Origin of the sequence: Brachybacterium phenoliresistens, from assembly GCF_039530785.1 — a bacterium.
Lineage (GTDB): Bacteria > Actinomycetota > Actinomycetes > Actinomycetales > Dermabacteraceae > Brachybacterium > Brachybacterium phenoliresistens.
Genome location: NZ_BAAAOW010000008.1, coordinates 55734 through 113404, shown reverse-complemented (window position 1 = coordinate 113404; position 57671 = coordinate 55734). Strand labels below are relative to the sequence as shown.

General features: G+C 71.7%; 45 protein-coding genes (2 of these 45 cut by a window edge). 13 read left to right on the top strand and 32 right to left on the bottom strand.

Annotated features, from left to right (window positions below; translation table 11 throughout):
* Nucleotides 1-1117, bottom strand: the 5' portion of a protein-coding gene (locus ABD234_RS15480; protein ID WP_344358106.1) for a phenylacetate--CoA ligase family protein. 200 nt of this gene lie to the left of the window's left edge; only the first 1117 of its 1317 coding nucleotides appear in the window; it begins with the start codon at nt 1115-1117; its stop codon lies beyond the left edge, outside the window.
* A gap of 201 nt (nt 1118-1318) precedes the next feature.
* Between ABD234_RS15480 and ABD234_RS15475 the strand changes: the two genes are divergently transcribed.
* Together ABD234_RS15475 and ABD234_RS15470 are read left to right on the top strand one after the other, a co-directional pair.
* On the top strand, nt 1319-2311 hold the full coding sequence (locus ABD234_RS15475) for a sugar transferase (protein ID WP_344358103.1): 993 nt from the start codon (nt 1319-1321) through the stop codon (nt 2309-2311).
* Complete coding sequence (locus tag ABD234_RS15470) at nt 2308-3351, top strand: ATP-grasp domain-containing protein (RefSeq protein WP_344358100.1); 1044 nt, start codon at nt 2308-2310, stop codon at nt 3349-3351. Before ABD234_RS15475 ends, ABD234_RS15470 begins: the two co-directional genes overlap by 4 nt.
* An 8-nt stretch (nt 3352-3359) precedes the next feature.
* Here the strand turns inward: ABD234_RS15470 and ABD234_RS15465 are convergent, their stop codons facing one another.
* From ABD234_RS15465 to ABD234_RS15440, 6 genes are all read right to left on the bottom strand, one after another.
* The gene (locus tag ABD234_RS15465) at nt 3360-4655 is read right to left on the bottom strand and encodes a glycosyltransferase family 4 protein (RefSeq protein WP_344358097.1); all 1296 of its coding nucleotides are present in this window, start codon (nt 4653-4655) and stop codon (nt 3360-3362) included.
* Nucleotides 4652-5995 carry a lipopolysaccharide biosynthesis protein gene (locus tag ABD234_RS15460; protein WP_344358095.1) on the bottom strand — a complete coding sequence of 448 codons (1344 nt, stop codon included), beginning with the start codon at nt 5993-5995 and terminating at the stop codon, nt 4652-4654. Before ABD234_RS15460 ends, ABD234_RS15465 begins: the two co-directional genes overlap by 4 nt.
* Nucleotides 5992-7479 carry an O-antigen polymerase gene (locus tag ABD234_RS15455; RefSeq protein ID WP_344358093.1) on the bottom strand — a complete coding sequence of 496 codons (1488 nt, stop codon included), beginning with the start codon at nt 7477-7479 and terminating at the stop codon, nt 5992-5994. Before ABD234_RS15455 ends, ABD234_RS15460 begins: the two co-directional genes overlap by 4 nt.
* Nucleotides 7476-8084 (bottom strand): arsenate reductase/protein-tyrosine-phosphatase family protein, encoded by a 609-nt coding sequence (locus tag ABD234_RS15450; protein ID WP_344358090.1) that lies wholly within the window; start codon nt 8082-8084, stop codon nt 7476-7478. Before ABD234_RS15450 ends, ABD234_RS15455 begins: the two co-directional genes overlap by 4 nt.
* Entirely contained in the window at nt 8081-9511 is a 1431-nt protein-coding gene (locus tag ABD234_RS15445; protein WP_344358088.1) for a tyrosine-protein kinase domain-containing protein, read from the bottom strand. Before ABD234_RS15445 ends, ABD234_RS15450 begins: the two co-directional genes overlap by 4 nt.
* Nucleotides 9512-9690: 179 nt before the next feature.
* Complete coding sequence (locus ABD234_RS15440; protein WP_344358086.1) at nt 9691-12204, bottom strand: LuxR C-terminal-related transcriptional regulator; 2514 nt, start codon at nt 12202-12204, stop codon at nt 9691-9693.
* A gap of 746 nt (nt 12205-12950) precedes the next feature.
* On the opposite strand from ABD234_RS15440, the gene ABD234_RS15435 reads away from it, so the two are divergent.
* Together ABD234_RS15435 and ABD234_RS15430 are read left to right on the top strand one after the other, a co-directional pair.
* A complete protein-coding gene (locus ABD234_RS15435; RefSeq protein ID WP_344358084.1) occupies nt 12951-14096 on the top strand; it encodes a polysaccharide biosynthesis protein in 1146 nt (381 codons plus the stop codon).
* Nucleotides 14093-15304, top strand: coding sequence for a DegT/DnrJ/EryC1/StrS family aminotransferase (locus tag ABD234_RS15430; RefSeq protein ID WP_344358081.1), 1212 nt, complete (start codon nt 14093-14095; stop codon nt 15302-15304). Before ABD234_RS15435 ends, ABD234_RS15430 begins: the two co-directional genes overlap by 4 nt.
* Before the next feature lie 152 nt (nt 15305-15456).
* On the opposite strand, the gene metE is transcribed toward ABD234_RS15430, so the two are convergent.
* The 3 genes from metE to ABD234_RS15415 form a co-directional block, all read right to left on the bottom strand.
* Entirely contained in the window at nt 15457-17784 is a 2328-nt protein-coding gene (gene metE, locus ABD234_RS15425) for a 5-methyltetrahydropteroyltriglutamate--homocysteine S-methyltransferase (RefSeq protein ID WP_344358079.1), read from the bottom strand.
* Between the two features lie 125 nt (nt 17785-17909).
* Nucleotides 17910-18887 (bottom strand): methylenetetrahydrofolate reductase, encoded by a 978-nt coding sequence (locus ABD234_RS15420; protein WP_084148346.1) that lies wholly within the window; start codon nt 18885-18887, stop codon nt 17910-17912.
* 121 nt (nt 18888-19008) lie between these two features.
* Nucleotides 19009-20037, bottom strand: coding sequence for a hypothetical protein (locus ABD234_RS15415; RefSeq protein WP_344358075.1), 1029 nt, complete (start codon nt 20035-20037; stop codon nt 19009-19011).
* Between the two features lie 278 nt (nt 20038-20315).
* Between ABD234_RS15415 and ABD234_RS15410 the strand changes: the two genes are divergently transcribed.
* Complete coding sequence (locus tag ABD234_RS15410; RefSeq protein ID WP_344358072.1) at nt 20316-21842, top strand: DHA2 family efflux MFS transporter permease subunit; 1527 nt, start codon at nt 20316-20318, stop codon at nt 21840-21842.
* A 235-nt stretch (nt 21843-22077) separates the two neighbouring features.
* Nucleotides 22078-23325 carry an ATP-binding protein gene (locus tag ABD234_RS15405; protein WP_344358069.1) on the top strand — a complete coding sequence of 416 codons (1248 nt, stop codon included), beginning with the start codon at nt 22078-22080 and terminating at the stop codon, nt 23323-23325.
* A gap of 80 nt (nt 23326-23405) precedes the next feature.
* Here ABD234_RS15405 and ABD234_RS15400 read toward each other — a convergent pair whose 3' ends face one another.
* The 5 genes from ABD234_RS15400 to ABD234_RS15380 all read right to left on the bottom strand — a co-directional run bounded on the left by ABD234_RS15400 (nt 23406) and on the right by ABD234_RS15380 (nt 30900).
* Entirely contained in the window at nt 23406-25376 is a 1971-nt protein-coding gene (locus tag ABD234_RS15400; RefSeq protein ID WP_344358066.1) for a BCCT family transporter, read from the bottom strand.
* Nucleotides 25377-25603: 227 nt separating this feature from the next.
* Nucleotides 25604-26260 carry a molybdenum cofactor guanylyltransferase gene (mobA, locus tag ABD234_RS15395; protein WP_344358063.1) on the bottom strand — a complete coding sequence of 219 codons (657 nt, stop codon included), beginning with the start codon at nt 26258-26260 and terminating at the stop codon, nt 25604-25606.
* A 9-nt stretch (nt 26261-26269) separates the two neighbouring features.
* On the bottom strand, nt 26270-27709 hold the full coding sequence (locus ABD234_RS15390; protein WP_344358061.1) for an MFS transporter: 1440 nt from the start codon (nt 27707-27709) through the stop codon (nt 26270-26272).
* A gap of 25 nt (nt 27710-27734) precedes the next feature.
* The gene (locus ABD234_RS15385) at nt 27735-29156 is read right to left on the bottom strand and encodes an aldehyde dehydrogenase family protein (protein ID WP_344358058.1); all 1422 of its coding nucleotides are present in this window, start codon (nt 29154-29156) and stop codon (nt 27735-27737) included.
* 130 nt (nt 29157-29286) lie between these two features.
* Nucleotides 29287-30900, bottom strand: a complete 1614-nt coding sequence (locus ABD234_RS15380) for a choice-of-anchor G family protein (RefSeq protein ID WP_344358055.1) — start codon at nt 30898-30900, stop codon at nt 29287-29289.
* Between the two features lie 458 nt (nt 30901-31358).
* Here ABD234_RS15380 and ABD234_RS15375 point away from each other — a divergent pair, with 458 nt between their 5' ends.
* Both ABD234_RS15375 and ABD234_RS15370 read left to right on the top strand, forming a co-directional pair.
* On the top strand, nt 31359-31925 hold the full coding sequence (locus ABD234_RS15375) for an arsenate reductase/protein-tyrosine-phosphatase family protein (protein WP_344358052.1): 567 nt from the start codon (nt 31359-31361) through the stop codon (nt 31923-31925).
* The gene (locus ABD234_RS15370) at nt 31922-32989 is read left to right on the top strand and encodes a MauE/DoxX family redox-associated membrane protein (RefSeq protein ID WP_344358048.1); all 1068 of its coding nucleotides are present in this window, start codon (nt 31922-31924) and stop codon (nt 32987-32989) included. The genes ABD234_RS15375 and ABD234_RS15370 overlap by 4 nt, the downstream gene beginning before the upstream one ends.
* Nucleotides 32990-33046: 57 nt before the next feature.
* Here ABD234_RS15370 and ABD234_RS15365 read toward each other — a convergent pair whose 3' ends face one another.
* Genes ABD234_RS15365 through manA form a run of 3 tightly spaced genes read right to left on the bottom strand, consistent with a single transcriptional unit; the run spans nt 33047 to nt 35735 of the window.
* Entirely contained in the window at nt 33047-34237 is a 1191-nt protein-coding gene (locus tag ABD234_RS15365) for a hypothetical protein (protein ID WP_344358045.1), read from the bottom strand.
* Nucleotides 34234-34536 (bottom strand): PqqD family peptide modification chaperone, encoded by a 303-nt coding sequence (locus ABD234_RS15360; protein WP_156954075.1) that lies wholly within the window; start codon nt 34534-34536, stop codon nt 34234-34236. The genes ABD234_RS15365 and ABD234_RS15360 overlap by 4 nt, the downstream gene beginning before the upstream one ends.
* The gene (gene manA, locus ABD234_RS15355) at nt 34533-35735 is read right to left on the bottom strand and encodes a mannose-6-phosphate isomerase, class I (protein ID WP_344358041.1); all 1203 of its coding nucleotides are present in this window, start codon (nt 35733-35735) and stop codon (nt 34533-34535) included. The genes ABD234_RS15360 and manA overlap by 4 nt, the downstream gene beginning before the upstream one ends.
* A gap of 88 nt (nt 35736-35823) precedes the next feature.
* On the opposite strand from manA, the gene ABD234_RS15350 reads away from it, so the two are divergent.
* Nucleotides 35824-36663, top strand: coding sequence for a nucleotidyltransferase family protein (locus ABD234_RS15350; protein ID WP_344358038.1), 840 nt, complete (start codon nt 35824-35826; stop codon nt 36661-36663).
* On the opposite strand, the gene ABD234_RS15345 is transcribed toward ABD234_RS15350, so the two are convergent.
* The 3 genes from ABD234_RS15345 to ABD234_RS15335 all read right to left on the bottom strand — a co-directional run bounded on the left by ABD234_RS15345 (nt 36560) and on the right by ABD234_RS15335 (nt 40471).
* Nucleotides 36560-37060: a VanZ family protein gene (locus ABD234_RS15345; RefSeq protein WP_344358036.1), complete on the bottom strand. Its 501-nt coding sequence runs from the start codon at nt 37058-37060 to the stop codon at nt 36560-36562. The two genes, ABD234_RS15350 and ABD234_RS15345, sit on opposite strands and share 104 nt — an antisense overlap.
* 53 nt (nt 37061-37113) lie before the next feature.
* On the bottom strand, nt 37114-38667 hold the full coding sequence (locus ABD234_RS15340; protein ID WP_344358033.1) for a sugar transferase: 1554 nt from the start codon (nt 38665-38667) through the stop codon (nt 37114-37116).
* Between the two features lie 220 nt (nt 38668-38887).
* Nucleotides 38888-40471: a helix-turn-helix transcriptional regulator gene (locus ABD234_RS15335; RefSeq protein WP_344358031.1), complete on the bottom strand. Its 1584-nt coding sequence runs from the start codon at nt 40469-40471 to the stop codon at nt 38888-38890.
* 493 nt (nt 40472-40964) lie between these two features.
* Between ABD234_RS15335 and ABD234_RS15330 the strand changes: the two genes are divergently transcribed.
* The 4 genes from ABD234_RS15330 (at nt 40965) to ABD234_RS15315 (ending at nt 44301) form a co-directional block, all read left to right on the top strand.
* Nucleotides 40965-41258, top strand: coding sequence for a hypothetical protein (locus tag ABD234_RS15330; RefSeq protein WP_344358028.1), 294 nt, complete (start codon nt 40965-40967; stop codon nt 41256-41258).
* Between the two features lie 207 nt (nt 41259-41465).
* On the top strand, nt 41466-42473 hold the full coding sequence (locus tag ABD234_RS15325) for a glycosyltransferase family 1 protein (RefSeq protein WP_344358026.1): 1008 nt from the start codon (nt 41466-41468) through the stop codon (nt 42471-42473).
* Complete coding sequence (locus ABD234_RS15320; RefSeq protein WP_344358023.1) at nt 42470-43315, top strand: alpha-1,2-fucosyltransferase; 846 nt, start codon at nt 42470-42472, stop codon at nt 43313-43315. The genes ABD234_RS15325 and ABD234_RS15320 overlap by 4 nt, the downstream gene beginning before the upstream one ends.
* A complete protein-coding gene (locus tag ABD234_RS15315) occupies nt 43279-44301 on the top strand; it encodes a glycosyltransferase family 2 protein (RefSeq protein WP_344358019.1) in 1023 nt (340 codons plus the stop codon). The genes ABD234_RS15320 and ABD234_RS15315 overlap by 37 nt, the downstream gene beginning before the upstream one ends.
* On the opposite strand, the gene ABD234_RS15310 is transcribed toward ABD234_RS15315, so the two are convergent.
* The 11 genes from ABD234_RS15310 to ABD234_RS15260 all read right to left on the bottom strand — a co-directional run.
* The gene (locus ABD234_RS15310) at nt 44198-45430 is read right to left on the bottom strand and encodes a glycosyltransferase (protein WP_344358016.1); all 1233 of its coding nucleotides are present in this window, start codon (nt 45428-45430) and stop codon (nt 44198-44200) included. The two genes, ABD234_RS15315 and ABD234_RS15310, sit on opposite strands and share 104 nt — an antisense overlap.
* Nucleotides 45427-47142 (bottom strand): ABC transporter ATP-binding protein, encoded by a 1716-nt coding sequence (locus tag ABD234_RS15305; RefSeq protein WP_344358014.1) that lies wholly within the window; start codon nt 47140-47142, stop codon nt 45427-45429. The genes ABD234_RS15310 and ABD234_RS15305 overlap by 4 nt, the downstream gene beginning before the upstream one ends.
* Before the next feature lie 190 nt (nt 47143-47332).
* Complete coding sequence (locus tag ABD234_RS15300; protein ID WP_344358012.1) at nt 47333-48454, bottom strand: glycosyltransferase; 1122 nt, start codon at nt 48452-48454, stop codon at nt 47333-47335.
* Nucleotides 48454-49404 (bottom strand): glycosyltransferase family 2 protein, encoded by a 951-nt coding sequence (locus tag ABD234_RS15295; protein ID WP_051486649.1) that lies wholly within the window; start codon nt 49402-49404, stop codon nt 48454-48456. Before ABD234_RS15295 ends, ABD234_RS15300 begins: the two co-directional genes overlap by 1 nt.
* Nucleotides 49401-50243, bottom strand: a complete 843-nt coding sequence (locus ABD234_RS15290; protein ID WP_038371609.1) for a hypothetical protein — start codon at nt 50241-50243, stop codon at nt 49401-49403. The genes ABD234_RS15295 and ABD234_RS15290 overlap by 4 nt, the downstream gene beginning before the upstream one ends.
* Nucleotides 50240-51289, bottom strand: coding sequence for a glycosyltransferase family 4 protein (locus ABD234_RS15285; RefSeq protein ID WP_051486648.1), 1050 nt, complete (start codon nt 51287-51289; stop codon nt 50240-50242). The genes ABD234_RS15290 and ABD234_RS15285 overlap by 4 nt, the downstream gene beginning before the upstream one ends.
* Complete coding sequence (locus tag ABD234_RS15280) at nt 51286-52533, bottom strand: ABC transporter permease (protein WP_344358006.1); 1248 nt, start codon at nt 52531-52533, stop codon at nt 51286-51288. Before ABD234_RS15280 ends, ABD234_RS15285 begins: the two co-directional genes overlap by 4 nt.
* Nucleotides 52534-52738: 205 nt before the next feature.
* A complete protein-coding gene (locus ABD234_RS15275; protein WP_344358005.1) occupies nt 52739-53875 on the bottom strand; it encodes a glycosyltransferase family 4 protein in 1137 nt (378 codons plus the stop codon).
* Nucleotides 53866-56118 (bottom strand): N-acetylneuraminate synthase family protein, encoded by a 2253-nt coding sequence (locus ABD234_RS15270; protein ID WP_344358003.1) that lies wholly within the window; start codon nt 56116-56118, stop codon nt 53866-53868. The genes ABD234_RS15275 and ABD234_RS15270 overlap by 10 nt, the downstream gene beginning before the upstream one ends.
* Nucleotides 56115-56828, bottom strand: a complete 714-nt coding sequence (locus tag ABD234_RS15265; protein ID WP_344357999.1) for an acylneuraminate cytidylyltransferase family protein — start codon at nt 56826-56828, stop codon at nt 56115-56117. Before ABD234_RS15265 ends, ABD234_RS15270 begins: the two co-directional genes overlap by 4 nt.
* Nucleotides 56825-57671, bottom strand: partial view of a hypothetical protein gene (locus ABD234_RS15260; protein ID WP_344357996.1) — the 3' portion only. It continues 275 nt past the right edge of the window; 847 of the gene's 1122 nt are visible here — the last part of the coding sequence; the start codon falls outside the window, past its right edge — the gene reads right to left on this strand; its stop codon occupies nt 56825-56827. The genes ABD234_RS15265 and ABD234_RS15260 overlap by 4 nt, the downstream gene beginning before the upstream one ends.

Genomic DNA, 57671 nt, shown 5'->3' with positions numbered 1-57671 from the left:
ATCGACCGATGTCGTGCTGGCGCAGCTGGAACTGACGGATCTCGGCGATCTGCTCCACCGGCTCGAGGATCTTGAAGTGCGTCGCCCGGCGCGGTGCGGCGCGGGTCCCGGCGATCGGGAAGTCGCGCACCCGGCCTGCGAGATCCTCCAGGACGTTGGGGACGATCTCCCCCGCGGCGTCGACCGCGAACCGCCCGAGGTCCCCGGTGTCGTAGCGGATGAAGGGCATCGCCCTGTTGTACAGATCGGTGACGACGATCCGCCCGAGAGCGCCGGGCTCGGCGGGCACGTCCTGCTCCATGTCGAGGATCTCGACGTGAAAGGTGCTGGTGTCGAGCTTGTACGCCCTCGATCCGGGCTCGGTGAATCCCAGCAGCCCGTTCTCCGTGTTGGAGTACCGCATCCGGACCTCGGTGCCGAGCTGCCGGAGGGACATCTCGGCCAGTCGTGCGGTCATCGGTTCGCCGATGCCGAGGACGACGGACACCGCGCCCTCGGGAATCGTGATCCCGAGCTGCTCGAACCGCCCGAGAAGCACCTCCAGGTAGGAGCACAGGCCCAGGACGACGACCCCGCGGCGGCGCGAGAGCCACCGGGCGACCTCCCGCACCGTGCGCTCGTCCTCCTCCGCGGAGTACAGGCAGTGCCCCTGGAGCGCATGGACGAATCGTTCGCGATCCGTGACCTGGAACCACTCCCGGCAGTACAGGAAGGACCCGAAGGGGTCGGCCTCGAGGAACCGATACGCGCCCACGAGCTGACCTCGGTGCCTGCGGATGCGATGCGCATCGAAGGAGGAGCGGAACATGATCCCCGAGGTGCCCGAGGACAGTCGCGAGGCGAGGCGCTCGGGTCGCGCGCCGTCGGCGAGCACCGCGTCCGGCGCATCGACCATCGTCGCCTTGGTCATGACGGGCAGCTCCGCGAAGGGGGCGTTCCCGGTCCGGCGGTAGAACGGGACGTGGGACTGGGCGAAGCGGACGATCCTGGCGATGTCGTCCTCGGACGAGGCCTGCCTCTCGCTCCGGAGGACGTTCTCGACGATCCGGGCCGTGCGCTCCGTCTCGCCGCGGCTGATCAGCGCCGCGGCGCCTCGCCGTGCTGCGGGAATGACCATGACTCGTGCTCCTTCAGTCTGCAGCTGGCCGTGACACCTCGGCATCCGACCCGGACCCTGCGCGAAGGCCCCCCGGTTCGTCGGAACGGAGCGTGGAGACCGCTCGTGGCGATATCATAATGGACACATGTAGAAAATGTGCGATCGGAGAGCACAGCACATCAGGGCTCGACGGGCGCGACGCGACGAGGGGGAGGGGCGATGGGATGGGTCTGGGAGGACGCTCCGGCACGGGGCGCGTACACGCGCACGAAGAGGCTCGCCGATCTCGTGGTCTCGGGGGGTGCGCTGCTGGTGCTGTCCCCTGTCTTCGCCGGGGTCGCGATCCTGGTGCGTGCAAAGCTCGGCCGGCCCGTCATCTTCCGACAGGAACGCCCGGGCATGCACGGAGAGGTCTTCGAGATCCTCAAGTTCCGCACGATGCTCGACGTCGACCCCGGGAGGGGCCGGGTCTCCGACGAGGACCGCATGACCCCCTTCGGGAGGCGGCTCCGGGCGACGAGCCTGGACGAGATCCCCGAGCTGATCAACGTCCTGCGCGGGGAGATGAGCCTGGTCGGACCGCGGCCCCTGCGGACCAAGTACCTCGAGCGGTACTCCGCGGAGCAGGCACGTCGCCACGACGTCCCGCCGGGCCTGACCGGGCTCGCCCAGATCTCCGGCCGCAATGCGCTGACCTGGGATGACAGGTTCGATCTGGATCTCGAGTACGTCCGCACGCGGAGCCTGGCCACCGATGTGCGGATCCTCCTGGCGACGGTCCCGAAGGTGCTCGGACATCATGGCATCGCCCAGGAGGGCCGGGCGACGATGGATGACTTCTTCGGGCCGCGACGGATCGGGCGGCACGAGCTGCGCCCGGCCCCGGATCGTGCGGGCGAGGATGCGCTGTCGGTCGTGGACCGCACGACGGGAGCCGAGGTCGCGCGCTGCATCGTGAGCGGACTGAGCTCGGGGGTGCTGGAGGTGGGAATCGACGTCGTCCCGGACACGGAGGATGCCGAGACCGTGCGATCACGCGCCGCGGAGATGCTTCTCGGCATCGCCCGGGAGCGGGACGCCCACGGGATCAGGATCGACACCTCGCACGATTCCCCGGAGACCGTCGAGTTCTGGATCACCCAGGGCTGCCGGATCGACGGCGACCACGTGCGGCGCTCGGTGGCTCGGACCGAGGCGGTAGCGGGACGATGACGAGCGCACCGACCGTGGTGATCGGCTCGGCCGGTCGCCGCCTCTATCTCATCGACTGGTTCCGGGAGGCGCTGGCGGCGCTCGTGCCCGGAGGGCAGGTCGTCGTCACCGAGAATGATCCGACCAGCTCCTCGGCCACCTACGGGGACATCGCCCGGACGATGCCGCGGTACACGGACCCGGAGTACGCGCCGGCCCTGCTCGAGCTCGTCGACGAGTTCGCGCCGCGGATCTTCCTCTCCGTGAACGACTACGAGCTCATGCACCTGCATGTGCACACCGACCTGGCCGGCCGGCTCCACGAGCGCGGAGTGCTCGTCCCGGGGGTCTCCGCCGCCTGGCAGCTGCTGTGCGCGGACAAGCTCCTCATGGCCCGGGCCCTGGCCGAGGAGGGCATCCGAACACCGGTCACCGTGACCGGAGGGGACGTCGACGGGATCGCCGGGCTGGGCTCGGCAGCATCGGAGGTGGTGGTGAAGCATCGACTGGGCAGCGGATCCTCGGGGCTCGCCGTGGTCCCGATCGCCCAGGCATCGGCGGCCGTGGCCGATGCCGTCCGCACCGCGCCGTCGCAGGGCGGAGGCCTCCCCGGGGTCGACGACGTCGTGGTGCAGCCCCGGCTCGCCGGGATCGAGCACGGGGTGGACGTCGTCGCCGATCTGCGACGACCGGGGATACTGCGCGGTGTCCTGGCGCGCCGGAAGCTGCGCATGCGGTCGGGCGAGACGGACAAGGCCGTCACCGTGGATCCCGCTCCCTTCCGCGACGCAGCGGAGCGCCTCGCCCGCGCGAGCGGCCTCACCGGCCTCGTGGACGTAGACATGTTCCTCGAGGACGACGGGTCGGTCTCGGTGATCGACGTCAATCCCCGCTTCGGCGGTGGCTACCCCTTCGTCCATCTCGCCGGCGCTGACGTCCCGAGGAGCTACGTCGCCCAGGCGTTCGACCTGGTCGAGGACCCTGCCTGGCTGGAGTGCACGCACGGAACGGTGGGGGCGAAGTACGAGAGCGTGCGGGTCACCGGTCGCGTCACGTCGTGACCTGGCGATCAGCCGGCAGCCCGGCCCGCCGCGTGGCGGCCCGGGGCCCTCCCGATCAGCCCCACGAGCTCGTCGATCATCGATTCGTAGGTCACGGACCGGTCGAACAGCTCCTCGCCCATCCGGCGGCTCCCGCGGGCCATGGACCGCCGCAGCTCCGGATCCATGACCAGGCGACGGATCGCCGCCGCCATCTGCCGAGGATCGCCCGCGTCCCCGGAGATGCCCGCACGATAGCGCTCGAGGAGCCCTCGGTACTCCGCGGACTCCTGGGAGTTGACCACCGGGAGCCCGGCAGCGGCATAGTCCCCGGCCTTGTTCAGGACGCTCCCCGCCGAGCCGGCGACGATCGGGTTCACGGCGATCTCGCAGGCGGCCAGCGTCCGGACCATCTCCGGGTAGGCCAGGTTCCCGGTGAAGCGGACATCCACCCCGCGATCCCGGGCGTGCTCCTCGAAACCGGACCGACGAGCCCCGTCCCCCATCACGACCAGCGTCGGAATCTCAGGCAGCGTGTCGGCTCGCGCGAGGATCGCCAACGCATCGATCACCACGGGGATGTCATAGCTGTCGCTGAGCCCGCCGGCGTATCCGATCACCGGGCCGACGACGGGCCGTCCCGACGCGGCGAACGCGGGCGGCTCGCTCGAGCCCGCATGGACGTCGAAGGCGGTCAGGTCCGTCCCGAGATAGACCACGCGGGTGGCCGCCGGATCCGCCCCGTGACGCACCGCGGAATCGGTGTAGGTGCAGGAGACGCCGAAGACGAGGTCCGCCGTGCGATACGCGACGCGCGAGTCGCGGCGCATGCCGTGGAACACGATGTCGATCAGGTGAGGATGATCCATCACCATGCCGAACGCCTCGGGCCACAGGTCCTGGATGTCGAGGGCGCACGGGACCCCGGCTCGTCCGGCATAGCGCACGCACGCGGCCGCGACGCCGGGCGGCGGAGCTGCGGCGACGATGAGGTCCGGCGGGGCGTCCAGAGAATCGAGGTAGCGCGCGACCTCCCGACCGAAGCGTGCCTGGCTGCGAAGGCGGGCCGGCGAGATGTTGCGGGAGTACCCCGGTTCGTCCAGGCGCGTGATCGCATAGCCCGTCTCTCCGAGGTCGTCGGTGCGCGCGGCCTTCTGGAAATGGGAGAACCGGGAGGTCACCAGCTCGACCCGAGCCCCTCGTGCCGCCAGGCGCGAGGCGAGATCGTTGAAGCGGTTGTTGCTGGTGCGCGAGTCCGCCGTGTAGTTCGCGACGATCATGACGCGAGGGCAGGCGGCATCGCCCGTCTCTCGGTGCAGGTTCATGGGAGGGCACCTCTCTGGAGCGTTCTGGATTCGGTCCCCTGCGGCGAGGCGCCGCGAGGGTCGGGCGGGACATCGGATGGCTCGCCGGGCTCCCGGGGAGGAGAGGCGGCGGAGGGTCTGCGCCGGGACCCGATGGCGATGCGAGTGATCGTGATCACGAGCAGCACGGCCTGGGCTGTGGTGCCGGCCCATGCGAATCCCAGCAGCCCGTGGGACCGGCTGAGCAGGAGCACCGCGATGAGGTAGGCGGCCGCGTACACGAGGTAGGTCCCCAGGAGCTGGCGGATCGGCCCGAAGCGCTGCAGCAGCGGGGCCAGGAGGGTGACCGCGTTCGAGAACGCCGCCGTGAGGGACACCGGGAGCAGCAGCGGCAGGGCTGCCGGAAGATGCGAGGGGTACAGGAGGGCGAGGCCGGCGTAGGCGATCACCGCGGACGCGCCCCAGAAGACGAGGATCAGCGGCGGCACCAGGACGAGGCCGCGCGCGAGGAGCTGGGCGCGTCGCTCGTCCGGCACGCGCCCCAGCCGTGCGAGCACGGCGTTGCCCGCGGGGTTGGTGATCAGGGACAGGCTGCTCGAGAGGGCCGTGGCGCTGTAGTAGACGGCCAGGGCGCCGGCTCCGAGCAGCGGGGTGATCGCCAGCCGGTCGATGTAGGTGACGCCGTTGATGAGCACGGCGATGGCCGCGAGTCCGAGGAAGGCACGCAGGGTCCCCGGGTACAGCGGGGTGCGTCGCATCGTCCACCGCACCGTCCGGTGGCGCAGGCGCACGATCCCTGCGACCACGGCGGACACGGACTCTGCGACGAGGAACGGCAGCAGGAGCATGTCCCCGGGGCCGATCAGGAGGAACCCGGCCACCGCTCCCGCGGCGTAGGCCCCGTGCACGAGGATCACCCGGCCGTACGCGCCCTCATGGCGATCGGGAGTCGTGGCGTAGGTCCGGGCGATCCCCAGCAGGACGATCAGGCCGCACGGCAGGGCCGCGTTCGCGGGAAGCCACCCGAGCAGCCAGACCGCCAGGACGAGGAGCCCCGCGCCGCCCGCGGAGATCATCACGATGCGCGGGACGTCCCAGGGGAGGTCGTGGCTCCGATAGGCCGGGGCGCGGATCAGCGAGACCTTCGAGGCCTCGGTGCCGATCACGTTGACTGCGATGGTCGAGACGGTGATCAGCAGGATCAGATCCGAGAACGCCACAGGACCGGACCGACCCGCCAGACCGGGGAAGATCACCAGCTGCTGGACCGCGATGATCAGCCCGAACGCGAGCGTGTTGAGGCCGATCTCGTGCAACGGACCCCGTCCAGCGGACTCGCGGCGGCGCACGGAGGTGGTCATGGGGCGGCCTCCGTCCGTCTCATCGGCACGGCCGGACCGGGCGCCAGGGAGGTCCGGGGTGGTTCCGGATCGACGCCGTCCCGGATGTCGGGACCGTCTGAGAAGAGGACGGGATCCCCCGGAGGGCCCGGGATGATCCCGCACAGCGGGCCGAGGACGAGGAGCGCGGCCACCCGCGCATACATCCGGACGATCCAGGTGTGGAAGCCGGACCAGACGATGTCCACCACGCCTCCCAGGATTCCGCAGGCGAGGACCACGACCGCGAGACGCCAGGGGGACTCCGCGGCGCGACGCACCGACCGGACGGCCCAGTCGTCGATGAGCGTGAGCAGCCTCGCCAGGAGCGGCGCCCCCACGACGAGGCCGAGCAGCCCGAAGTTCCACCACAGATCTCCGTAGACGGACACGACCGTCGAGAACCCGGTGCCGTAGATCTCCGGGTCGGTGATGGCGGCCAGCTCGTAGCCGGTCGCCTGGGGGATCCACCCCGGGACGAGGGAGTCCGGCAGGGCGGAGCCCAGCGGGGAGAGGAACGAGGTCCCCAGCGTCGGGGCGAGACCGTTCTCGGAGGCATGCAGCACGGTGCCGAAGTTGCCGATCGCCACGAACATGGAAGACAGCCCGGTGTCGTTCCCGTGCTGGCCGCTCAGGGACTCCTCGTACTCCCGTCGCCAGATCCCGAGCGCCAGGAGCGCGATCGGGGCGAGCAGGACGATCATCGTCTTCATCCACCGGCGACCATGGCGCAGGAAGAAGAGGTAGGTCACCGCGAGCACGAGGGCGATCGCGCGCAGCCTTCCGGTCCCCGAGATGACGAGGGTCGGGAAGACGATCAGGACCGCGAGGACCAGGGCAATGTCCACCGGGCGGGAGACTCCTCGACGCCCCAGGAGGGTCGCGGCGCAGACGAGGAGGACGCTGGAGAACCCGAACCCGTCCAGGAACGCCCCGAGGCCGTCGCCGATCGCGACCGTGGCTGCGAGAACGATCACTCCGGAGATCTGGGCGCTGCGCACCACACGGTCCGGGAGGACGGGCAGCGAGGGGATCGGGGCCGGAGGCCGGGCCAGGCAGAACGCTCCCACGGCGATCTGGGCGAGCGTGCAGGCGAACAGAGCGGAGTTGAGGTACGTGTCCGGTCGGGGGACGCCCATGAAGTACGGGTCCGGGATGACCAGGAGCCCGCTGATCCCGACGATCGCGGCGCTGGAGGCCATGAAGCACCCCGCCATGGTGATCCGGTGGTGACCGTGGACGACGAAGAGCACCATGCCGTGGGCGATGGAGACGACGCAGATCGCCTGGCTGGAGAGGTCGACCGCCGCCGGATCCGTGCTCGCCCACATCTTCGCCGTGAGGACGAGCACGGTGGACGACAGGGTCAGGAGCATCGGGAAGAGGCCTGCGGCCGGGTGGACCGGAGCGTCCGACGTCTCGTCCGGGCGGGCTTCCGTGCCGCGGTCGAGCGCCGTCGTCGTCACGGTTCCCTCCGGTGGGTCCTGGGGGCGGGCCCGTCCAGGTCCTCGAGCGGAGCGGGCAGGATGGCGACGCGATCGACGATCGACCGCGAGACCTCCTCCGCGGCATCGCGGATCAGGTCGAAGGAGCGCCGGTAGTCTGCCGGGGGGCCTCCGTACGGGTCCGGGACGTCCAGGTCGATCTGTCCCTTCCCGCCGCGGGACCGGCGGCGCGCGCATCCCTGGGCGAAGCTCCTCAGATCGGCGAACCAGTCCTCCGGTCCGAGCTCCCGGGTGATCCCGGCCAGCTCCAAAAGGGTGAAGGTCCTGCGCACGACGCTCGGCGCCTCCCGGATGACCTGGGTCTTCTGCTGCTGCGTGAGCGTGAGGACGAGGTCCGCGCCGGTCGCGATCATCGGGGTCAGCGCTCGGGAACGATGCTGCAGCCGGATGCCCAGGACGGACCGGACGTACTCGACGGACTCGGGGGCGGCGGGCGCACCGTCCCTGCTCGCGGTCCCGGCGCTCGTCACCACGATCCCGGTCGCGCTGAGAGCGCCGGCGAGCGCGGCCTCGGCCACGGGCGATCGGCAGATGTTCGCCGTGCAGACGATCAGCAGGTGTGTCATCGCTCGCGCTGCATCCCGTGGAGGTCGCGATCCGGCGCCTGCGGACGCACCGACGGGCCTTCTAGGACCGCGCGGTCGTCCGCCGGCCGGGGCGCGGGACCTGCTGCCGTGCTCCGGCGTCCCGCCTCGGGATCCTGCGGGTCACCGTCGGGAGCGACGCCGTAGACATCGGCATAGGCATCCCGATCGCTGCGCGGGACCCGGTTGAGGACGACCCCGAGGATCCGGGCTCGGACGTGCTGGAGCTTCCGGAGCGCCCGGGACGCCTGGTTCCGCTGGACCGTCCGGCACCCGGCGACGAACGCGACAGCGGAGACCATGCGGGACAGGACGAGGGCATCGGCGACGGCGAGGACCGGCGGCGAGTCCAGGATCACGATGTCGTACGTGGCCGTGGCCTCCTGGAGGAAGGCCTCCATCTCCGCGCTGTCCAGGAGCTCGCTGGGATTCGGCGGCACCGGCCCGCTCGCCAGCACCGTGAGGTTCTCGAGGTCGAGGGGCTGGACCACGTCCTCCAGCAGCGCATCGCCGATCAGCACCGTGGACAGCCCGGCCCCGCCCTCGACGCCCAGGCAGCGATGCACGGAGGGGTCGCGCAGATCGGCGTCCACGAGAAGCACTCGGCGGCGCGATCGGGCGAGCGCGGCCGCGAGGTTGATCGCCGTGGTGGACTTCCCCTCCCCCTTGACGGACGAGGTGACCAGGACGGACCTGCTCCTGCCGCGCATCTCGAGGAACCGGAGGTTCGTGCGCAGCTCGCGATAGGCCTCGGCGTGGTTCCCCTGGGGGTCATGCACGAGTCCCGAGGCGAAGGACCCTCTGGTCCGGAACGTGGGGATGCTCGCGAGCACCGGCGCGTCGGTGAGCAGCTTCAGGTCCTGCGGGGACCGGAGCTTGCTGTCCAGCAGGTCCCTCACCACCGCTGCGCAGACGCCGACGAGCACCGCGGCCAGGGTCCCGAGGATGGCGTTCTGCACCAGATCCGGGGACGAGGGAACGTTCGCCGGGACGGCCGGGGTGACGACTGTGAGCTCCACGGAGGTCGCGCCCTCCAGCGCGGCCACCTCGCTGCGCAGGCTGTCCGACACCGCGTTCGCGAGGTCCGCCGCGCCCTGCGGGGATTCGGCTCTCACGGAGACGACGATGAGCGAGGTGTCCTCCGGGACGTCCGCCGAGATCCGCGGGGACAGCTCCTCCGGCGAGAGGTCGAGGCCGAGTCGATCGATGGTGGGCTGGAGGACCAGCGGCGTGAGGGCGAGATCCGAGTAGGTCGCGATCTGCTGGCGCGTGTAGTCCGCCGCGGCGGACCTGTCGGAGATGGACCCCGTCGCCGCCGTCCGCACGAAGATGCTCGTGCTCGCCTCGTACTGGGGATCGGGGAGGATCGTGGCGGCGGCGGCACCGCCGAGTGCGAGGAGCGCTGCCATGCACGCGACGAGCCACCGCTCGCGCAGAATCGTGAGCAGACGTGGGACAGACATGATGTTCCGATCTACGAGGAGTTCGTGCGGCATCGACGGGGTATCTGCTCGGCGGCGGTTTCCGGGGGACGTCGGGACCAGCGATGGGCCGGAGGCGGAGTCGGGCTCGGTGGTCCGGCGGCGGCTCATGAGGCGCTCCTGTGCTCCAGGGGCCTCCACGTCTCCAGCGGCCTCTGCTGCTCCATGAACCCCCACTCCATAGCCCGGGAGAGAGCCTGCTCGCGCGTGTTCACCGCGAGCTTCGTGTAGAGGCTGCGCATCTGCGACTTGACGGTGTTGACGGAGACGTAGAGGTGCCCGGCGATCTCGGCCCGGCTCTCCGTCTCCAGCAGCAGGAGGAGGATCTCGTGCTCGCGAGCGGTGAGACGGGGGATCGCCGGAAGGGCGTCGAAGGACCTGGCCTGGAGGGCCGGGAACATGCCGAACGCGGTGCTGAGCTCTTCCGGCACGTCCGGCACGTCCAGGGCCTGTCGACGGACATCGTCCGGCAGGAGCACGACGGGCCAGGCCACCCCGGCTCCGCGCAGGATGGCCACCAGCCTGCTCACGGCGTCGGGGAAATCGATCCCGACCCGGTCGTCGGCGGCGATGACCGTCCTCACCACGGCGACGATCATCCGCTGCACCGGCGTGACGGCCTTGAGCCCGGATTCTGCGAGCAGTCGTTTCGCCTCCTGGACCTTCCCGGCGGCCTTCGCGTTCACTGCGGCCAGAGCGAGGATGCTGGAGGACTCCTCGACGCTCCCCCGGCGGATGTTCATGTCCTGGATCCGCCCCATGGCCAGCTGCTGGAGTCCCGTCGTGATGCGGAGGCGACGCCTCGTGGACGGCAGCGAGCGCGAGGACAGCCTCTGCATCGAGACGCTCCGCAGCCGCTCCTCGGCATCGTGCGGTCGTCCGAGCAGCACGAGGGCGAGGACCTCCGCCGCCAGAGCGAGGTCCCAGAAGTCATCGAGGTCGCAGTGCCCGTCGACCAGCGCGAGCTCTCCCATGGCCGGCTCCGGCAATCCTCGGTCGAGGAGTGCCCAGGCCCGGGCGAGGTGCTCGACCGTCGCCGTGCGGACGCCGGGCGCGGGGACGGGCAGTCCACCGTGATCGATCCGGGCCAGCGCATCGGCCGCCTCCGCATTGCTGCCCGTGACCGCGGCGATGAGCGCGAGGTGCGCGAGGGCATCCCGCTTGTGCTCGAGCAGGCCGAATCGTTCCGACAGCTCGAGCTGGACGAGCCGGGCATGACGCGCGAAGAGGAAGTCCTCCGCCGCGAACAGGCCGGTGGCGCATTGGTCGACCGCCGCGAGGACCAGATCATCGAGCTCGCCCGAGCGATCCGACTCCTGGGCCAGCAGCTCGATCGCCGGCAGAGCGCGGGCAGCGAGCTCGTACATCCTGTCCTGTCGGCCCAGGAGCCTCTGCACGACACTGGCGAGTGCCTCGCACAGCGACCGGTCGATGCCGAGCGCGGACGCCGCGGACGCATCGCACAGCCCCAGGGCGGACTCGAGGAACGCCTCGGCCCTCTTCTGGGTGGCGGGGTCGGTCGCGAGCACGAGGCCGCACCAGAGGGCGAGGACCGGATGGGCATGCAGCTCCGAGGCGGGGATCTCGCGCAGGAGGTCGGTGACGCGCGTCGCGTCGTCCGTGTCGAGCGTCCCGGCTCTCAGCAGTGCTCTCTCGGCCAGCTGCAGGTCCCTGCCCCGGACGGCGTGGTCGAACGCCTGCAGGTGATCGCCACGGACCGTGGAGCACCATCGCGCGATGCGACGGTGCAGCTCCCGTGTCCGAGCGCCGTCGGCGGGAAGCGGCATCGAGAGGAGGTCCGATCGCAGGTGGGGCTCCAGACGGAACTGAGGGGTCTGCCCTGAGGCGGAGCTCTCCCAGTGGCCTGCGCCGAGCTCCTGGAGACGCCGTATCTGGTGCTCCGCACCGTCGGGGAAGCACAGCTCCGCGGCGAGATCGGCGTCGAAGCCCGGGCTGCGCGCCAGGAGGATGAGGGCGTCGCACAAGGGGCCGTCGCCGATGTCCCCGCGAGCCCCGATCTGCCGGGCCCTCTGCACGAGGGACGCGATCCGCGGGGGCGTGACCGGGCCGGCGCTGCTGCTCGGATCGCGCAGCTGCCTCAGCAGGAGGGCCACCGTCGAGATCCTCCGCGCCGGAGGTCCAGCCACCGCAAGCTGCTTCCCCAGCAGAGCGACGGCCGCCGCGGGGAGGTCCGGGGCGCTGAGAGCACACAGCTCCGCGACTTCCGAGGGATCGAGGGACAGGAGCTCATCGTCGATCAGGCTGCTCGGGATCATCGCCTGAGCGGCGAGCGCCTCGAGGGGAGATCGGCGCCGGCCCGCGATGAGGCAGCGGAAGGTCGGCTCGTCCGACAGGAGGGCAACGATCTCCTCGAACACGCCCAGTTCCGCGGCCGAGGCCACCGGATGGTGGTCCTCGTCCAGCACGAGGGTGACCTTCTGGTCGCGCGCCGAGATGATGCGAGACATCGCCTCGAGGGTCCGGGTCGGGTCCTCGACGGCTGACTCCGAGTATCGATACAGGTCGACATCGGAGACCAAGCCGGCGGCATGCATGCGGTGCAGCACGCGCACCCAGAAGCCCGTCGTCGAGCCGGTCCGCGCTGCTCCCTCGACGCGCACGACGTCGTCCTGCCCACCGTCGGTCCGGGTTCGAACCCACTGGTCCAGCAGCGACGACTTCCCTGTTCCTCGACGACCGCGGATGACGATCAGCTGCTCCGGCCCGTCGAGTCGCGCGATCAGTCGGGTCCTGTGCAGCACCGCGCGCGGATCCCGTGGCACCTCGGCGCCCTGTTCTGCCCCCTGAACCACCTGTGGTCCTCCTTCTTCTCCGAGAACGCTCACGCCTTCGTCGGCGCGATGTCCGGTCGTGCGGCACAGCGGGCCGCACCGATCCGGGCCGAGGAGCTGGTCCACTCCCCGGCCGTCGGCCGCCCGCGCGGTGCAGAGCTGGTCCGGTGCACCGTGCCGTTCGACGTCTCCTCACGGTATCCGCGGGAGCCCTCCGAGACGATGCCTTATTCGGACAACTGTCAGAAATCACCCCGGGGGTGACCGGCGAACCCCCCTCCGGCGCGGCTTGCGACGGATTCCGGCCCGACGCCGGGTCGGGGCCTCAGCCACGTGGGCCGGGGACTGCGCCGTGGGCCCGCAGAGGCTCCGAGGGCGGGTTCCGGCCGTGGACGGGGTGAAATCCGGGGCGAGAACCGCATTCGGCCGGACGCATCACGGATCCGAGGTGCCACGGTCGATCTCGCGCCGGTACGAAGCTCGCCGAGGAGCTTCCGATGCACCACGGATGCGGCCGTCCCCTCGTCCGTGGTGCATCACCGGCGTCCCTGACCCCGACGACATGGGAGGACCCGATGACCATCGCCCAGCCCCGCCCCCTCCACCCGGCCGAGATGCGTCCCGACCTGTCACCGGAAGCCTGGGCGCCCCCTATCTCGACCCTCGCCGAGCGTGTGCTCGACCGGCTCGGACACGCCCACGACCCGGTGGACGTCCAGGCCGCACGACGCATCTTCGAGGGGCGCCGAGTCCTGGTCACAGGGGCCGGCGGGTCCATCGGGTCCGAGCTGACCCGTCAGGTGCGCGACCTCGGCCCCTCGAGCGTGCTGATGCTGGACCGGGACGAATCGGCGCTGCAGGAGCTCCAGCTCGGGCTCGAGGGCCACGGCCTCCTCGACTCCGCCGAGACCGTCCTCGCCGACATCCGGGATCCTCGCGCGGTCGACGCGGTGTTCGCGGAGCACCGTCCCGAGGTCGTCCTCCACGCGGCGGCGCTCAAGCACCTCCCGCTGCTGCAGCGATATCCGCGCGAGGCCTGGCTGACCAACGTCCACGGCACCCGGATCGTCCTCGATGCGGCGCTGCGCCACGGGACCACGCACCTGGTGAACATCTCCACCGACAAGGCCGCGGATCCGACGTGCGTGCTCGGAGGATCCAAGCGCCTCGCGGAGGGGCTCACGGCCCATGCGGCCTCGCGATCGGGGAAGGCGTTCGTGTCCGTCCGGTTCGGGAACGTGATCGGCTCCCGCGGATCCGTGCTGCCGACCTTCGTCGAGCAGGTCCGTCGGGGCGGACCGCTGACCATCACGCATCCGGACGTCACGCGATACCTGATGACCATCCCGCAGGCCTGCTCGCTCGTCCTGTGCGCGCTCGCCGTGGGCGAGAGCGGCCAGACCCTCGTGCTGGACATGGGCGAGCCCGTACGCGTCGCGGACATCGCGACCACTGTCGCGGAGCTCGCCGGGGTCACGTGCCCCATCGTCTACACCGGGCTTCGGCCGGGCGAGAAGCTCCATGAGGACCTGCTGTCCGCGCGCGAGACCATCGGCGGGACCGCGCAGGACGGGATCCACCGCGTCCGCTGCACGGTCGTCGACCCCGCGGGCCTGCCGGGCGCCGAGGAATGGACGGACGCCGTGCGCAGCATCCTCCTCGCGAACTCCACGGTCGTCCCGGCGCCCCCGCGCACGCTCGAGGGGATGATGGCCTCATGAGGATCGGCCTGTCGGTCCCGGACGTCGGCCCCGCCGAGCAGGACGCGATGTCCCGCGTCCTCGCCGAGGGGTGGATCGCCCCGGTGGGCCCGGACCTCGACCGGTTCGAGCAGGCGCTGTGCGCTCGCACCGGCCGGGCCCGCGCCGTGGCGGTGAGCAGCGGGACGGCCGCCCTGCACCTCCAGCTGCTCGCGGCGGGGATCGGCCCCGGGGAGGGCGTGATCTGCCCGACGCTCACCTTCGTCGCCACGGCGAACGCCATCACGTACACCGGTGCGACGCCCATCCTCGTGGACTGCGACGACACCGGGAACATCGACCCGGATCTCGTGGAAGAGGCCTTCGAGTCCGCCCGGCATGCCGGCACCCCGGTCCGGGCCGTGCTGCCGGTCGACGTCTACGGCAAGGTCGCCGATCACCGTCGGCTCGGGGAGATCGCGGACCGGCACGGCGCCCTGCTGATGGTGGATGCCGCCGAGTCGCTCGGTGCGCGCCGCGACGGGGTTCCGGCCGGGAAGCACGGGATGTCCGCCGCCGTCTCCTTCAACGGCAACAAGATCATCACGACCTCCTCGGGCGGGGCCGTCCTCACCGACGACCACGCCCTCGCCGATCGCGTCCTGCACCTGGCCACCCAGGCGAAGGAGCCCGTGGCCCATTTCCTCCATCGGGAGGTCGGGTACGCCTACCGGATGTCCAACGTCCTCGCGGCGCTCGGCACGGCGCAGCTGACCCGCCTGGACGACTTCCTCGCCGCACGCCGGGGCCACCGGGCCCGGTATACGGAGCTGTGCGACTCCGTGGAGAGCCTGCGCATCCTCGGAGGCGCCGATGACGAGGACAACTGCTGGCTGACGGTCCTGGAGCTGACGGATCCCGGGGACCAGGTCGTCACGATCGAGACCCTCGCGGCGGAGCTGGCCTCCCAGGGGATCGAGACGCGCCGCGTGTTCACACCGCTGCACCGTCAGCCCCTGCACGCCGATCCCGAGCGCACGCCCCGCGTCGTGAACGGGACGGCCGAGCGGCTCTTCGCGACGTGCCTGGCGGTGCCGAGCTCCGCCCGCTCCTCGTCCCGGGACATCGACGAGGTCTGCGGGATCATCGAGGCGGTCATGAGCCGCTCCGATCGAATCGGCTCGGGCAGGACGCGGTCCATCACGCCGTATCTGTCCTCCGGACGATCCCCGAGCGGCGCCGCAGCCTGAGGAGCGTCGGGTCCGCGTGCTCGGGTGCCGGACCATTCCGGCGCGCACCGCACCGTGCAGCGCCCTGGGCGTACCGGCGGTCCCGGGACGGGACCAGCGGTTCCGGTGCAGGAGGGCGGGAGGCGTCGATACGATGCCTCCCGCCTCCCGCCTCAGACGAGCGCGGGCTCCTGGGCGGCCGCGCGGACCTGGAGGGTGGCCTCGACGAGGTTCTTCAGGCTGGCCTCGGTCTCGGCGTAGCCGCGGGTCTTCAGGCCGCAGTCGGGGTTGACCCACAGGCGCTCGGCGCCCACGGCCGCACGGGCGCGGGTGAGCTGCTCGGCGATCTCCTCGACGGAGGGCACGCGCGGGGAGTGGATGTCCCACACGCCCGGGCCGATGCCGCGGGGGAAGGCCTCCGGGTCCAGCGCCTCGACGATCTCGCCGCGCGAGCGCGCCGACTCGATCGAGGTGACATCCGCGTTCAGGGCGTCGATCGCGTCGACGACGACGTTGAACTCCGAGTAGCACAGGTGGGTATGGATCTGCGTGGCCTCGGCGACCCCGGAGGTGGCCAGGCGGAACGAGGCCACCGACCAGTCCAGGTAGGCGTCGTGGTCGCGCGTGCGCAGCGGCAGCAGCTCGCGCAGGGCGGGCTCGTCCACCTGGACGATGCCGATGCCGGCGGCCTCGAGGTCGTTCACCTCGTCGCGCAGGGCCAGGCCCACCTGGGCGGCGGTGTCGCCGAGGGGCTGGTCGTCGCGCACGAAGGACCAGGCGAGGATGGTCACCGGGCCGGTGAGCATGCCCTTGACGGGGCGCTGCGTGAGGGACTGCGCGTAGGTCGCCCAGTCCACCGTGATCGGGGCGGCGCGGTGCACGTCGCCGAACAGGATCGACGGGCGGGTGCAGCGCGAGCCGTAGGACTGGACCCAGCCGTGCTCGGTGGTGGCGAAGCCCTCGAGGTTCTCGGCGAAGTACTGGACCATGTCGTTGCGCTCGGGCTCGCCGTGGACGAGGACGTCCAGGCCCAGCTCCTCCTGCAGCGCGATGACGCGGGCGATCTCGTCCTTCATCGCCTGCGTGTAGGCGGCGTCGTCGATCTGGCCCTTCCGGTGGGCGGCGCGGGCCTTGCGGACCTCGCCGACCTGCGGGAAGGAGCCGATGGTCGTCGTCGGCAGCTCCGGCAGGCCGAGGGCCTCCTGCTGCGCGGCGGCGCGGACGGAGAACGCGGCGCGCTCGGTGTCGGCGGCGGTGACAGCGGCGGCGCGCTCGCGCACGGCCGGGACCCGCACGCCCGCGAAGGTCCGGGCCACGGACAGCGGGCCGTCCACCGACCCGGCCGCGACGGAGCCGGAGGCGAGCTCGACGACCTCGGCGACCTTCTGGTCGGCGAAGGCGAGGGTCTCGCGCAGCTCGGCGGGGAGCTTCGTCTCGCGGGTGACGTCGTGGGGGACGTGCTGGAGGCTGGTGGAGGTGCCGACCACGACGCCGCCGGTGCCGCCGGCCTGCTCGAGGCGGGAGGCGAGCTCGCCCACGCGGGCCGCGGCGGTGCCCAGCTCCGCGCGCCAGATGTTGCGGCCGTTGACGACGCCCGCGACGAGCTGGGTGGCGCCGGCGCCGGCGAGGTCCTCCACCGAGGGCAGCTGTCCCTTGACGAGGTCGAGGTGGAGGGCCTCGACGCCGGAGGCCAGCAGCGCCGGCAGCACGCCCTCGGGGTGGCCGTAGCCGGTGGTCACGAGGATCGCGGGACGGTCCGCGGCGGCCGCGAGGACCGCGGTGGAGTGCGCGACCAGCTCGGACAGCTCGGCCGGGGCCAGGCGCTGATCGGCCGAGAGCGCCGGCTCGTCGATCTGGACCCAGGCGGCGCCGGCCGCACTCAGGGCGGCCAGCAGCTCGACGTACACGGGCACGAGGTCCGCGAGGCGGCTGATCGGGTCGAAGCCCTCGGGGGCGTCATCGGCCGCCTTGGCCAGCAGCAGCAGGGTCAGCGGGCCCACGATCACGGGGCGCACGGAGTCGCCGGCCGCGGCGGCCTCGCGCACCCAGCGCACCAGCTGGTCGCCGGCGAGATGGAAGGCGGTGTCGGGGCCGATCTCCGGCACCAGGTAGTGGTAGTTCGTGTCGAACCACTTGGTCATCTCCAGCGGGGGGCGCTGCTCGTCGCCGCGGGCGAGGACGAAGGTGGAGGCCAGGGAGATGCTGCCGTCCTCTCCCTGGAGGTCGGCGAAGCGGGAGGGGAGGGCGCCGACGGTGACCGCGGCATCGAGCACCTGGTCGTACCAGGAGAAGGACTCGGGGATCGCGCCCTCGCCGGCGAGGCCCAGCTCGGCCAGGCGGGCGCGGGTGGCGGCGCGCAGGGTGCGGCCGGTCTCCTCGAGGGCGGCGAGGTCGCTGCGGCCGGCCCAGTAGGACTCCTCGGCCTTCTTCAGCTCGCGGTCCGGGCCGATCCGCGGGTAGCCGAGGATGGTCGCTGCGGGCAGGGCAGGGGTGCTGGTCATCGGGGGTTTCCTTCGGTGGGGTCGATCGGACGCGCGGTCCGGGGGTGGACGTGCCGGCCCGCCCTCACGACCGGGCGGCCGTGCGGGGGGGACGGGAGCAGATGCGGCGGGGGCCGCCGGGAGGGTCAGACGCCGACGGGCTCGCGGGCCCATCGGCCCAGGTCCAGCCGGTCGAGCACGCCCAGGGCGTCGACGTGCTCGTTGAAGGTGAACAGGTGGACGCCGGGGGCGCCGTCGTCGAGGACGGCACGGATCAGGTCGACGCTCGCGGCGATGCCGATCCGCCGCCGCTCCTCGGGGCCCGAGGCCGTCTCCAGGGCGTGCAGGTGCTCGGCCGGGGCGTGGACGCCGGAGAGCTCGGCGAAGCGGGTGAGGCGGCGCACCGAGGTCATCGGCACGAAGCCGGGGATGATCGGGATGGTCACGCCGGCGCGGCGGGCGCGGCGCACCAGGTCGCTGTACTCGGCGGGATCGAAGAACGCCTGCGTGATGGCGAAGTCCGCGCCGGAGCGCTCCTTGGTCAGCAGCACCTCGATGTCGTGCTGGTGGGTGGGCGACTCGGGGTGGCGCTGGGCGTAGGTCGCCACGCCCACGGCGAGGCGGCCGGCGGCGAGCGTCGCCGTCTCCTCCCGCTCGATGCGGCGGATCAGCTCCACCAGGTATCGGGCGAAGGGGAACTCGTCGTCCCGGGTGTCGTAGCCCGGGGGGATGTCGCCGCGCAGGGCGAGGATCCCGCGCACCCCGAGCTGCATCAGGGTGCGGATGGACACGGAGAGATCCGCGGCGCTCGAGCCGACGCTGGTCAGGTGCACCAGCGGCCGCAGCCCGGTCTCGGAGAGGATGTGGTCGGTCAGCTCGAGCACCCGGGGGAAGTTGGTGCGCGCGGACGCGCAGGTGACCGACACGTAGTCGGGCTGGGTGCATTCGAGGGCGGCGACGGTGCGCCGGACCTTCTCGAGCGAGGCGTCCCCGCGGGCGGGGAACAGCTCGTAGCTGAGCGCAGGACGGCGCGACCGGGGGGCGGGGGCCTCGGCGCGCGATGCGGCCGGGGCGGCCCCGGCGCCGGCGGCGGCGTCGTGGGGGACCTGCGGAGCGATGGACATGTCGGCGACGATATGCGGAAGGCGCGCCGCAGCACACCCATCATGACGGACCGTGAACCTGACCGGTGTCATCCGGCCCGAGCATCAGCCGTCCGGTCGCCGCTGCCGGGGGCGGCTGCTCTCAGGAGGTGTGGACGTCGTGCGGGATGGGCCGCGTGTCGTCCTCGAGGTGGACCCAGGCGCAGGGGGTGTACCCGCCCTCGATGACCTCCGGGCCGCCGACGGGGTTGTCGAAGCCGACGTGGACCAGCATCCAGTGCGGACGGAACAGCCACGGCGTGCCCCACACGTCCACCTCGCCGAAGGTCAGCGGCGGAGGATCGGTGAGCGCGGCGCCGCCCTCCGCCGGGGCGTCCTGCAGTACGTAGTCCTCGACCGGGAACTGCGCGTCCGTGCCGTCGCGCTGCGGGCAGATCCCGCCGTGCCCCTGCATCCCCCCGGTCAGCACCGGCCATCCGTCCACGACCGTGACCTGTCGCGTGACCTGCACCGGCCCGTCGGAGGCGCAATCCTGCTCGAGGCCGTCCTGGAGACGCAGCGACTCGGTGACGACGAACGCCCCCTCCGCGGAGGAGATCTCATGGATGCTGTCGCCGCAGCGGGCCATCCGGGCGATGGGGTTCTCCACCTGGACGGGCTCCTCGGCCTCCGGATCCCACAGCCAGATGTACCAGATCTGCTCGAACCCCTGGCCGTCGGTGATCTCGAGCGCGGCGAAGGCGTCCTCGTGCCCGTCGCCGTCGACGTCCGTGTACTCGACCTGCGGGGCGACGACGATGGTGCGCAGCCCCTCGTGGGTCGCCGGCGTCAGCACCATCTCGTGCACGCTCTCCCGCCACGGGACGGAGGCGAGGTCGGCGTCGCGGATGGTCGGGCCGTCCGGGCTCGCGGCCGGGGAGGACGCCGGATCGTCCGCGCCCGGCGACGTCGCATCCGGCCCGGCATCGGCCGGGGAGGACGTGGACCCGCCCGCGTCGGAGGTCTCGGCCGCGATGATGCCCGGGGGCCCGGAGGAGCAGGCCGCGGCCGTCAGGCAGAGCGCCGCGAGCAGGGCGATGCCTCGCGGGCCGGAGCCTCGCGCTCGGGAGCGGCGTGCCCGGGCCCCGCGCGACCGGGGGCGGGCTGGTCGGGAACGGGACGAGCTGATCATGGCGGGTCCTCCCTGCGCCCCGGCATCCGCAGCCGCGACGTGCAGCCAGGATAGTGAGACGGCTCCGTCGCGACCCTCCGGTACGGGTCACCATCGGGCAACGATCGGCGCCGCCGGACGGGCATCGGCCGGCGGATCGGCGGGCCGGACGCCGGCGGGCCGCGGGCGACCGGTGCGGGGAATGCGGCGAGGACCGGTTCTATTCCCGCCTGTGCGGAGAGGGATACCACCGGGGAAATCCCTGGCCGGTCCCGCCCCGGCGTCCCTAGACTGCGGGCGTGCAGACCTCGCCCGCTCCCGCCCCGCAGGCCCTCGCCTCAGACACCATCTCCCCCCGTGACCGCAGCGTGATCGCCCTGCTGCTGATCAGCGCCTTCGTCGTGATCCTCAACGAGACGGTGCTGTCCGTCGCGCTGCCGCCGATCATGGACGACCTCGGCATCACCGAGACCACCGCCCAGTGGCTCACGACCGGGTTCATGCTGACGATGGCCGTGGTCATCCCGATCACCGGCTTCCTCATGGGCCGCTTCTCGACCCGGCAGGTCTTCACCTTGGCGATGACGACGTTCAGCGTCGGCACCCTCATCTGCGCGATCTCCCCGACGTTCCTGCCGCTGCTGCTGGGCCGCATCGTGCAGGCCTCCGGCACCGCGATCATGATGCCGCTGCTCATGACCACCGTGATGAACCTGGTGCCGGCCTCCCAGCGCGGCCGCACCATGGGCAACATCTCGATCGTCATCGCCGTGGCCCCGGCCGTCGGCCCGACGATCTCCGGGCTGATCCTCTCCCTGGCCCCCTGGCGCTTCCTGTTCATCGCGGTGCTCCCCATCGCGCTGATCGCGCTGCTGCTGGGCCTGCGCCGCATCGAGAACGTCCAGGAGTCCACGGCGACCCGGGTCGACCCGCTGTCGGTGGTGCTGTCGGCGATCGGCTTCGGCCCCCTCGTCTACGGCCTGACGGGCATCAGCGGCGGCGGGCACGGCGCCACCGAGGCGGCCACCGCGGGCGGCCCGCCCGTCGCGGCGATCGTGGCCCTGGTGATCGGCGTCGTCTCGCTGTTCCTGTTCGTGCTGCGCCAGCGGAGCCTCCAGCAGGCCGACCGCGCCCTGCTGGACCTGCGCACCTTCGCCTCGCGCAACTTCACCGTCGCGATCGCGCTGATGGTCGTCATGATGGGCGCCATGTTCGGCACCATCGTGCTGCTGCCGATCTTCCTGCAGCGCGTGCAGGAGCTGAACACCCTCACCGTGGGCCTCATGCTGCTGCCCGGCGGCCTGCTGCAGGGCCTCGCCGCCCCGTTCGTGGGACGCCTCTTCGACAAGGTCGGCCCGCGCCCGCTGCTGATCCCGGGCCTGGCCGCGGTGACCGTCGGCATCCTCGTGCTCTCCCGCGTGCCCGAGCAGATCTGGCCGATCGTCGCCGGTCACATCATCATGTCCATCGGCCTGGCCTTCGTGTTCACGCCGCTGTTCACCACCGCGCTGGGCTCGCTGCCGCGCCACCTGTACCCGCACGGCTCCGCGATCGTCGGCACCGTGCAGCAGGTCGCCGGCGCCGCGGGCGCCGCGCTGATGGTCTCGGTCATGGCTCGCATCTCCGCCGGCACCATCGCCGACGGCGGCACCGCCCTGGAGGGCATCTCCGCGGGGACGTCCTTCGCCTTCACCATCTCGGCGGTGCTGGCCGTGATCACGGTGGTCATCGCGTTCTTCGTGCGCCGCGCGCCGGAGGAGGCCCCCGCCTCCCCCGCGGCCCATGCCGAGGACGTGGAGCTCGCCGGTCCCGCCGAGAAGGGCTGATCTCCCTCACCGCCGGCCTCCGCGGCTCGTCGCTCGCGCGAGATCGACCCCAGCTCCCCTCGGGGCGCGCCACATCGACCAGAGCTTCCCGTCGAGGGAAGCTCTGGTCGATCTCGCGTGGTGCGAAGAGCAGCGAGGAAGGCATGCGGATGGTAGGGCGATCGACATGCGGATGGTAGTGCACAAGGCATGCGAATGGTAGTGCAGACAGGTTGCGAATGGTAGCGTAGCCGCCATGGAGTACCTCCCTCGGGCAGTGGATCGCGTGCTGGACGAGCTCATGGAGGATGCGGCAGCGATCTCCCTCGACGGGGCCAAGGGCGTCGGGAAGTCCGGCACCGCCCTTCGGCGCGCAGACCACGCGTGGTTCCTCGACGACCCGGACCAGGCGATGCAGCTCCAGGCGGACCCGCGGTTCATCTCGGCGCCGGAGGGCACCCTCCTCCTCGACGAATGGCAGCTGGACCCGCCCATCTGGGACTCCGTCCGGCGACGCGTGGACGAGGGAGCCCCTGCCGGCCGATTCCTCCTCACCGGGAGCGCGTCCCCCGCGTCCGCACGAGGCACCCACAGCGGCGCAGGGCGGATCCTCTCGCTGCACATGCGGCCGATGGCCCTGCACGAGCGTCGCGGCGCCGCGACGACCGTCCGGCTCGCGGATCTGATGGCCGGCGACGCCGAGATCGCCGGTCGCTCCTCCTGGTCCCTCGCGGACTATGTCGACGCGATCGTGGCGAGCGGGTTCCCCGGCATCGCCTCGGGCCCCGCGCGCAGCATCGGGCGCCAGCTCGACTCGTACCTCGCCCGCATCATCGACCGCGGGATCCCCGACCTGGGGGCATCGGTGAGGCGACCGCAGACCTTCCGGAGGTGGCTCGCGGCATACGCGGCGGCATCCTCGACCACGACGAGCCACGCGAAGATCCTGGAGGCGGCAGCGAGCGAGGACGGGTCACGGCCCGCCAAGACCACCGCGATCGCCTACCGGGATCATCTCGCGCAGCTGTGGGTGCTGGACGAGGTCCCGGCCTGGGAGCCCTTCCGGGTGTCCCTCGGCCGCATCTCGCAGAGCCCCAAGCATCAGCTCGTCGATCCCGCGCTGGCGGCACGAGCGCTGGGTCTCTCCTCGTCCGCGCTGCTGTCGGCGCGCGGGGCGCACATGATCGGACCGCTGTTCGAATCGCTCGCCACGCTCAGCGTGCGCGCGGCCGCACAGGTCGTCGACGGGAGGGTCGGTCACCTGCGCAGCCGCAACGGGGACCGCGAGGTCGATCTGATCGTGGAAGGGCCGGACGGCCGCGTGGTCGCGTTCGAGGTGAAGCTGTCCACGACGGTCCGTGATGACGACGTGCGCCACCTGCTCTGGCTCCGCCGGCAGCTCAGGGACGATGTCGCCGATCTGGTCGTCCTCACGACGGGCGAAGCCGCCTATCGCCGGCCCGATGGCGTCGCGGTCATCCCCCTGGCGCTCCTCGGACACTGACGCCCCGGGCCCGACCGGGTGCCGCCGACCTGACGGCTGGCCGGTCGGCGGCGGGACGGGTAGGTCCGTCGGGCGCGGCCTCAGACCTCGGGGCCGGCGCCGTCCCGGTGATGGCGCTCGCGGCGCTCCTCCCCCACGGTGAGGGAGGCGTCGCCGGAGGCGGTGTGGTGGGGGTCGCCGGGCCCCTTGGGCTGGATGTGCCCGGGGTCGAGGGTGCGCGTGACGTCCTCGGGGGTGAGGGCCGGGATCTGCCCGGTGGCGGTCTCGTACCAGTCGGACAGCGCCGGGTCCTCGCTGTCGATGCCGGCGCCGGCGCCCTCCTCGGCCGCGACCTCGGTGGCCTCGAAGACGAAGTCGTCGCCGTGCTCGGCGATGCCGCGCCGCACGCCCTGGGCGATGGCGGCCCGGGCGTAGCGCTGGCGCAGCATGTACGGGTCCGAGTTCAGCTCCTTGGCCCAGGAGACCATGATGCCGATGACCACCAGCGCGAACGGCAGGGCGGAGACGACCATGATCGACTGCAGCCCGGACAGGGCGGTCTCCCCGCCGGCCAGCAGCAGGGCGAGGGCGGCGGCGCCCAGCAGCACGCCCCACGTGATGGTGACCCAGGTGGAGGGCTCCGGGCGGCCGCGCTGGCTCATCGAGCCCATGACGATCGCGGCGGAATCGGCCGAGGTCACGAAGAACAGGATGATCGAGACCATCGCGAGGACGGAGAAGATGATCCCGAAGGGCAGGTTCGAGAACACCGCGAAGAGGATCGCCTCGGACCCGCCGGCGTCGCTGATCCCGCGCCCCTGGGACTCGAACAGCATGGTGGTGCCGCCCATGACGCCGAACCACACGACGCACACGGCCGAGGGCACCATGATCACGACGGTGACGAACTCGCGCAGGGTGCGGCCGCGGGAGATCTTCGCGATGAACATGCCCACGAACGGCGTCCAGGAGATCCACCACGCCCAGTAGTAGTTGGTCCACGAGGCGAGGAAGGAGGCGGCCTCGTCTCCCTGGGACGGGTTGCGCATGAGCATCAGCCACAGGTCGCCGAGGAAGGCGGAGATGCTGGCCGGGATCATGTTCAGCAGGAACAGGGTGGGGCCGGCGACGAAGACGAACACGCCGATCACGGCCGCGATGACCATGTTGATGTTGGACAGCGCCCGGATCCCGCGCTTGATGCCGGAGACGGCCGAGGCGACGAAGGCGATGGTCAGGACCGTGATGATGACGATCAGCGCGCCGTTGCCCAGCGGGCCGATGCCGGAGACGTGCTCGACGCCGCTGGCGATCTGCAGGGCGCCCATGCCCAGGGTGACGCCGGTGCCGAACAGGGTCACGATGATGGCGAAGACGTCGATCACCGCGCCCAGCCAGCCCTCGGTCCGCTCGCCGAAGATCGGCCGGAAGATCGCCGAGATCAGCGGGGCGCGGCCGCGGCGGTAGGCGGCGTAGGCGATGGCGCCGCCGACCAGGGCGTAGAACGCCCAGGCCATCGGCCCCCAGTGGAGGACGGACTGGGCCAGGGAGACGAGCATCGCGTCCCGCGTGCCGGCCTCGGCGTCGGCCCCCGGCGGGACGTCGTTGAAGTAGGTCAGCGGCTCGGCGGGGCCCCAGAACAGCAGGCCGATGCCCATGCCGGCGGAGAACAGCATGGCGATCCAGGAGACGGTGGAGAACTCCGGGGACTCGTCGTCCGCGCCCAGGCGGATCCCGCCGGTGCGCCCGTAGCCGGCCACCAGCATGAACACGATGGCGAGCACGGCCAGCAGCGAGAACAGCCAGCCGAAGTGCTCGGTGACCCAGGCGAGCGAGGCGGTGCCCGCGTCGCTGATGCTCTGCGGGGCCAGGAAGCCCCACAGCACGACGCCGAGGACCATGCCGCCGGCGATGCCGAAGACGGCCCAGTTGGTCCCGAAGACGCGCGGCGTGTCCTCCACCCCGATGCCGGGGATCAGGGCAGGGTGGGTGACCTCCTGGAGGATCTTCTTGGGGCCGGGGCCGTGCGGGTGCTCGCCCGGGGGCTGGGGCGGTTCGTCGAGGCGCGTCACAATGACCTTTCCTGGCGCCGCGCACCGTCGCCGGAGGCTCGAGCGGCAGCACGCTCGTGTCGATTCGGCGTCCCAACCTAGTCGCGCGCGGGCGCGCGGGAGGGCGTCCGGCCCCGCCCGGACCCCTCGGGATCGGTGTCCGTCCAGGCCACGGGCATGCTGGGAGGCCGCTGACCGTCCGGTCACCTCGCGGGGGTGCTCGGCGCCGGAGCGTGCGGGAGGAGCGGCTAGGGCGCTCCGTGCTCCCAGCGGGCGTGCTGCTCCCAGGTGTCGACGTCCTCGGTCGCGCGCGCCGGGACGGGGACCTCCGCGAGGTCGAGGCCGGCCAGGACGGAGCGGACGGACCGGTCCCGGTCCCCGCCGCGGCGCAGCTCCTCCTCGAGCGCCGTGCGGGAGACGAGGATCGCGAGCATCTCCCGCCGCCCGTCGGGGCGGGCGGCGATCACGCCCTCGGGCGCCCCGCCCGGCCGCTCGCGGAGCTGCGGGGCGCCGCGGGCTGCGAGCAGGGGCCCGGCGAGCTCGGCGGCACCGGGCAGGTCGCAGGCGAGGACGAGCACGTCGGGGACCTCGCCGGTCGAGGCCCGGCCGCGCAGGGCGGCCAGACCTGCGGCGATCCCCGCGACGGGCCCGCCGTGGGGCGGGTCCTCCAGGGTGCGCAGCACCCCGTCCGGGACGGCGACCGCCTCCGGAGCGACCACCACGCGCGGCGCGCACCGGGCCCCGGCCTCGAGGACGATGTCCAGCAGGCGACGGCCGTGCACGCGCACATCGGGCTTGGAGACCCCGCCCAGGCGCACCGCCCCTCCCCCGGCGAGGACGATCAGGGCGGTTGGCTCGGCAGGGCCCCTCGGACCTGCCGGCCGGTTCGGCGCATTCCCGGGCATCGGCCGCTCCTACCGCGCCCCGGGAGCGGAGCGCTCGCGCGCACGATCCCGGACGCTGACCAGCATCGCGGCGAGGGTGAGCGCCATGATGATCACCAGGGCGATGATGAACGCCTCCTGCCAAGCGGTGCCGGACTCGGTGAGCGAGAAGATGACGCCGGGGATCAGCGCGGTGCCCACCGCCGCGCCCAGGCGCTGCCCCAGCTGCAGCACGCCGCCGGCGACGCCGCCGAAGCGCGGATCCACCGAGTTCAGGGTGAGGGTCTGGTTCGGGGAGATGGTCATGCCCTGGCTGACGCCCATCAGCGTGAGCGGCACGGCGAGCACCCAGAACGGGACCGCCCCCGACTCGACGAAGCCCACCAGCAGCGCCACCCCCAGCAGCCCGGTGAAGGAGACCATGAAGCCATAGATGACCAGCCGCCGCCCCAGCGTGAGCACGTAGCGGCCGGCGATCTGGGAGGAGAAGGCGGCGGCGATCGAGGAGGGCAGGCCCAGCAGCGAGGCCTCGAAGGCGGTGTGGTGCAAGTGCATCTGCAGGAACAGCGGGACGATGATCCACACGCTGGTCGCGCCGAGGAAGTACACCGAGACGATGATGATGCCGTTGCGGAAGGCGGCGCCGGCGAAGATCTCCGGGTCGACCATCGGCGGGCGGCCGGCGCGCTTGTAGCGGTGCTCCCAGGACCACCACAGCGCCAGGACCAGCAGACCGGCGGGGATGCACAGCCAGATCAGCGGGTTCACGCCGCGCTCGAGGAAGGGCAGCATCACCCCGAGGATCGCGAGGGTCAGCAGCACCGTGCCGACGGGGTCGAGGTCGACGCGCCGCCCGCGGACCCTGTCGTCCGGGATCCAGAGCAGGGCGCCGACCACGGCGATCACGCCGATGGGCACGTTCATGAAGAACATCCAGCGCCAGCCGACGTCCTCCCCGAGGACCTGGATCAGCAGGCCGCCGATCACGGGGCCGATGGCGGTGGCGACGGCGACGGTGGTCCCCAGCAGTGCGAAGGCCTCGGCGCGCGCCTGCCCGCGGAAGTGCTGCTGGATGAGGGCGACGGTCTGCGGGTTCAGCAGCCCGGAGCCGATGCCCTGCAGGACGCGGGCGGCGTTGAGGACCTCGACGCTCGGGGCGAGGCCGCTCAGCAGCGACCCGAGGGTGAAGATCGAGACGCCGACGATGAGGATGCGCCGGCGGCCGGTCGCATCGCCGAGGCGGCCGGCGGGCACCAGCAGCACGCCGAAGGAGAGGGCGTACCCGGAGATCACCCACTGCAGGCCCTCGGACGTCGCGTCGAGGGAATGGCCGATGGCCGTGAGGGCGACGTTGATGACGGACACCGCGATGAGGGCCATGAACAGCGGCACCAGCAGCACCAGCAGCAGGCGACGACGGTGGACGGTCCTCTCGGGGAAGTCGGCGGTGGCCGCGGGATCATCAGTCATTTGCCCAAGAGTAGGCCGGGAGCGGTCACCGCTGCAGGATCCGTTGGACCATCCGGGCCCGCAGGCCCGAGTAGGGCGGCTGGACCAGGCGCAGGGTGTCCGGGCTCAGCGGCTTCTTCACCACGGGCTTGGCGTGCGTGAACGTCTCCAGCGAGGCGCGGCCGTGGTAGGCGCCACTGCCGGAGGCGCCGACCCCGCCGAAGGGCATCTCCCGCGCGCCGAGGTGGGCGAGGGTGACGTCCAGCGCGAGCGACCCGGAGCGGGTCTCTTGCACGAAGCGCTCCTGGACCTGCGGATCGGGCGAGAAGACGTAGGCGGTCAGCGGCGCCTCCCCCGCCCCGATCCGGGCGATCGCCTCATCGGCCGAGGAGACCTCCAGCAGCGGGAGGAGCGGCCCGAAGATCTCCTCGCCCATGCACGGGTCGGTGGGGCGGACGCCGTCCAGGACGGTCGGGGCGACGTAGCGGGACGGGACGTCGACCTGTCCGCCGATGACGACCTGGGCCGGGTCGATGAGCGCGGCCAGGCGCTCGGTCTGTCGCTGGTTCACGATGCGCCCGTAGGCGCGGCTGTGGCGGGGGTCGGCGCCGTGCTGGGCGCGGATCGCGTCGCGCAGGTGCGGCAGGAGGGCGTCGAGGGTGGCGCGGGTGGCCATCAGGTGGTCGGGGGCGACGCAGGTCTGGCCGGCGTTGGTGAGCTTGCCCCAGACGATCCGCCGGGCGGCGGCGGCGAGGTCGACGCCCTCGTCCACGAAGACGGGGCTCTTGCCGCCCAGCTCGAGGACGGTCGGGGTGAGGTGCTCGGCCGCGGCGCGCGCGACGATGCGGGCGACGGGCCCGCCGCCGGTGTAGAAGATGAGATCGAAGCGCTGCTCGAGCAGGGCGGTGGTCTCGGGGATGCCGCCCTCGACCACGCGCACCCAGCCGGGATCGAGATGCTCCCGCACGAGGGCGGCGAGGGCCGCGCTGGTCGCGGGGGCCGTCTCGCTGGGCGTGAGGATGGCGGTGTTCCCCCCGGCGATGGCGCCTACCAGCGGCATCAGCGAGAGGTTCACGGGGTAGTTCCACGGCGCGATGATCAGCACGGTGCCCAGCGGCTCGCGGTGCAGGCTGCCGCGGGCGGGGGCGAGCATCGCCCCCAGCGGGATCGGCTCGGGGCGCAGCCAGCGGTGCAGGCTGCGGCGCACGTGGGCGATCTCCGCCAGCACGGTGCCGATCTCGGTGACGTCCGATTCCACGGGATGCTTGCCGAGGTCCTCGCGCAGCGCCTCCCGCAGCGCGTCGCCGTGCGCCCGGATCCCGGCCGCGAGGGCGTCGAGGGCTGCGCGGCGGGCGGCGACGTCCCGTGTGATCCCCCGGGCGTAGGAGGCGCGCAGCGCGGCGACCTCCCCAGCGATGCGCTCGCGCAACTGCGCGGTGGGCTCGTTCTGCGAGGGGGTTTCGCTCATGCGGTCACGCTACGCGGACTCCGCGGCCGATGCAGGCCCGGAAGCCCCGGCCCAGCGCCGCAGGAGCGCGGGCGCGGAACGCCCCGGCGCTGCGCGCAGCAGCACCGGGGCGTTCCGAGTCGGTCGCGGGTCAGCGGGGGCTGTTCTCCCCGACGGAGCCGCGCGCGAGGGAGAGGTTCAGCAGGTTCGCGATGCCGAGGATCTCCAGGTGCAGGGCGGCGACGTCGTACCGGCCGGCCGGCGTGATGGCCTGGTAGTACGACGGGATCGTGCCGCTCGCGTCGTTCTGGGCGTTGACCGTGATCGAGAGGACGCCCGAGAGCACGTCGAACAGCGCCGCCAGCAGCTCGTTGACTCCGCCGAGGGCGGTGTCCAGCAGGGCGCTGTCGTTCAGCAGGGTGTCGAGAGTGTCCTGGACCAGGTCGCCGATGCTGGCGAGCAGCGGGTTCAGCAGTGCGCCGAGGTTGATCGACGCTCCGAGCAGCCGGAAGGTCGCCGTCGCGCCGCCCTCGAGGAACTGGCGGAGGGTGCCTTCGATGAGCAGACCGGTCGCGCCGAGACCGGTCACGCTGCCCGCCCGGACGGACACGAAGACGAGGTCCTTCAGCCGCTCGATGAGGCCGTCGACCCAGCTGTCGGTGAGCGCCACGACGGCGCCGCCGGGCAGCCCTGCGTCGACGAAGAGGCGCGTGTTCGGGGAGAGCTCGTTGAGGAACTCGGAGATGTCACCCGTGTACGCACCGCCCAGCAGGGAGGCGACGTCGAGCGTGATGGTCCCGTCCTCGAAGTCGATCCGCAGCGCGGAGTTGACGTCATCGGGGATGGGCTCGCCGGTCAGCTGCGCGAGGTCGACGGTGGCGGTGACCTCGAGGGCGCTCTGGCCGAGGGCGGACAGGAGACCGCCGAGCAGCGGGACGCCCTGGAGGATGCTCCACACGGCCGAGGTGGAGATCGTCAGCGTCGGCAGCACCTCGTTGAGGGTGGTGAGGAGCTGGCCGACGAGGTCCGACTCCACGACCAGCCGCAGGTAGGCGATGAGGTAGTCGCGCTCGACCTGGTCCACGTCGGGCTCGACGCACAGGGAGTCCATGTAGGCGCGGCCCGCGAGGGCGCCGATGTTCAGGCGAAGGTCCGAGATGTAGGAGAGCAGCTGGGTGACGCTGTTGTCCCCGGCGACCTGCTGCAGGAGCGAGCGCAGGTCAATGCTGCCCAGCTCGGGCGGGTTCGAGGAGCCGGTGTCCAGAGTCAGCGCACCGCTCGCCTGGTTGACGGCGCCCGAGGCGCCGATCTCGCCGGTGTTAGTGCCCTCCGCGGCCTCGTTCGCGTAGGCGTACTGGTTCAGCACACCGGCGTCCTGAGCGGCCACGATGGTGAGGATGTCTGAGACGGCGCCGGTGAGGCCGCCCAGGCTCAGGTTCAGCGTGTTCAGGACGCTGACGTCCAGACCCGCGGACTCCTCGTCGATGGGGGTGCCGGCGACGGCCTGGGCGTGAGCGCCTTCGACGGCGGCCACGTTGTCGAGGTTCACGCCGCCGATCGCGCCGCTGAGGAAGCGGCCGCGTGCCTGCGCGTCGAACAGCGTGCCCACGGGGGCGCACTGGGTGGGGCTGGCGGCCATCGCGGGCGCGGCGACGGACGCTGCTGCGACCGGCGCGGCCCAGGCGGCGCCCTTGACGATCGCGCGACGCGACGGGTGGAGACGGGGAGTGGTCTCCCGAGTCTCGGGGGAAACTCCGGTGCTCATCTGAACCTCTTTCGAAAACCAAGGGAAATAGGGAAAGCCGTAATACAGGGCAGCGCGAGGCATACTGCTGAAATCACCCCTGTCGCGGACTCCGCGACTCCCTGCCCGTCGGCGGGACCACACAACCCCTGGCGTCCGGCGGGCAGCGAGAGACCCGTGCCGATCCTCGCATGCCCAGCGCGGATGCACATCCTCTCAGGCGCACAAGAATCCATTCGTCACCGGTTCGTGACCTTACTGTCAGGTAGACCGCTGCAACGGCCCGCAGGCACGTTCTAAGCACTTCTCGGCCCGATGCGCCACCCCCCCTTTTTCGGGGGTCCGTACCGGCGGCTCGCTCGTCCCGCGATGCGGACATCGCGCCGATTCCCCGGCCTCCCTCGCTCCCCCGCGCGTGGAGAGCCACATCGCGGCCCCGGGCCCAGCTCGCCACGGTGCCCGCCGAGTAGCCTGGAGGCATGACCGAACCCCCCACGCCGCGCTCTGCGGACGATCCCGTGCGCTCGGTGCTGTTCGTCTGCACGGGCAACGTCTGCCGATCCCCGTTCGCCGAGCTCCTGCTGCGCGATCGCGTGCCGGAGCTCGCGGTGAGCAGCCGCGGCACCTACGCGCTCGTCGGGCAGGGGATGGAGCGGCAGATGGCCGGACAGCTCGCCCTGCTCGGCGTGGGCAGCGACGGCTTCCGCTCCCGGCAGCTGCAGGTCGAGGACCTCTCGGCCGATCTCGTCCTGGTCATGTCCGGGCGCCAGCGCAACCTGGTTCTCGAGGAGTCTCCCGCCGCCGCGCGCCGCACCGGCCTGCTGGGCCACCTGCCCGAGCTCACGGCGCAGGTCGGCGACAGGCCGCTGACCCGCGGAGCCGTCGCCGCCTGGACCCGGGCGTCCGCGCCGGCGGGGCGCGATATCCCCGATCCCTACCGCCGCTCGGAGCAGGCCGCGGCGCAGTCCGCGAGGATGATCCAGGAGCACGTGACGGCGCTGGCCGCTCTGCTGCAGCGGAGCGGGACGGAGGACACCGCCCGATGACCCTGCTGCTCGCCGCGCAGGCGCTGATCTCCCTCACGCTCCTGGTCAGCGGCCTGGCGAAGCTCCCCGACCGGACCGCCACGGCCGATGCGATGCTCTCGCTGCGCCTGCCCGCCCGCTCCCTGCACCCGGTCGCCGCGACCGCCCTGCCCTTCGCGGAGATCGTCCTCGCCGTGGCGGTGTGGATCCCTGTGCCGGCGCTGCAGGGCGTTCTCGCCGCCGCGACGCTGCTGCTGATGCTCGCCTATCTCGTCATCATCGCGCGGGCGCTGACCTTCGGGGAGGCGGTGACGTGCTCGTGCTTCGGCAGGCTCGGCTCCCCCACGGTCTCCCGCACCACGCTGGGCCGCAACATCCTGCTGGTCGTCCTCGCCGCGCTGGCGCTGGGCTCCGCGGCCTCGGGCACGACCGCGCAGGCGCTGCGGGCAGAGGCTCCCTCCACCCTCGCTCTGCTGCTGGCGCTGGCGCTCGCGGTCCTGCTCACCGCCCTGACCCTCGGAGGATCGCGCCGCCCCGCCCCGGAGGGCGGAACCGCGGCCGACCAGGCCGTCGGCGACGATCCGGCGCTGTCCTCGGACCTCCCGGCCGATGCCGCCGCCATGGACGCCGAGCTCGACTACCAGCGTTCCTCCACGCCCTACGGCATGCTCCGCATGGCCGGGCAGGAGCCGATCACGCTGAAGACCCTGACCCGCGAGCGGGCGGCCCTGCTGATCTGGGTGCAGCCCGGCTGCGGCCCCTGCGAGCGCGTGCTCTCCTCCGTCCCGGGATGGCTCGAGGAGATCGGGGACGTGATCACGATCCGCACCCTGTTCCGCGTGCCGCCGGAGGAGCTGCCCGCCTCCGTCCTGGAGCGCGCCGGGGAGACCGCCGCCCAGGACATCGACCGCAATCTCATGGACGTCTTCCGCGCCCGTCACTCCCCCTCGGCCGTGCTGCTGGGGGCCGATGGCATGCTCGCCGGCGGACCGGTGCGCGGCGGCAACGACGTGATCCGCTTCGTGGAGGAGATCATCGAGCAGCTCGCTGAGGCCCGCGAGACGGGCGACCTCCCCGCCGTCTGACCGGCCGCAAGCGCCCGGGGATCGCCCGCGCCTCGGTCGCGTCCTGGACGCTGACGCTCAGCCGCGGCGGATCCAGCCGTCCTCGACGAGGGTGTCGACGGCCGCGGCCAGCATGGCGGCGCTGTCGGGGTGGGGGCCGGCGAACGCGACGACCCGCTGCTCGAGCTCCTCGATGGAGAGGGAGCCGGCGGCGGCGAGCTCCTCCCAGATGACGGCCCCGAGCCCGACCAGGTGGGTCGCGCGGCCCTCGGCGAGCAGCACCAGCCCGTCCTCCACGGCGAGCGCCTGCGCGAGCGGTGCCAGCGCGAGGGCTCCCTCGGCCGGCGCCTCGAGATCGGGCACCGGGATCTCCTCCCATGCCTCCTCGCAGGGCGGCGGAGGGTCGGCCAGGAGGGCGGCGAGCTGCGTGGCCTCCGCGTATCGGGCGCGCAGCGCGCCGCCGGCGCGGCGGAGGATCTCCGCGAGGGAGGCCAGGCCGTGCGGGACCGCCCAGAGGGACGAGGACTGCTCGACCAGCGCCAGCAGGGCCTCGGCCTGGGGCACGCGCTCGAGGCCCGGCGAGGCGTCCTCGGCCCGGTCCAGCAGCACGAGGACGTCGATGCCCGTGGCGCCGGGGGCCGGTTCCAGCCCCAGCGCGTCGAGGGCGTGATCCTGCTTCCGCCCGGAGGCGGCGGAGATCCGGGAGACGGGCTTGGCGTACGCGGTGACGGCGCGGCTCACCGGGTCGATGATCGCGAGCTCGTCGGTGAGATAGGCGCCCTCGCGTCCCAGCGTGAGCGTCGCGGTGGACTTCCCGGCGCCCGATGCCCCGACCATCGCCACGACGCCCCGCTGCGGGTGCGCGACGACGCCGGCGTGCAGCAGGATCCGGGTGCCGAGCAGCCGGCCGATGATCTCGCGCGTCACGTCGCCGGAGAGCGCGTAGGCCGCCCCGGGGCCGGGGGCGAGGATCACCGCGTCCGGGCGGGTGAGCAGCGGGCCGAGCGCCTCGACCCGCCCGTCGGCGATCCAGCGCGCCGCCTCGGCGCGGGCGTCCTCGGGCGGGACGAGGTAGGTGCGGCGGGTCGTCGGGACCTCGGGGCCGATCGGGACGGTCCCCGCCTCGGGGTCCGCGGCCAGGTGCGCCCACAGGCGCGCCGCCTCCTCCGCGAGGGCCTCGTGGCCGGGACCGAAGTCGAGCTGGAGCCCGAGACCGGCGATGCGCAGATGCAGGGTGTGCAGGTCGATCTCGGCGGGTGCCGGGGTCATGGGTTCTCCTGGTCGGGTGGGGCGTCGTCGACGGTCTCGACGAGGCCGAGGTCGGCGAGCTGGTCGAGGAAGCCGCGGATGACGTGCTCGGCGTCCTCGGGCATGCCCTCGACCTCCGCGCGCATCCGGTCGGCGATGCCGGCGGCGTCCAGGGCGTCCTCCTGCTCGGCGAGCACGGCCAGCAGCGGCGCCGCGGCCCCGCCGAGGCGGAGGATCGGGCCGTCGGGCAGGACGCCGGCCCACACCTCGCCGTCCTCGACCTCGTGGACCATCGGCCGCAGGCGGAAGCGTCGGCTCACGGGACGCACGCCTGGGCGAAGCGCCCCCGGCCGCCGGCGCGCAGGGCGCCGTCGGCCGCGGGGACGAACACGGCGCGCCCGGCGGGCAGCACGTGCCGGCCCGCGTCGGTCTCCAGCAGCACCTCGCCCTCCAGGCCCAGCACGATCCGCGGCCCGCTGCCGGGGACGGCGTGGCGGCGCCCGAAGACGCCGGGCGGATCCTCGAGGGTGGTCATCGACAGCTCGAAATCGTCGACCGGGGCGTAGTAGGCCACCGAGGTGGCGTTCTGGCGCTCGGGGGCGACGCGCAGCGGCGGGGCGGCGGCGACGCTCACGCACTGGAGCATCTCGTCGGCATCGACCCGCTTGGGGGTCAGCCCGGCGCGCAGCACGTTGTCGCTGGCCGCCATGATCTCCACCCCCACGCCGTGCAGGTAGGCATGCAGCGCTCCGGCGGGCACGAACATGGCCTCGCCGGGCTGCAGGGTGACCGGGTTCAGCAGCAGCGCCGCGGCGACGCCGGGATCGCCCGGGTGGTGCTCGGCCAGCAGGGACACGATCCGGTCGATGCGCGGGGACGGGGACGCCCCGGCCTCTTGGCGGGCGCGGCACGCGGCGACGACCTCCTCGACGGCGCGGGCCGGAGGACGCATCGACGTGGAGACGAGGGTGCGGAACGCCGCGCGCATGCCGTGGGCGGTCGGGTTGCGCACCAGCAGGGAGTGGAGGCGATCGGTGAGGTCGGTGCCCAGCCCCTCGAGGATCGCGGCGGCGCGGCGCGGGGTGCGGAAGCCGCACAGGGCGGTGAAGCGGGTCAGGGCCACCAGCATCTCGGGCTTGTGGTTGTCGTCGCGGTAGTTGCGGTGCGGGGAGTCCAGGGCCAGCCCGGCGGCGTTCTCCGCGGCGAAGGACTCGGCGGCGTGCTCGCGCGTGGGATGGACCTGCAGGGACAGCGGCCGTTCGGGGGCGATGATCTTCAGCAGGAACGGCAGGCGGTCCTCGAAGGCCCGGGCGACGCCGTCGCCGAGGGTGCGCCGCGGGTCCGCGGCGATCGCCGCGTCCAGGTCCAGCCCTCCGGGCAGCCGCGAGGGCGCCAGGGGGTGCGCGCCGTACCAGACCTCCGCCCACGGCGTGCCGTCCGCGTCGCGGCCCAGGAACTGGGGGATGGCGGTCGCCGATCCCCAGGCGTAGTGCTGGATCCGTCCGTCGAGCTCGTGCATCCCTCGTCCCTCCTTCCTGGCCGTGCATCCTGTGGACCTGCTCCTCCCGACACCCCCGATCATGCCGTGAGTCTCTAGAGTGGGCCGCATGGAACCCTCCACGGCCCAGGTGCCGGCGCTGACGCGGCTGCGGCTCGCGCACGGCGTCCTCGAGCACCTCGCCCGGGAGGCGCAGGTGCCCATCCTGCACGTCAAGGGCGTGGCCCTGCATCCCGTGCTCGCCGAGGGCCGCCGCCCGTCGACGGACTGCGATCTGCTGGTGCACCCGGCGCACGTCGACACGCTGGTCCCGGCGCTGGTGGCCGCCGGCTGGGGACAGGTCACGAGCTTCCGCCACGGCAGCGTGTTCGCCCATGCGGCGACCTTCCACCATCCCGTGTGGGGCACGGTCGACGTGCACCGTTCCTTCCCGGGGCTGGACCGCGACCCGGAGGAGACCTTCGCGCTGATGTGGGCGGGCGCGCATGCCGTCGACCTGGGCGGGGCCTCCTGCGCGGTGCCGGATCTGCTGGCCCAGCGCCTGCTGCTGCTCGTGCATGCGGCTCGCGACGCCTCCGGTCATGCCCGTCACGACGTGCGGGTCTGCTGGACGGAGGCCGATGCCGCGGAGCGGGAGCGGCTGGATGCGCTGGCCGCCCGCCTGGGGGCGACGGTGCCGCTGGTCATCGCGACCGGCCGTCCGGAGCTGGCCCGCGGGCTGCCGGGCGAGCACATCTGGAGCGCTCTGCATGCCCGGGCCGATTCCCGGGGGATCCGCCGGGCGCGCTGGCGCGACGCCGCGGGCGTGCGGGAGCGGGCGGCCCTGCTGCTGGATGCGGCGCGTGTCAATCCCGATCATCTGGCGCTCCGGCTGGGGCATCGGCCGAGCCGCGCGGAGATGCGGCGGGAGTGGTTCGACCGCCTGGGGCGGGCGCTGCGCCGCCGCTGACCCGGCGATGGATGGCCCGGCCCAGCCAGACGCCGAGCACCGCCCCGGCGGTGTTGGCGAGGACGTCGAGCACATCGGCCTGCCGGGTGCCCAGGCCCAGCTGGTACAGCTCCACGCCGATGCTCAGCGCCGATGCCGGCAGCACCCACCACCAGCGGGGGACGAGCACGGCGAGCGCCGCCAGCAGCGGCACGAACAGGGCCACATTGGCCAGGACGGCGAAGACTTCGGGCGTGATCACGCTGCGGCCCCCGGTCACGGAGGTCACCGCGTACCAGATCCGAACGTTCGCCCGGTTCACGGCCCAGCCGTCGGCCGTGAGCAGGAGCGCGCCCGCGCCAATCGGGTAGAGGGCGAGAACGGACGCGGCGACCACGAGCAGGACGGGGCGGCGCACGCCCCTCCCCGATGCCGAGCCCCCGGGGGCGACGTCCGGGGACGCGGCGAGCATCAGTAGGCGCCGGAGGACGAGGCCACGGCCCGCAGGGTGCGGGCGAGGATCTGCACGTCCTGCGTGAAGGACCAGTTGTCCACGTAGTACAGGTCCAGGCGCACGGTGTCCTCCCAGGAGAGGTCGCTGCGCCCGGACACCTGCCACAGGCCGGTGATCCCGGGCCGCACGCTGTGGCGGCGGTGGGCGTCCTCGGAGTAGCCGTGGACCTCCCGCGGGAGCGCGGGGCGCGGGCCGACCAGGCTCATGTCCCCGCGCAGCACGTTCCACAGCTGCGGCAGCTCGTCCAGGGAGTAGCGGCGCAGGAAGCGGCCGGGCCGGGTGATGCGCGGGTCGTGCTTCATCTTGAACATGACGGCGTTGCCGCGGTCCTGGACCGCGCGCTCGGTCATCTCCACGAGGATCGCCTCGGCGTCGGTGACCATGGTGCGGAACTTGAGGAACTCGAACTGCTCGCCGTCGCGTCCCACCCGCTGCTGGCGGAAGATCACGGGCCCGCCGTCGGCGGAGCGAACCGCCAGGGCGATCGCGGCCAGCAGCGGGGACAGCAGGATCAGCAGGGCGCCGGAGGCCAGCACGTCCACGGCGCGCTTGGTCCACTTCACGGCGTGGCGGGCGCGCGGCAGGTCCATGTGCACCAGCGGCAGGCCGGCCACGGGGCGCATGCGCACGCGGTCGGCGGAGATCTCCGTCAGCGCCGGCACGACGATCACCCGGACCTCGGCGTCCTCGAGCTTCCACGCCGTGCGCCGGAACTCCTCGGCGCTCGCGCTGGACCCGGCGGTGAACAGAAGCACGTGCGGGCGCACCTCGTCGGCGATGCTCAGCAGATCCGCCTCGGTGCCGAGGACCGGGATCCCCAGCGCGGAGGCCGTGGACCGGTCCCCGGGCGGCGTCACCGCGCCGACGATGTCGTAGCCCAGCCAGGTCTCGCGGCCGATCGTGCGGGCGATCCCGTCGACATGGCGCAGGTCCCCGACGGCGATGACGCCCTCGCGGAAGTGCCCGCGGGCCCGCACCGCGTTGAGGATGCGGCGCAGCAGCAGGCGGTTCAGCAGCAGCAGGAGAGGCCCGATCACGAAGAACGCCAGGAAGAACCCGCGGGAGAGCTCGATGCTCGCGAGGTAGACGACGCTGCCCACGATCCCGGCCGCGGCGAGGCTCGCGTGCAGCACGTTGCCGAACAGCTCGGGACCCGCCGGCAGCAGGCGCGGGTCGTACCCGCTGAACAGGACGATGGCGACCAGCCAGCCCAGGGCGATGAGGACGGCCGCGTCCCACAGGTTCTCGGTGAGGTCGCCGGCGCGGCCCAGCACCGCCTGGCGCAGCATGTAGGCCGTGAGCGCCGCGATCACCAGGCACAGCACGTCGGCGATAACCATCGCCGCGATGCTGCCGCGTCGCAGGGCGCGGCTGGAGCCGGCGGAGGCGATGCTGCGGCGCAGCGCGCTGCGCGCCTCTGTCGCGCTCGCAGCATGCGGCGTCGCGTCGGCGGCGTGCGGCGTCGAGCCGGCGGTGCGCCGCGTCGTCGGCGCAGAGATGTCCGTGGTCAAGATGGTGGTCCCCCTGTGGTCCTTCCCGGCTCGCGCGAGCCTCCCCACATGCCCGCGCCCCGGTGCGGCGCTGTCCCGCCGACGATTCATGCTAGCCTCCCTCGCCCTGCCTGTCCCGGGGGACCGGCAGGTGATGGCCCTGCGCGTTGGAACTGTGACGACTTCGTGACGTGACGCGTCGGTAGGCTCACCTGCCGACGGTCGCGTCGGGACGGCGAGCTCAGGGCGGCGGGTGCAGGAGCGCGCCCCGATGCTCGAAGAGCTCCTCCTTGGAGTGCACACCAAGCTTGCGGTAGATGTCGCGCAGGCGGGTCTTGACGGTGTGCGGGGACAAGTACATCCGCTGGGCGACCGAGGCGATGGTGTCGTCGGCCCGCAGGGTCGCCACCAGGTCGCGCTCGGCCCGGCTGAGATGCGCGGGGTCCGGACGGCTGAAGGGGCCGGACCCCACGGGGCGCGGAGTCTCCCCGTCGGGGGCGGAGGCCGCGGCGGCCTCGGCCGGGAGCAGGGACAGCTCGAGGTCGCCGGCACGGGCCATGACCGCCCTCCACAGATCGTGGTCCTCAGCGGCGGGCGCCTGCCGGGGCAGCCGGGCATGCCGCCGCAGCAGACGCAGGACGTCCAGCTCCGGCGAGCTCAGCGGATGGAAGCGGCCGGTCCTCTCGAGCAGCCGGTCCAGCCCGGCATCATCACCGGTCAGGTGCAGCAGGCGGGCCCGGGAGGCGAGGACCTGCGAGGTCGGCACGCCGCGCTCCGCCTCGTCGAGCACGGCCGCGGCCTCGCTGTCGGCATGGCAGGCCTGGAGGAGGTCCGCGAGGTCGGCCCGCAGCAGGCTGCCCGCGTAGGAGGTCGGGCCGACGGAGGGGAAGTGCTCCTCCAGCCCGCGCCGGAGCAGGTGGGCCTCCCGGTCGCGGTCGCCGCGGCGCAGGGCGATCCCCGCCCGCAGGTGCAGCGGCACCCACCAGTACTGCCCGAGCGCGTCCGCGTCCCCGCCCTCGGGCCCGAGGCCGATGCGCTCGAGGGACTCCTGAGCGGCGTGGAGGTCGCCCGCCGCCAGGGAGCGCAGGCCGCGGGCGAGCACGGCGACGCAGGTCCAGATCCACAACAGGGAGCTGCGGGCGCCGCGCGGATGCACGGGGGCGATGCGCCGACGCGCCTCGTGGGGGCAGCCGTCGGCCCGCAGCGCCCGGACGAGCTCGACGAAGGACTCGGCGTGCTCGTGGGCGGGATGGGAGCCGGCCTCCGCCCAGCGCGCGGCCGACCGGTAGGAGCCGACCGCGGCGTCCAGGCTGCCGGCCTGCAGGTGGGCCGAGCCCACGCCGATCAGCACGGCGGGCAGGAAGTCCTGGATCCCGGAGCGGTCGGGGGCGGAGTTCAGCTCCACCGTCAGCTCCTCCGCCGTGCGCACGGCGAGATCGTGGCGGCCGTCGAAGGTCTGCTGCTGGAGCCGCAGCAGGAGCATCCCGAGCCGGTCCCGCAGCCCGGGCGAGGTAGTCTGTGCGTACCAGCGTCCGAACTGGACGGAGGCGTGCACGGGCACGGGCGCGTCCGCGTGCAGGAACGTCCGCGCCAGGGCGTTGCGGGCGCCGAGCGGATCGGGCCGGGAGGGCATCGCGGCGAGGAGCTCCTCGAGCGCGTCGGGGACCAGCAGGCAGGCCGCGAAGTAGGAGGTGTCCAGGAAGCCGGCGAGGCGGTCCTCGGCGGTGCTCTCGCGGATCTCCTCGATCTCGGCGAGGAGTCGTGCAGCCCGGCCCCGGGAGTCGTCCATGCCCAGGGCCGGGCTGGTATGGGTTCGGGTCTCCATGGGCTCCTCCGTGGTGCGTCAGGCGCGACCAGGAGCGCGGAAGGCACCGCACCCCACGGGGCACGGGACGTGCTGTGCAGCGTCCGTGCAGTGGTGATCCCGTCCCTGGTCCGTTCAAGGATCGTGCACGTGCGCTGCCATCTCCGGACCGAGGCCCGGTCTCGCGGATCGGGCGGTGTTCGCGGTCCCCCCACAGGACCACTCCCGGTGTCCGGTCCTCGCCTGCCGTGCGCTGCGCGTCTCCCCGCGGTGACCGGCATGGACGATGCACCCATTGAACCACCGCCACCCCCGGCGACACGGAGGAAACCGGAGAATCGGACACTCCGGAGGTCACGGTTCGGACACGGCCCGGCGGGTGCTCGGGGGGTACTTCGGGGGTACTTCTCCTGCGCAGCAGGAGAGGCTGTCGCGGGCGGGCCCGGGCGCGCTAATGTTCGGTGATTGAAATCTGCCGCAGTGCGGCAGTGCAGTTCCATCCACGGACCAGGGGATGACCATGCTGTACACCACGACCATCATCACCAGCGCCGAGCAGGCGGAGGCTCTGCCGCTGGGGACCATCGCCGCATCCGACGAGCCGGTCGAGGACGCCTTCCTCGCCGTGCTGCGCTCCATCAAGGGCGAGCGCGTGTGGGAATCCGTCGACGCGGGCATGCAGGGGGACGCCGACATGGTCGGCTGGATCGCGCTTGTCCCGGCACAGGAAGCCGCTCGCGCCGCCGGCAGGACGGTGCGCCACGCGCTGCAGTCGGTGGCCCAGGCCGCGTACCCGCAGGCGGGGTGATGGGCCGCGAGGCCCGCGCCCCTCGACAGAGGACCGACCTCGACCGCGCACGGGGAGAAGGAGCACGGTGCCGCACGGACGGAAGGGAGGAGCATTCCGTCCGGCCGAGCAGTGTCGCCACCGTAGGATCGGCTTCGAGAAAGGCGTGAGCGCGTCGGAGACCGGGCAGACGGGGGAACACATGCATCCACGATTCCTGGTGGGCTGATGGCACGGCTCGATGTGCTGTACATCCGCGCCGGCGGGACCGGATGGGGCCCGGTCGACGAGCTCGCCCACCTGACGGCGAGACTGCTGGACGGGACCTTGACGACGATCGACGATCGTGGCGAGGTCTCCATGCTCCGCAAGGCCGCCGCATCGGTCCCCAGTCCCCGTCGGGGAGACCGAGTGCTGCTCGTGCTGGCCGCGTCACCTGCGCACCTCGCCTATGCAGCGCGACGAGAGCAGTGGTTCCCCGGCTACCGGACCACCGTCGCCTGGGTGATCGATTCCTTCTGGAGCGACCGCATCTCCCGCTTCGCCCGGCGTCGAGGCCACTTCGACCACATCGCCATCACCGATCCTGACCTCCTGGAAGAGTGGTCCTCTGCGACCGGCGCGGACGTCCACCTCCTCCCGTGGGGCGCGGACACCCTCGCCGCAGGCGCGATACCTCCAGATCGGCCGGTGGACCTGGTCAGGATCGGCCGACAGCCCCCGGCATGGGACGACGACGACCGGACTATCGCCATGGCGCGCGAGTACGGCCTGGTCGTCGAGGGACGCCCGTCTTTCCACGCCGATGTTCGGGAGAACCAGTCCGCGGTCCGCCATGCGCTCAAGCGCGCCAAGTTCGCTCTCGCCTTCTCGAACCTGGTCAGCCCGGCGCCCTACACGCACCCCACGCGCGAATACATCACCGGCCGATGGACGGACTCTTTGGCCGCAGGAACGACCGTGGCGGGTGTCGCGCCCTCCGCCGCGGCAACCACGCTATGGCCGCGGGCGACCGTGACCCTGGACCCCTCCGACCTGCGCACAGGGCTGGAGCAGCTTCGCCGCCAGGTGGATGACTGGACGCCGGCCATCGCAGCAGAACAGAATCGAGCAGCGCGGCTGCGGCTGGACTGGCGGTGGCGCCTGAAAGTGATCACCTCGCTGCTCGACGTCGACGAGAGCCCTGCCCTGCGGGCGGAGCTGGAACAACTGGGCTCGTCCGAGGAGAACGCATGATCGTGAGGACGATGGAGAATCTCGCGCGCCGCGGTCTCGACGTGATCCGTGCGCGTCCCGGAGCGCGGGAGGTGCAGGATTCCGCAGACCATCTGCGCGGCGGCAACCACCTGTATCTCTGGCAGTGGGCGTTCCTCGAGCGCAAGATAGGACACCGTGCCTATGTCAAACGGTCCACGTCCATGTCCGAGTGGACCCAAGAGTTCGCGCTCTTGGACGCTCTCACCATCGATCCCGGGGACATCCGCAGATTCGACGCCCGGTCATTCGGGACACGGTTCACCTTCGACCTCGACTTCACCAGGGACCAGAACGACGCCTTCTGCCGTGCCATGGTCGCCTCGAGCGACGGGTTCCGTGAGCGGCTGGAACGGACAAAGGATCTCATGGACGAGGACACCTGCGTCATCAACGTGCGCCGCGGGGACTATTACTCGGTCGACGCCTTCGCACGGCGGTTCGGCATCGACATACCCCACCACATCGACGAGGCCCTCGCCCACCTGGAGGCGATGGGAAGACCTACCGAGGACCTGCTCATCGTCTCCGACGACGTCGACTGGTGCCGGAGGGAGCTGGCAGGCGTCGTGGCCGGTCGGATGCGGGTGAACCCAGCGCGCGTCTCGATGTTCGATGACCTGGCTGTCCTCGCGTCCGCCCGCACCCTCGTGCTCGCGAACTCGACGTTCTCGTACTGGGGCAGCTACATCGCACGCTCCCGGATCCCTGATCACCTCGCGATCGCCCCATCCCACCACGAGCTGCTCGCCGACGGGACAGCCATCGCCCCCATGAACGATCCGCTGTGGCCACGCACCTCGTACAGGCGGTGGCATCCATGACGTCCGCGCTGGACCGGGCACGGCAGATGAAGCACCGTGCCTTCGTGCTCCGTCGGGGGCTCGCGGCCGCTTCGGCCGGCGCATGCTTCCGCATGGCGCGCCGGTCCACAGTGCGCCGAGCCGCGGCCGCGATGGACTTGCCCCGACTCCCCCATACGCCGGGAACGATCTGGGCCGTCATGATGGTCCGCGACGAATCCGACGTCATCGAGGAGACGATCGGGCAGCTGCTCGCCGAAGGGGTCGAGAACGTGCTCGTCGCCGACAACGGCTCCACGGACGGGACGCGTGACCTGCTCGGCACCCTCTCTCGGGACTCCCGGATCCACGTCGGCGACGACCTGTGGACCGCGTACGAGCAGTCCGCGAAGATGACCGTCCTCGCCGACGCCGCACGGCGCGCCGGTGCCACCTGGGTGCTGCCGGTCGACGCCGATGAGCGCTGGATGGGTAAGACCGGGACCATCGCAGAGCAGCTGCGCGCAGCGACGAGGCCGATCCTGCAGGCGGAGCTCGTGAACGTCTTCCCCTCACCGGAAGGCGACGGGACGTGGCGCCTGGACCCCGTTCCCCATCACGACCCCAAGGTCGCTTTCATGGCATCCCGCGGCGCCGTGGTCGCGATGGGGAACCACCGCGCTCTGCGGTTCGGGGACATCGACGGCGGCCTCGGCATCGTCCACCTCCCCTGGCGGTCTCCCGAGCAGCTGAGGCGGAAGGTCCAGCAGGGCGCGACCGCACTGGGAGAAGCACGGGTCGGAAAGAACGCGGGCTGGCACTGGCGCCGTCTCGGGATCATGGACGACGCACAGCTCGCCGCCGTCTGGAATCAGATCCTGCGGGGCGAGCCTGTGCCGGAGAACGCCTGGCAACCGGGCCCCGTCACGGTCCCTTTCGCTCTGTCTCCGCACCTCTCCTGGAACCGCGTCGAGCAGGCTCGCCGCGAAGCACGCGAAGAACCGCCCTCTTCCCGAGCGGGGATTTGAGTCGTTCCGGGCTCCCCGTGGGCAGCGGCTGGACCACACGTCCGCTCGGCAGACCGGCGAGCGCGACCGGCGGATCGATCGGTTCCCGCAGCCGGAGCGTTTCGAGAGCAGCGAGCAGTCCCTGCGCCGCACCGACGGCGTCATGCTCCTGCACGGCGATCGCCGCCGAACGTCCGATGCGCCGCCGTCGTCGCGGATCCACCAGAAGGTCTTCGAGCGGTTCGATCCACGCCTCCGGCTCTCGCCCATCGACCAGGACTCCGTCCACGCCGTCACGCACAGTCGTTCTGTACGGCAGCGTGGCCTGGGCGAGCGTCGGCACGCCCACAGCCGAGGCCTCCAGCCATTTAAGCGGAGACTTCGTGTCGGCGATGACATCGGAATCCGAGTTCGGTGCCAGGATCAGGTCCATCTGCCGCATCCAGGCCGGGAGATCCCGCCAATCCATGAACGGCACTCGGTGGAGAGACCGCCCGAGTGCTCCCAGGGAGCTCGGGATCGAATGAGCACCGAAAGCCCAGAAGTGGGCCCGGTGCCGACCGATGACCTCTGTGATGACGGGGGTCAGCCTCTCGAGGCTGGTGCCGTGCGTCCCTGAGCCGTCGAAGAGTGCGATACGTGGGGGGCCCGGGATACGAGGTTGCCGTCGCGCACGGCGCGAGAGCTCAAGAAGCTCAGGGTGCAGGCGATTCGCGACGGCGACGCTCGGCACACCCGTCTGTTCCTGGGCGAGGCCGGCAATCGTCGGCGTCGACCCCAGGAATCGTCCGCACAGCGCGATCGAGGCCCTGTATCTGCTGCTCATCGCCTGCCATGTCTCATCCACAGGCGAGTGGACATCGTCGAAGAGCGCATCGTCGATGTCGAAGGCGAGCAGCGTCTCCGGGTTCTGCTCGCGGGTCGTGCTCAAAGAAGCCGCCAGCTCCACGGTCGCAGGAGCGCGGAACACCACGGCCGCGTCGACATCGCGAAGACGAGCGGGAAGCCGGGGATCTGCCGCATCCGCGACAGATACTTCGATACCGAGCTCGGTCAGTCCCGACAGGGGCGTCTGGACTCGGTAGCGGAGCGGGGCGCCACCGTTCGTATCGACCACGAAGGCGACACGCGTCGGCCACGTGCTGATCACGGCTTCTCGTCCGCTCCGGCGGTTCCGAGGTCACCCAACTCGACGAGGCGGGCGAAACCTCTGCTGGTGCGGCGGAGCTCGTCGAAAGCCCCGATGCCAGCGACCCCTCCGTTCTCCAGGAAGACCACGCGGTCGACGTTCTTGATCGTCGACAGGCGATGCGCCACCACGATGACGGTGCACTCCCCCTTGAGCGCGTCGATCGTCGCCGTGATGCGCCGCTCGGTCTCATTGTCGAGCGCAGAAGTCGCCTCGTCCAGGACCAGCAGACTGGGCCGCCGGTACAAGGCACGAGCGATGCCGAGCCGTTGCCGCTGCCCGCCGGAGAGCCGCGCCCCCCAGTCCCCCACGTCCCCGTCCAGGCCGCCGGGCAACGTGTCGACGACATCCTGGAGCTGGGCCTTCATGATCGCGTCCCGCAGGCGGTCCTCATCCGCTTCCTCCACCGGAACGTCGAACAGCACGTTCTTGCGCACGGTGTCCTCTGCGATGAAGACGTCCTGGGACACCATGGCGCAGTGCCTTTGCCACGCCGATTCACGCCCGGTGATGTCCGCTCCGTCGATGAGGACACGGCCAGAGGTCGGGCGGAGGAGGCCGAGCACGACGTCCACTGCCGTGGTCTTCCCCGCCCCGGAGGCGCCGACGAAGGCGATGGACCCACCGAAGGGGATGGTGAGGTCGATGCCGCGCAGCACGTCGTCCTCAGCCCCGGGGTATCCGAACTGGACCCGGTCGAGCACGATGCTCTGCGAGAAGTCGATGTCCGAAGTCGCCTTCTGTCCGCTTTCTGTCGCCTCCCGGGACCTGGCGAGCTCGTCGCTCACGAGAACGATCGATGCCCGGCCGACTCGGAACGCGTTCACGGCCCCCACCAGCGAGGAGATGTTCGGCAGGAGCCGGAAGCCCGCCGCGACGAAGAGAGCGAGCGATCCGATCGCCGTGACGGCGCTCGCGGTGAGGAAGCTGTACAGGAGAAGCCCGCCCACTCCGAGGATGAAAAGGATCTCAAGCAGGTACCGGGTGATGGAGCTGAAGAAATTCCCTTCGCGCGCCGCGAACTCCGACTGCCGAAGGCCCTTCGCGAAGCGATCTACGAAGAATCCGGAGGAGCCCCGGAGCTTCACCTCCTTGAACCCTTGCAGCCCTTGCAGCCCCGCGATCGTGGCTTCCTTCGAACCTTCCATGATGTCATCGCCGACGCGCTGGATCCTCGGGCGCACGAGGCGCAGGTAGGCCAGGGCAGCGAGGCTGAAGTACACGAGCGCAAGGATCGCCTGGACCGGTGTGGTGGCGAGCAGAGCGATCAAGATCGCGAGGACCGTCAGCCCGGTCGAGATGAGGGTGACCAGGGCGTTCACCGCTGCGAACATCTGTCCGACGGCAGTGTTCATGACGCGGAGGGACTCGGCCACGCTGCGGTGACGGAACGCGACGAAGGATTCCCGCATGATGCCGCGGAAGATCTCCGTGGAGAACGCGACCCGTCGCGACGTCGTGAACCCCGTCTGCCACCAGGAGAATGCGACCGCCAGGATGTCCTTGAGGATAAACAACGCGACGACGACCGCGACGAGCGCCACGCCCAGATGCTCCCGGCTCGGGCGGCCCAGGATCCGCCAGATCTCCCCGACCACCCCCTCGTCCAGCGGGGCACCGGTCGCGAGACTCACCAGAGGGAGCACCGTGACGATGGCGACCGTCTCGAGCACCGCCAGAACCCCCGACACGACTGCGGCGATACCGAGACGCAGCTTCGTAGGCCGGTCCAGGACTGAGAGGAGAAGTCGGAGCGTGGACGTGCCCTCGGCTGTCGACCCGTTTCTCGCTCGATCGGTCACGTCCGCTTCCGCCCTCTCATCTGCTGGCAGGTCTCCCCCGTCAACTGTCGTCTCGTCCTGATCATTGCGCCGGATTCAACAGCTCGTCGACCGTGGACCGCAGTCGGGTGATGAACCGATCCTCGGAGAAGGTGCCGGCATGGTTGCTGATGCTCGCTGCGTCCCACAGGCGCTCATCCGATCGTTCGACGCACGAGCGGATGTCCTCCGACTGCGGTCGCTCGAAGAAGAGACCACTGACGCCGTCCAGCACCGTATCGAGATAGCCACCGGCACGCAGGGCGATGGTCGGCACGCCGTGCGCTCCTGCCTCGAGCGGAGTCAGCCCGAAGTCCTCGTGGCTCGCCGCCACCAGCGCCCGGGCATGCGCATAGGCCCAGCGAATCTGCGCATCGGAGAGCCCCTCGACCAGGCGCACGTTCGAGGGTGCGAGGTCGCGCAGCCGCTCGCCCTCGGGTCCGCGCCCGATCACGAGCAGTCGTCTCCCCGGCATCGCCCGGAACGCCTCGATGACCTGGTCGACGTGCTTGTACGGCTGCAGCCGGGAGACGACGAGATAGTGCCCTCCCAACTCGCCCGTCCACCCTGCGAGCTCCGGGATCTCTTCCTGCGGCCCCTCCGCTGTGGCCGGACTGAACGGCGGGAAGAGCGTCGGGGCATCGATCCGGTACACGGACCGGATCCGCTGGCGGACCACCGAAGAATTGGCGAGATAGCGATCCGCCTCGAGAGCGGCATTGCGGTCCCAGATCTTCAGCACCGGCGCCAGGGCGCCCAGCGCCAGTCTCTTCGGATCGAACCGGGGTGCATCACCGAGGTAATCCTCCGGCAGGTACAGCCATCGCGCCGGCGAGTGGCAGTAGACGAGTCGTCGCCCGGACGTGGGGAACGCATGTGCCCACCCGGAGGAGCTCGCGATGACCAGATCGGCATCGATCATCATGCGCGACGCGGCAGGCGCCAGGAGCGGAAGGGCGAGCCGAGGGTCCCGCCGGAACGGGCCGATATTGTTCAGCGTACTCGTGCGGACGTCGACGTACTGGTACTCCGGATACGTCTGCTCCGGCGCGTAAAACAGTGTGTGGACCTCCGCCTGCGGAAATGCCTTGCAGATCGACAGGACGAGACGCTCGGCACCGCCGCGCTGGGTGAGGTAGTCATGGGCGATAGCGATCCGCGGCATCAGAAGACCTCCGTCGCGCGATTCGGGTGGCGGTACCCAGAGAGCGCTGATCCCTCGACGGCAAGCGCGACAAGCTTGCGTCCGATGCTCCGCGGGACATGCGGCAGAAGCTTGTCGATCGCAGCTCCGACTCGACGGGGTGCGATGAGCGTGGTGAGGTGCGAGACCACCCGGACACCGAGATTCCATGCGGACCAGGACGGCACAGCAGACGGGAGCACTCCGGTGCCGTGCTTTCTCTCGAAGATCCGGCGCGCTGCCGAGGAATGCGCAGCGCGACGCGCTCGGATCTCGGTTGTCACGGCAGCGACGCGGTGTCCGGTCTCCAGCTCGCGCACCAGGTCGACAGGGAATCCCGCAGCAGCGATGCGGAACCCGTAGTCCACGTCCTCCCAGCCGTAGAGCCGATAGTCGGGATCGTAAGCCCCCACGGTCTCCCACACTTGCCGAGGCACCGAGCAGTTCCCGGCCCAGTACCGCCAGGTCATGTCCGGGGGCGCTTGATAGGCGGCTCGACGGAATGCTGCGTCCGCGCTCCGGCCGTATGCCTCCGCGAATGCCGTCGGCTCATACTGGTTGAGGTAGAGCCCGACGACACCCCGAGGCCCGCTCCGGTGGGCATCGATGTGCGCCACGACGTAGTCGGGTTCCGGCAGGAGATCATCGTCGCACCGGATCAGAATCTCGCCCTGTGCGGCGTCGAAACCGGCGTTCAAGGCTGCGACCCTGCCCTGGTTCGTCGGGAAGAGGATCACGCGCGCGTCGAGGCGTTCTTCCCTCTCGACGATCTCCACCGATCCGTCGTCGATCCCGTCCACGACGACGATGACCTCGAAACGGGGACTCGCTGGCGCCTGCTCTGCGAGCCGATCGAGGAGCAGCGGCAGCCGTGCCGCTCCCTTGTAGGAGGGCACGATGATGCTCGCGGCAGGCACTGCCTCGGGGGTCACATCCCCTCCTTCCGGCGTGCTCTCTGCTCACGCACTGCAGTCACGATCGGCTTCAGATACGGCTTCGCCCGTCCGATGGCCTCCTGGCGAGCCGCGCGGGCGGCCAACTCGGCCCTTCCCATCGGACTGCGACGACGGACGCTGTAGCGGTCCAGAAGGTGGTCCGGGACGAGCTCATGACCGATCCCGAAGCGCTGCGCGAAGCGGGCGATCCCGAGCGCCTTGTCCCGGTGCCCGCAGAAGTGCATGACGGCGTTGTCGGTGAGCGAGGATTCGTAGTAGTGGCCGCGGGAGTTGAGGTCGCGGTGGGAGACGATCCGTGCTTCATGCAAGAGCCCGGACTCGTTGAGCGCCCACCACATCTGGTCCTGGTCTCCGCCGGTGAACACACCGTCACGGTCCTCGTCCCACCAGGAGCGCACCGTCTCGAGCGGAACCGAGGTCAGTCGTCGGAGAAGCTCCGTTCCGCGAGCATCGTTACGCAGCAGCACGACTCCGCTGTTGATCTTGGACCAGAATCCGTTCGGCTCGAGCGGTCCCTCGGCGATGACGAGGAACTCTCCGCTCTCCTCGGCCTGCCGCACCTGGTCACCGATCGTGTCCCTCTCGAAGTCGGTGAAGAATGCGTCGTCGTCGATCCACGCGATCCATGCGTACTTCGGGAGCACACGACGGAGGATCGCCGACTTGAAGAAGAACGGATTGGTGATGTCTCGGTCGAGACCGCACTCGAGCCGGTAGTCCAGCTGGTGCTCGTGCGCGAAGATCCGGTGGTTCACGTAGGACCGCAGCCGGATCTCGTCCGCGCCGGAGACGATGCAGATGTCCGAGTCGCTCATGCCTCACCTCGGTTGTCGGGAGTGTCAAGGGTGCGCAGGAGCGCGCGGACCCGCGCCGTGCCGGCCTGAGGGGAGAACTCACGTTCCCATCGACTGCGCGCGCGCTGCAACTGGGGCTCGGAGTGGTCGAGAACGTCGGCCGCCTCGGAGATCACCTGTGCGAGATGCTCGGGATCCCCCGCGCGTGCGATCCAGGGGTGGTCCGCACCGGCGACTTCGGGAAGCGCCCCGGCATCGCTGATGACGAAGGGACAGCCCACGGCCATGGCCTCAGCGACCACCAGTCCGAACGGCTCCGCCCAGACCGAGGGGAAGACGGCCAGATCGACGGCGTCGAAGAACGATCGCCTGTCGGTCCACCCGAGGTCCTCGACAGCCGGGCCGAGCCGTGCCAGCGAACTTCCGATCACCGCGTCGTCCTCCGCAGAGCCGAAACGGTTCTCCCCCGCGAGGACGAGCGTCGCATCGAAGCCGGTGTCCCGCAGTCGCGCGATCGCGTCCGCGAGGATATGGACCCCTTTGTCGCGCGTCAGGCGGCCGAGGAATCCGACACGCAGCGAATTCTTCCTGCGCGGTCGGTCCCTAACCGCAAGAGACTCCGTCCAGTTCGCGAGCACGACGCTTCCTCGGATGCGCCGTGCCATGTCCCGAGAGGGCACGAGCACCCTTCGCGCCCCGAACCGCCCCGCCTCGGCCGCTATGCGATGAGCTCCGTGCGGTGCGATGTGCAGATGCACCAGTCGCGGCCCCATCCCCGCCGTGGCGAACGAGGGCACCAGGCCGTTGCACCACAGAGGAAACCGGGGGTGAGCACGGCGCCACCGTCGCAGCGAGGCCATATAGCTGCGCCGGTCGCGCGCCTCGAGCTCCTGGACCGAGAACCCTCGGTCCCGTGCCGCAGCGACCAGCTCGGCCGGCGCCGCTGGACCGAGGACCAACGGCTCGAGGCCGATCTCGCGGACGGCGCGGGCGATGTTCAGCAGCATGACCTCGCCGCCGCCGATGTCACCGTTGTTTGCCGCGATCGCGACCGGGAAGGAGTTCACGTCTTCCTCCCCACACCGCTCTGCTGCTCGCGGATCGCTCCGTCCGCGACAAGGCGTGCCTGCAGCGCGAACGCCATGATGATCGCCCACTGCATCGTGAACAAGACCTCCCCCAGTCGCCACGCGCAGATCAGTGTGGCGATGGTCGCCGCTTGCGCGATGACTTCGTGGGACGTGAGCTTTCCGGCGAACGGGCGCAGGCCGATGGCCACCGTCATCCCCACGAGGAGCACCGCCCAGGGCCAGCCGCCCTCGACGAGTGTGGTCCAGTACGAATTGTGGAAGTACCAGGTGCTCCTGTCGGCATCGAAGTACACGTAGGCCTCGCCGAGTCCGTTCCCGAAGAATCCCGCCTGGCCGACCTTGATCTCGGATGCCGCGTCGATCCGTGATCTCAGCAGGTCGGAGCCTTCTCGCTCGGAGAAACGGCCGATCCGTGAGAAGTCCTCGGAAGCGACCACGACCGCCACCCAGATGAGCCCGCCGAGAAGCCACCGGCCGAGCAGGGGAAGCCGGGGAGCGATCAGCATCCACAGCGCGGCTGCGGCGTACGCGGTCATGGAAGTCCGCGAGTCCGTGAGATAGACGAGGACTCCAAATCCCAGGAACAGGAGCACGCGCGGCACAGGGCGGCTGCTGAGGCTGACCATCAGCACTCCCACGGCCGCATAGGCGAGACCCGCGACGTTCTTGTCCTCGAAGAACCCGGAGAGGACGCCCCCGTAGTGGTCCGGAGCGAATCCTGCATAGAAGGCCACCGCATTGACGGCCAGCCCCGCTCCGAACCCCGTGAGCGCCGAGCGCATGTGGATGCGTCCGGACGCCATGACGAACAGCAGGGCGGCAGTCAGCATCATCCGGATGATGCGACGTTTCCAGTCGGCGGCGAACTCCGTGGGATCGGAGAACATCGAGACCATGCCGATGTAGAACAGGCCGACCACCAGGAGAGGGATAAGGAACTGCATGCGCCCCAGGTCGAACTGCGGCTTGCGCGTCATCGCCAGGACCAGGATCGCGAGGATCACCAGGTAGTTGGCCGGGAGCGGCAGCCCGAACGAGGTCTCGAAGATCAGCGCGAAGAACAGCAGCAGCTCCGGGATCCGCAGCTGGCCCACACGGTGCAGCGAGGCGGACAGGCCGCCTGAAGCTGAGTCGGCACTCGGACCGCTGGTCGTTGCGGCCCGGCCGGGATGCCGCGATGGGCTTCCCCCACGGAGACGAGCGCGGCGCGGCGTGGTCATGGCATCTCCTCGAAGGGTCGAGCTCGCCACTGCAGCGCATCGCGCAGGGACACGAGCTGCCGGCTCAGTATCGTCTCGCCCGCGCTTGTGTGCGGGTGCGAATCGATGGCTCGCGTCGCGACGACTGCGAACGCCGCGATCGCTCGCAGACCGTCCAGCTCGCGGTGCCGTTCTCGGCCGGTCACGTCGATGCCCGATGGCCCGCTCATCCCGCCACCCCCTCGTATATCCGCGTCAGCCCCGCACACATCCGCGCCGGGTCACCCGCCCCGCCACGCTCCGGCCGCGATGCGAGATCCATCCCCTGCTGCACGATCACCCGTGCCACCCCCTCATGGTCCTCCGCCGGGACCAGGCATCGCTCCGGCACGATCTCCCGATTCCCGCCCACGTCCGTGGCGACCACGCCCAGCCCGTGGGCCGCGGCGTCCAGCAGCGTGTAGGAGAGGTTCTCCCACACGGAGAGCTGGGCGACCACGTCGTGCTCGGCGAGCGCCGCGGCAGCTTCGACGTGGCCAGGGAAGCGGACGTGGTCGGCGATGCACAGCTCGCGGGCGAGGTCGCGCAGCGCCGATTCGAGCGGGCCGGTGCCGGCAATGGTGACCGTGGCCTCCGGGTGCTCGGCGATGACCAGCGCCATGGCGCGCAGCAGCTGGTCGATCCGCTTCTCGGGCGCCAGGCGGGCCAGCGACAGCACCCGCAGCCCGGGTCGGGGCTGCGGCGGCGTCGCGGGCGGGGCGACCTCGTTGCGGATGACGACCACGCGCGCGCCCCCGCCCCACTGGGCGAGGATCTGCTGGCGGGTCGAGTCGCTGACGGCGATCACCGCGTCGGTGCGCCGCAGCCGGCCGCGGTGCAGGGCCGTCTTGGCGGCGGCCTGCGGCCGGCCGGCCTGGAAGTATCCGCGCACGCCCGAGATGCCGTGCTCGGTCGAGACCAGGCGGATGCGTCGGCCCCGGCCGGAGCGCAGCCCGACGACGGCCGCCGCGCCGGTCAGATCGGCGAAGGCGAGGTGCGTGTGCAGCACGTCCGGCCGCAGGCGCTGCAGGACCCTGCGCACCTCGGCCGTCGCCCGCGCGGCGCCGTCGGCCGGGGAGACCGGACCGGTCAGCACCGGCGCGCCCAGCGCACGCAGGGCCTCGGCCAGCGGTCCCTCGGGGCACAGCACCACGAGCCGCCAGCCGGGCAGCCCGGTGCGCACCACGTCGAGCACGTGCCGAGCGACGCCGCCGAGGTCGGGGACGGGGATCAGCCATAGGGCGCAGGGCAGCGCGCGCCCGGCGCCTGCGGGCGCCTCGGCGCCCGTGCGGCCGGGCCCATCGGTCCCTGGTCTCAGAACCATTCGCGCAGCCGATCCAGGGCCGTGAAGAAGCCCTCTCCCGCGTCCACGTGGCCCATCCAGATCTCGGGGATGAACGGGGCGTCCGGGGCCAGGCGGTCCATGCGCTCGGCGAGGTCCTGGAAGTCGACCTCTCCCTCGCCCACCTGCACGCCCTCGCCGTCCACGCCTACGGAATCCACGATGTGCAGGTGCTCGGTGTACGGGCCCATCGCGTCGATGTACTCGCTGAAGGGGCGGTGGGCGAAGTTCGCGGCGAGCTTCGTGTGGGACACGTCGAAGGTGAGGCGGCGCCCGTAGGTCTCGCAGAACCAGACGGTGTCCTCCGGGTCCATGAACAGGTTGTGGTGCTGCTGTCCGCCCATCAGCCACGGGAACGGCGGCAGGGTCTGCGCGGTCAGGCGCACCCCGGACTCGTCGATCCGCTCCAGGCCCTGCTGGACCCGCTCGTACAGCGGGTACCTCTCCTCGGGGGCGAGGTGGCGGTCGGGCAGGAACCCGCCCATGGTGACGATGACGATCGGGTCCAGCTCGCAGGTGAAGTGCTCGCGCAGGTCCCGCGCGAGGTCCACGACGCGCTGCACCTCGAGGATCGAGCGCTCGAAGATCGCCTCGTCCGGGGAGGCGAGGTCGATGAGGAAGTCGCCGGGGTACAGGTCCGGGGCGTGCACGGTGACGAACTGCTCGAGCTTCTCCCCCGGGGCGAAGATCTCGCCGAGGGGCAGGTCCATGTCCTTCGCGCTCTGGTGGAACTCGAGGAAGTCGGGCCGGGAGATCTCCAGCAGGCTGCGGAAGTCGTGGAAGCGCACCGGCAGCCCCCACGGGCGGCGGAAGCTGTAGTCGCCGCGGGCCTGGGGCCGCCCAGCGAGGTCGCCGGGGTAGAAGAAGTCCCCGGCGGGCACGTCGCGGTGCAGGGTCGCCCCCAGCAGGGCGCCGCGCTGGTGGGGCTGCAGGCCGCGGCCGGGGCTCTTGACGTCGACGTCCGCGGCGGTGACCACGTCGCCGGAGCGCAGGTCGCGGGCGGCGACCAGGGACTTGGCGAGGTTCACGCGGTTCATCAGCTCGCCGGTGGACAGCTCGCGCGGGGCCGCCGAGCCGAGCGCGGACTCGACCTCGCGGATCTGGCGGACCATGGTCGCGAGCTCCTCGGGCAGCAGGGAGACCTTGTGGTCGTTGCCCTCGAGGCTGCGGTCCACGGTCACGTGCTTCTCGATGATCGCGGCGCCGCGGGCCACGGCCGCGACCGGCACGTGCCAGCCGCGCTCGTGGCCGGAGTAGCCCACGGGGCAGCCGCCGCCCAGCTCGGCGAGGCGGTCCATGTACCGCAGGTTGAGGTCCTTGAACGGGGCGGGGTAGGTCGACTGGGTCTGCAGCAGCGCGAACGGCGCCCCGTGGTGGCGCAGCACCTCCACCGCCCCGGTTATCTCCTGCTCGGTGCTCATCCCGGTGGAGACGATCATCGGCGCGCCGAGGTCCGCGACATGGGCGAGCAGGTCGTGGTTGGTGAGATCGGCGGAGGCGATCTTGTAGCCGGGCAGGCCGTACGCGGCCAGGGCATCGGCGGAGACCTGGTCCCAGGGGGTGCACAGCACGTCGACGTCCCGCTGCGCGCAGTGGTCGAACACGCGGTACATGTCCTCCACCGACAGCGAGTACTTGGCCAGCAGGTTCATCGTGTACTGCGGCCCCAGGTCCTCCCCGCCGGAGGCGGAGCCGCCGGAGCGGTACAGGCTCGCCATGTCGCGCAGCTGGAACTTCACGGCGTCCACCCCGGCCTCCACGCAGCGGTCCACCAGCTGCGCGGCGAGCTCGACGGAGCCCTGGTGGTTGTTGCCGATCTCGCCGATGACCAGGGCCGGGTGGCCCTCGCCGACGGCGCTGCGGCCGATGCTCAGCGTCGCCGCCTTCGGCGAGGCCACCGCCACCAGGCGCCCGCGCTCGTCGACCACGGGGACACGGTCCACCCCGTCGCCGAACAGCGCCTCGATGCGCGCGGTGGGCGTGCCCTCGGGGACGGAGACGAAGCGCGGGTTCGCGGCCTCCATGGCGGGGGCGGCGAGGTCGGGGACCGCCTGGCCCACCAGCCAGCGGCGCACGTCGCCGTCGGTGAGGGCGCCGCGCACCAGGCCGTGGGCGTCCACGAGGAACACCACCCGGGCCTGGTTCTCGCTGATGCGCCGCAGCGCCTCGAGCACCGAGGCCTGGGGGTCGAGCGCGTAGGGGGCCGTGCGGCGGTCCAGGATCATGCGGTCCTCCATCCGAGTCGGGCGAGCATCGCCTCGGCGGCGGCGACGTCGGTGAGGGTGTCGATGTCCACGCCCTCCACCTCGTCCAGGACGAACAGGTCCGTCCGCCCGCCGATGCGGTTGTGCAGGGTGCGGTAGATGTGCGGCGCCGTCACGTACAGGCTGCCGTTCTCGAAGTAGTGCATCTGCGCGGGCTCCAGCTCCTGGCGCCGCGGGCGGGCCGCCGTGTCGTAGGCGGCCTGCGCGCTCTGTCCCGGGCCGGCGGGCAGGCGCCAGAAGAACGGCGACTGCGGCACGACGCCGACCAGGCTGTCGGCCCCGCCGGCGCGGAACTGGGCGAGCGCCCGGCCGATGGTGTCCGGGCGCCGCACGGGCGAGGTCGCCTGCAGCAGCACCACCGCGTCCAGGGTGATGCCGTCGGCCTCGACGACGTCCATCGCATGCTCGACGACGGGCTCGGTGGGGGCGGTGTCCACCGCCAGCTCCGCGGGACGGTCGATCACGCGGGCGCCGTGCTCCCGGGCGACCTGCGCGATCTCCGCGTCCTCGGTGGAGACGGCGACCACCAGGTCCTCCTCGGCATCGGCCCGCCCCTCGAGGGCCTGGGCGATGGTCCAGGCGATCAGGGGCCGCCCGCCCACGGGCAGCAGGTTCTTGCGAGGGATCCCCTTGGATCCGCCGCGGGCGGGGATGACGACGAGGGCGGTCACGCGGCACCGTCCAGGATCTCGGCGAGCGCGGCGGCCGGCTCCGCGGAGGGCAGCAGCGGCGAGGGGGTGGGCCGGGGCGCGCCGAAGCGGCGCATGCCGTAGCGGTCCCACAGCTCGGCCACCCAGTCCGGGGCCTTCGGGGCGAAGACGTAGCTGGGCACCCCGCGGGCGGCGGCCTCGAGCACCCCGGTGGAGAACACGGCGACCACGGGGCTGGTCACCTCCCGCAGCGGGACGTCCGCGGGCGCGAACTCGACGCCGCGGCGCCGCCACACCTCGTGGGTGGCGCGGGAGAGCTTGTCGGTCTCGCTGGGGTGGGGCCGGTACAGCCCGTCATGCAGGCGGCAGAAGGTGTACGCCGCCCCGCCGGTCACCCGGCGCGGCAGCTCCGCGCCGTGCAGCTGGCCCAGGAAGACCGGCCGGGCCTGCGGGTCCGCCTCGGGCGCGGGCTGCGCCGCACCGGCCCCGGTCGTGCCGGCGCCGGCGAGACCGGCCTCGTGGCGGGCCTGCCACAGCAGCTGGGAGCCGATGGTCCGCACCGTGATGTCCTCGCGGCCGGAGCGCCAGAACTCGCCGTCCGCATCGGACCAGGACAGCAGGGTCGTCTCCGGCGGCAGCGGCGGGGCGAAGGGCGTCAGCGCGCCGTGCTGGACGACGAAGGCGGCCGTCCCGGAGGCCGCGGCGTGCTCGTGGGCGATCCGCCCGGCGCCCAGGTGCTGGCCCAGCGACACCACGGCGGTGATGCCGCGGCCGGGCAGGGCCCGGGCGGCCTCCTCGACGTCCATGCCGGCGGGGGCGCTGCCGCTCCAGCCGGCCCCGGCCGTCTCCGGCAGGTCCACGCCG

What these genes read in the sequence shown, in the direction of transcription:
- ABD234_RS15475 (WP_344358103.1), top strand. Translation starts at nt 1,319, where the DNA reads ATGGGATGGGTCTGGGAGGACGCTCCGGCACGGGGCGCGTACACGCGC.
- ABD234_RS15470 (WP_344358100.1), top strand. Translation starts at nt 2,308, where the DNA reads ATGACGAGCGCACCGACCGTGGTGATCGGCTCGGCCGGTCGCCGCCTC.
- ABD234_RS15465 (WP_344358097.1), bottom strand. Translation starts at nt 4,655, where the DNA reads ATGAACCTGCACCGAGAGACGGGCGATGCCGCCTGCCCTCGCGTCATG.
- ABD234_RS15460 (WP_344358095.1), bottom strand. Translation starts at nt 5,995, where the DNA reads ATGACCACCTCCGTGCGCCGCCGCGAGTCCGCTGGACGGGGTCCGTTG.
- ABD234_RS15450 (WP_344358090.1), bottom strand. Translation starts at nt 8,084, where the DNA reads ATGACACACCTGCTGATCGTCTGCACGGCGAACATCTGCCGATCGCCC.
- ABD234_RS15445 (WP_344358088.1), bottom strand. Translation starts at nt 9,511, where the DNA reads ATGGCAGCGCTCCTCGCACTCGGCGGTGCCGCCGCCGCCACGATCCTC.
- ABD234_RS15435 (WP_344358084.1), top strand. Translation starts at nt 12,951, where the DNA reads ATGACCATCGCCCAGCCCCGCCCCCTCCACCCGGCCGAGATGCGTCCC.
- ABD234_RS15430 (WP_344358081.1), top strand. Translation starts at nt 14,093, where the DNA reads ATGAGGATCGGCCTGTCGGTCCCGGACGTCGGCCCCGCCGAGCAGGAC.
- metE (WP_344358079.1), bottom strand. Translation starts at nt 17,784, where the DNA reads ATGACCAGCACCCCTGCCCTGCCCGCAGCGACCATCCTCGGCTACCCG.
- ABD234_RS15420 (WP_084148346.1), bottom strand. Translation starts at nt 18,887, where the DNA reads ATGTCCATCGCTCCGCAGGTCCCCCACGACGCCGCCGCCGGCGCCGGG.
- ABD234_RS15415 (WP_344358075.1), bottom strand. Translation starts at nt 20,037, where the DNA reads ATGATCAGCTCGTCCCGTTCCCGACCAGCCCGCCCCCGGTCGCGCGGG.
- ABD234_RS15405 (WP_344358069.1), top strand. Translation starts at nt 22,078, where the DNA reads ATGGAGTACCTCCCTCGGGCAGTGGATCGCGTGCTGGACGAGCTCATG.
- mobA (WP_344358063.1), bottom strand. Translation starts at nt 26,260, where the DNA reads ATGCCCGGGAATGCGCCGAACCGGCCGGCAGGTCCGAGGGGCCCTGCC.
- ABD234_RS15390 (WP_344358061.1), bottom strand. Translation starts at nt 27,709, where the DNA reads ATGACTGATGATCCCGCGGCCACCGCCGACTTCCCCGAGAGGACCGTC.
- ABD234_RS15385 (WP_344358058.1), bottom strand. Translation starts at nt 29,156, where the DNA reads ATGAGCGAAACCCCCTCGCAGAACGAGCCCACCGCGCAGTTGCGCGAG.
- ABD234_RS15380 (WP_344358055.1), bottom strand. Translation starts at nt 30,900, where the DNA reads ATGAGCACCGGAGTTTCCCCCGAGACTCGGGAGACCACTCCCCGTCTC.
- ABD234_RS15375 (WP_344358052.1), top strand. Translation starts at nt 31,359, where the DNA reads ATGACCGAACCCCCCACGCCGCGCTCTGCGGACGATCCCGTGCGCTCG.
- ABD234_RS15370 (WP_344358048.1), top strand. Translation starts at nt 31,922, where the DNA reads ATGACCCTGCTGCTCGCCGCGCAGGCGCTGATCTCCCTCACGCTCCTG.
- ABD234_RS15365 (WP_344358045.1), bottom strand. Translation starts at nt 34,237, where the DNA reads ATGACCCCGGCACCCGCCGAGATCGACCTGCACACCCTGCATCTGCGC.
- manA (WP_344358041.1), bottom strand. Translation starts at nt 35,735, where the DNA reads ATGCACGAGCTCGACGGACGGATCCAGCACTACGCCTGGGGATCGGCG.
- ABD234_RS15350 (WP_344358038.1), top strand. Translation starts at nt 35,824, where the DNA reads ATGGAACCCTCCACGGCCCAGGTGCCGGCGCTGACGCGGCTGCGGCTC.
- ABD234_RS15335 (WP_344358031.1), bottom strand. Translation starts at nt 40,471, where the DNA reads ATGGAGACCCGAACCCATACCAGCCCGGCCCTGGGCATGGACGACTCC.
- ABD234_RS15330 (WP_344358028.1), top strand. Translation starts at nt 40,965, where the DNA reads ATGACCATGCTGTACACCACGACCATCATCACCAGCGCCGAGCAGGCG.
- ABD234_RS15325 (WP_344358026.1), top strand. Translation starts at nt 41,466, where the DNA reads ATGGCACGGCTCGATGTGCTGTACATCCGCGCCGGCGGGACCGGATGG.
- ABD234_RS15320 (WP_344358023.1), top strand. Translation starts at nt 42,470, where the DNA reads ATGATCGTGAGGACGATGGAGAATCTCGCGCGCCGCGGTCTCGACGTG.
- ABD234_RS15300 (WP_344358012.1), bottom strand. Translation starts at nt 48,454, where the DNA reads ATGCCGCGGATCGCTATCGCCCATGACTACCTCACCCAGCGCGGCGGT.
- ABD234_RS15290 (WP_038371609.1), bottom strand. Translation starts at nt 50,243, where the DNA reads ATGAGCGACTCGGACATCTGCATCGTCTCCGGCGCGGACGAGATCCGG.
- ABD234_RS15280 (WP_344358006.1), bottom strand. Translation starts at nt 52,533, where the DNA reads ATGACCACGCCGCGCCGCGCTCGTCTCCGTGGGGGAAGCCCATCGCGG.
- ABD234_RS15275 (WP_344358005.1), bottom strand. Translation starts at nt 53,875, where the DNA reads ATGGTTCTGAGACCAGGGACCGATGGGCCCGGCCGCACGGGCGCCGAG.
- ABD234_RS15270 (WP_344358003.1), bottom strand. Translation starts at nt 56,118, where the DNA reads ATGATCCTGGACCGCCGCACGGCCCCCTACGCGCTCGACCCCCAGGCC.